We start from the raw sequence: 57,399 nt of genomic DNA on the forward strand, positions 1-57,399 counted from the left end.
GCAAGACCACGCCCGGCCTGCGCGCGGTGGAAAAATATGCCGTGCGGGCGGGTGGCGGCAGCAATCACCGCTTTGGGCTGGATGACGCGGTGCTGATCAAGGACAACCACATCGCCATCGCTGGTGGCATCGCCCCCGCGCTGCGCGCCGCACATGCCCATGCCGGGCATCTGGTCAAGATCGAGATCGAGGTCGACACGCTGGACCAGCTGGCACAGGTGCTGAAGATCGGGGCCGATGCGGTGTTGCTGGACAATATGACGCCCGACATGCTGCGTAAGGCGGTGGCGATGGTCGATGGCCGCGCCGTGACCGAGGCCTCGGGCCGGGTCACGCCGGAAACCGCGCCGGTGCTGGCCGCGACGGGGGTCGACCTGATCTCTGCCGGGTGGCTGACCCACAGCGCGCCGATCCTTGATATCGGACTGGATGTGGACGCCCTGTCCTGAAGGCAAAACCGGCGGGACAGGCCCGCCGGTTGAAATGCTTAACCGATGCCTTCAAATCTGGCGGGACGCTTTTCCAGAAAGGCGCCCATCCCCTCGCGCTGGTCGGGGGTGCCGAACAGGCGGTGGAACAGGGCGCGTTCATAGGCCACGCCCTCGGCCAGTGACAATTCCTCGGCGCGCATCACGGCCTCGCGGGCCTGACGGATGGCGGGGCGGGAATAACCGGCAATGGTCTGCGCGGCCTGCATCGCGGTGTCCAGCACCTGATCGTCAGGCACCACGCGGGCGACCAGACCGGCCTGCAAGGCCTCGGCGGCATCCATCATCCGGCCGGTCAGGTGCATGTCCATCGACCGGGCGCGGCCGATCAGTCTGGTCATGCGCTGGGTGCCGCCCATGCCGGCGATGACCCCCAGCTTGACCTCGGGCTGGCCGAATTTCGCGCCCTCGCCGGCAATGGCGAAATCGCACATCATCATCAGTTCGCACCCGCCGCCAAGGGCAAAGCCGTTGACCGCCGCGATCTTGGGCGTGCGCGCGCGGGCGAAATGGTCCCACCCGGCGAAATAGTCGCTTTCGACCATCTCGGCGGCGGTTTTATCGCGCATCTCGGCAATATCGGCGCCGGCGGCAAAGGCGCGTTCGGACCCGGTGATGACAATCGCGCCGATGCCGGTATCGGCGTCGATCTGCTGGACCGCTGTCAGCATTTCCGCCGCGACCTGACTGTTCAGCGCGTTCAGCGCCTTGGGCCGGTCGATGCGGATCAGGGCCACACGGCCCTGTCGGGTGATCTGAATGGTTTCTGGCATAGTCCCCCCTTTCACAGGCCACGCGCAATGACGATGCGCTGCACGTCGCTGGTGCCTTCGTAAATCTGGCAGACCCGGACATCGCGGTAAATCCGTTCCACCGGGTAATCGGCCAGATAGCCATAGCCGCCATGGATCTGGATCGCGTCGGAACAGACCTTTTCCGCCATTTCCGAGGCAAACAGCTTGGCCATGCTGGCCTCTTGCAGGCAGGGCTTGCCCGCCTCGCGCAGGGCGGCGGCGTGCAGGACCATCTGGCGCGCTGCGGCGATTTGGGTGGCCATATCGGCCAGACGGAAGGCGATGGCCTGATGGTCGATGATGGGCTTGCCAAAGGTCACCCGTTCGCGCGCGTAATCGCGGGCGGCCTCGAAGGCGGCGCGGGCCATGCCGACGGATTGCGCGGCAATGCCGATGCGCCCGCCTTCAAGGTTGGCCAGCGCGATCTTATAGCCCTCGCCCTCGGCACCCAGACGGTTTTCGACCGGGATGCGCATATCGTTAAAGGCCAGCGCGCAGGTGTCGGACGAATGCTGCCCCAGCTTCTGTTCCACCGTCACCACCTGATAACCGGGCGTGTCGGTGGGCACGATAAAGGCGGAAATGCCCTTCTTGCCCGCCGCCGGGTCGGTCACCGCGAAAACGATGATGACATTGCCGTTCTGCCCCGAGGTGATGAACTGTTTCGCGCCGTTGATGACATAGTGATCGCCATCACGCACCGCGCGGGTTTTCAGGCTGGACGCATCCGACCCCGCCTGCGGTTCGGTCAGGGCAAAGCCGCCGATCCATTCGCCGCTGGCCAGCTTGGGCAGAAAGCGGCGCTTTTGGTCCCCGGTCCCGAAGCGCAGGATCGGCGCGCAGCCGACCGAGCTGTGCACCGACAGGATGGTCGAACATGCGCCATCGGCGGCGGCGATTTCCTCGAGCGCAAGGGCATAGGCGACGGTGCCGGTGTCGGACCCGCCATATTCATCGGGGACGATCATCCCCAGAAAGCCCAGTTGCCCCATTTCGGTCAGCTGTGCGCGGGGGAAGGCGTGGTCACGGTCGCGGCCCGCGGCGCCGGGGGCAAGGCTGCCCTGGGCGAAATCGCGGGCGGCGTCGCGGATCTGTTCCTGTTCTTCGGTCAGCAACATCACGACACCCGTTCAATGGCGACGGCCGTGGCCTCGCCACCGCCGATGCACAGCGAGGCGACACCGCGCGACAGCCCGTAATGTTCCAGCGCCGCCAGCAGCGTCACCATCACCCGTGCGCCGGACGCGCCGATCGGGTGCCCCAGCGCGCAGGCCCCGCCATGCAGGTTCACCTTGTCATGCGGCAGGTCCAGATCGCGCATCGCGGCCATGGTGACGACGGCGAAGGCCTCGTTGATCTCGAACAGGTCGACATCCTTCAGGTCCCAGCCGGTCTTGGCGGCCAGCTTTTGCATCGCGCCAATCGGGGCGGTCGGGAACAGGTTGGGCTTGTCGGCATGGGTGCTGTGGCCGACGATCACCGCGCGCGGGGTCAGCCCCAGCGCCTGCGCCTGCGAACGCCGCATCAGCACCAGCGCCGCCGCCCCGTCCGAAATGGACGAGCTGTTCGCCGCCGTCACCGTCCCATCCCTGGCAAAGGCCGGTTTCAGCGTCGGAATCTTGTCGGGGCGGGCATTGCCGGGCTGTTCGTCGGTATCGACCACCACGTCCCCCTTGCGGGTCGTGACGGTGACGGGGGTGATCTCAGCGGTAAAGCGGCCCTGCGCGATGGCGTCATTCGCCCGGCTTAACGAGGCGATGGCGAAATTGTCCTGTTCCTCGCGGGTAAAGCCATAGGATTGGGCGCATTCCTCGGCAAAGGTGCCCATCAGGCGGCCTTTGTCATAGGCGTCTTCCAGCCCGTCAAGGAACATGTGGTCCATGACCTGACCGTGCCCCATGCGCATCCCGGCACGCGCCTTGGGCAGCAGATAGGGCGCGTTGGACATGCTTTCCATGCCGCCCGCCACGATGACATCGGCACTGCCGGCCAGCAGGCTGTCATGGGCGAACATCGCGGCCTTCATCCCCGATCCGCACATCTTGTTGACCGTGGTCGCGCCCGCACCCAGCGGCAGGCCCGCCCCCAGCGCGGCCTGCCGCGCCGGGGCCTGACCCTGACCGGCGGGCAGGACACAGCCCATGATGATTTCCTGCACGGCCTCGGGCGACAGCCCGGCCCCGTCCAGCGCGCCCCGAATGGCCGCCGCCCCCAGTTCCGCGGCGCTCAGCGGCGCAAAGGCGCCCTGAAAGCCGCCCATCGCCGTGCGCGCGGCGCCAACGATGACAATCGGATCGTCCTGTTTCATGTCGTTTCCCTTTCTGGTCCTGCATCCGGCCTTGTCAGGTCCGGCGGTTATTTCGGTGCCATGCGCAGCGCGCCGTCCAGACGGATGACCTCGCCGTTCAGCATCTGGTTTTCGACGATATGGCGCACCAGCGCGGCATATTCGGCGGGCTGGCCCAGACGCGGCGGGAAGGGGACATTGGCCCCCAGCGAATCCTGCACCTCCTGGGGCAGGCCGGCCATCATCGGGGTGCCGAAAATGCCCGGCGCGATGGTCACGACGCGAATGCCGTGACGGGCCAGTTCGCGCGCGGCGGGCAGGGTCAGCGCGGCCACGCCGCCCTTGGACGCGGCATAGGCCGCCTGCCCGATCTGGCCGTCCATCGCCGCGATCGAGGCGGTATTGATGATCACCCCGCGTTCGCCGCCCTGACCGGCCTCGTTTTTGGCGATGGCATCGGCGGCAAGGCGCAGCATGTTGAACGTGCCGATCAGGTTGATGGTGATGGCGCGGGCAAAGCTGTCCAGCCGGTGCGGGCCTTCACGACCGACGATTTTCTCGCCCGGGGCGATACCGGCGCAATTGACCAGCGCGTCAATGCGGCCAAAGGCGTCCTGCGCGGCCTGAATGGCGGCCTGACCGTCGGCCTCGCTGGTGACATCGGTGGCGACGAAACGGGCGCTGTCGCCCAACGCATCGGCATGGGCCTGCCCGGCGTCCTTGTTGACGTCCAGCAACACGGCCTTGCCGCCCTGCGCGACGACCATTTCAGCCACCGCCGCGCCAAGGCCGGACCCGGCGCCGGTGATCAGGAAAACACGATCTTTGATCTGCATGGGATATCCTTACTGTTTCGCCAGTTTTTCGACTTCGGCCTTGCGCAGCATGAAACGCTGGATCTTGCCGCTGGGGGTCTTGGGCAGTTCCGCGACGAAATCAATCGCGCGCGGATAGGCATGGGCGGACAGGCGTTTGCGCACATGCTGGCGCAGTTCCTCGGCCAGATCGTCGCCCGGCGTGGCGCCGCGCGCAAGGATGCAGAACGCCTTGACGATCTCGGTCCGGTCGGGGTCGGGCACGCCGATCACGGCAGCCTCGGTCACGGCCGGGTGTTCCAGCAGCGCGCTTTCCACGTCGAACGGCCCGATACGATAGCCCGACGAGGTGATCACGTCATCCGAACGCCCGATAAAGCTGATCGAGCCGTCATCCTCGAACTCGACACTGTCGCCGGTATAATAATACCCGTTCGCAATCGCGGGCGTCTCCTTTTTGTAATAGCCGCTGAACCACAAAAGCGGCGAATTGGCGGTGTCGACGGCCAGAATGCCGGGCTGGTTCGGCCCCAGTTCCCTGCCGTTTTCATCCAGCACCGCAATGCGATAGCCCGGCATGGCATAGCCCGCCGACCCGGCCCGCACCGGGTGGTCCAGCCCGTGATGGTTATTGACCACCATACCCAGCTCGGTCTGGCCGTAATGATCGTGAATGGGGGCGTCCAGATGGGCGTCGAACCAACGAATGACCTCGGGGTTCAGGGGTTCACCGGCGCTGGACACGACGCGCAGACGACCCTTGACGCGTTCGGCGGCCTCGGCCCCGGCGGCGATCAGCAGGCGATAGGCGGTGGGCGAACCGGCAAGGTTCGTCACCCCCAGCTTTTCGATGATGTCATAGGTGGATTCGGCGGTAAAACCGCCCTCGAACATGGTCGTGGCCTGCCCCAGCAACAGCGGCCCGGTCACGGCGTAATACAGCCCATAAGCCCAGCCGGGGTCCGCGATGTTCCAGTAAACGTCATCCGCCCGCAATTCGACCGCGTCGCGCATATAGGCGGCAAAGGACAACAGCGCCCGCAGCGGCACCGGCACCCCTTTGGGCAGGCCGGTGGTCCCCGAGGTCGACATCATCATGAACAGGTCATCGCCGCTGCGCGTGACCGGGGTGAAACCGGTGCTGGCCGCCGCCGTCGCGGCGCGGAAATCGACATCGCCCCTGGGCAGCGCGGCGCCGTCAGCCAGGATTGTGGCGATGGGCGGACAGTTTTCGACCTCGTCCAGCTTGGGCCGGTTGGCGCTGTCGGTGACGACAAAGCGCGCGCCGCTGGTGCGAAAGCGCTGTTCGATCGCCTTGGGGCCAAAGGCCGTGAACAGCGGCTGATACACCCCGCCCGCGCGCCAGACGCCCAGAATGGTGGCGATCAGTTCGGGGATACGCGGCAGCAGCCCCGACACGGTATCGCCCGGTTTGATGCCCTGCGCGACCAGCATATTGGCCACCCGTGCCGACATGTCGCGCAGATCCTCGAACGTATAGGTCTGGTGCTGCCCGTCCGCACCGGCCCAGCGCAGCGCGGCGCGGTTCTGGCCGCAATGGCGGTCACAGCATTCGTCGCAGGCATTCAGCCCGCCAGCCAGATCGCCCTGCAATTCGGCAATGGCGTTTTCGATGCGAAACAGCGCAACGGCGCTGGCATAGCCGGTCTTGCCAGCCGCGGCGGGTTTGTCAGTCATTGGTCTTCTCCTCCACACGCTTTCGCGACGGTGGATGGCCGCGAAAGGTTCCCGGATTGAAAAATGACGGGCTGTCGGATTGCAAACAATGACTTTGGCGGCCTAAAATCGTGATCGGAAATGCCATATTGCGAAGGGGCCGGGGGTGACGGAACGGCGGATGATCCTGCCGGGCTTTGTCTGGGACGCGCTGGACTGTCTGCGCCAGCAGGGGCTGGACGGGGCGCCGGTGCTGCGCGCGGCGGGCCTGCCCGCGCAGGTCAGCGAACCCATCAGCAACCAGCAATATGGCGCGCTGTGGCTGGCCATGGCCGACGCGCTGGAGGACGAGTTCTTTGGCCTTGGCGCCCGCCCGATGCGACCGGGCAGTTTTGCCCTGATGTGTCACGCGGTGATCGACACCCGCACGCTGGACCACGCATTGCGGCGGATGCTGCGATTCCTGCGCGTCGTTCTGGATGACCCGTCGGGGCGCTTAAGCGTGCAGGCCGGGCAGGCCGATATTACCCTGACCGCGCGCCAGCCGCGCACGGCATTTGCCTATCGCACCTATTGGCTGATCCTGATGGGCGTGGCCTGTTGGCTGGTGGGGCGGCGCATTCCGCTGCGCCGGGTCGATTTCGCCTGCCCCGCCCCCGAACACCGCGAGGATTATCACCAGTTCTTTGGCGCCCCGGTGCATTTCGGCCAGCCCGTCAGCCGGCTGGTCATCGACGCCGGGTATCTGGCGCTGCCGGTCATTCGCAGCCCGCAGGCGCTGACCGGGTTTCTGCGCGGGGCGCCGGCGAATATTCTGGTGCGCTATCGCCATGATCAGGGGCTGACGGCGCGCATCCGCAACCTGTTGCAGGCCCGCCCGGCCAGCCAATGGCCCGATGCCGCCGAACTGGCGGCCAGCCTGCGTCTGGCCCCGGCCACCCTGCGCCGCCGCCTGCGCGCCGAGGGCCAAAGCCTTGCCGCCATCAAGGACGAGATCCGCAATGTCCGCGCCCAGACCCTGTTGCGCGACAGCCCGGCCAGCGTGGCCGAAATCGCCGCCGATCTGGGATACAGCGAACCCAGCGCCTTTCACCGCGCCTTTCGCAAATGGACCGGCACCAGCCCCGGCGCCTTCCGTCAGGCGCGCAGAACCTCGGGCAGGTCCACCAGCGCATAACCCGCGCCGCGCAACGCATCGCGCACCGCCGTCGCCGTGGCCAGCGCCGATGGCCCGTCGCCATGCACACAGATGGAATGAATCGGCGTCGCCAGCACCGCGCCCTGCGTGGTCACCAACCCGCCACGGTCCAGCATCGCGATGACATGGGCGGCGGCCTGTTGCGGGTCATGCAGCACCGCGCCCGATGTTCCACGTGAAGCAAGCTGCCCGTCAGGCTGATATGTGCGGTCGGCAAAGGCCTCCAGCGCGACGGGCAGGCCCGCAGCGCGGCCTGCCGCCGCCAGTTCCGACAGGGCCGGGGCCAGCAGGATCAGCGTCGGGTCCAGATCGGCCATCGCCTGCGCGATGACATCTGCCATGGCCCGGTCGGCGCAGGCCTGATTGTTCATGGCACCATGCGGTTTGACATGGCGCAGCACCGCCCCCCCGGCCTGTGCCAGCGCCCGCAACGCGCCGATCTGGGTCAGCACCAGCGCCCGCAAATCATCGGCATCCAGCCGCATGGCCCGCCGGCCAAAGCCCTGAAGGTCGGCATAACCGGGATGCGCCCCGATCCCCACCCCCGCCGCCTGTGCCGCGCGCAACGTGCGCGCCATCACCAAAGGGTCGCCGGCATGGGCACCACAGGCGATATTGGCGCTGCCCACCACCCGCAGCAGCGCCGCATCATCGCCCATCACCCACGGGCCAAAGCCTTCGCCCATATCGGCGTTGATATTGATTTTCATGGCAATTCCCCTTGCAGCGCGTGGTCGAAATGGTCGGGCGCGGCGGCATCAACCACGCCCCCCACCAGATTGCGGGCCAACAGATGCGCCGGGTCCAAGGGCTCGGCCAGCGCGGCGATGCTGTCGATGGCGGCCTGCCGGGCGGCGGCGGCGGCGCGGGCGGCGGCTTCGGCCTGCGCGACGCTGACCAGCGTGAACCGCACCGCATCACCCGGCATCAGTGCCGCCAGCCGGGGCAGGTCGGCGCGAATGACGGTGGCGATCTTGGCATAGCCGCCGGTGGTCTGGGCCTCGGCCAACAGGATGATCGGCTGGCCATTGGCAGGCACCTGAACAGCCCCCGGCACCACCCCGTCCGAAACGATATCGGCCCCCAGATCCGAATGCGCCAGCACCGGCCCGTCCAGCCGCATCCCCATGCGGTCGGTCTGGGCGCCGACAGTAAAGGCCGACCCGGTCAGCACGGCAAAGGCCTGATCGGTGAAATGCGCCTGCTGCGGCCCCGCGACGACGCGGATCGGGCCGGGGTCAGGTGGCGGCGGCGCGGATATCGACAGCATTCCCGACAGCCCCGTGGCCCGCACCGGCAGCAGGTCACCCGCCTGCAACGCGCGCCCCTGCCAGCCGCCAAGCCCCGCCCCCGGCAGGGTCGACCGGCTGCCCAGAAAGCGCGGCACCCCGACCCCGCCGGCAATGGCCAGCAGCGCCGATTGCGTCGGCGCCAGCAGGGTCAGCCGCAGTTCTGCCCCTTCGGGCAGGGTCGCGGCGGTCCAGGGGGGCACGGTGGTGCGGCGCCCGTCGCGATGCAGGATCACCCCGGTTAACAGGCCGCTGGTGGCAAGGCGCACCGGCCCGCCCTCGGCCCGCAGGCGCGGCGGGGTCAGGGCGACCTCAAGCGCCTCGGTGGGGGTGGGGTTGCCCGCCAGCGCATTGACCAGCGCCAGCGCCGCCGCGTCCAGCACGCCCGAGGACGGCACCCCCATCGCCAGCCCGCCGCGAAAGCCGGTATCCTGCACCATGGTCCGCGCGCCGGGGTCCAGAACCCGCAGACCCGCGCTCATTCCGGCACCTGAAATGCGGTGGGGTCCAGCCGCCCGGCGGCCAGATCGGCGGTGATGTCGGCGCATTCCTCGGGCCCGACGGCGCGAAACATCAGCCGGTCGCCAGCCGCCAGCAGCGCCGGGGATGCGGCACGGCGGGCGTCGAACAGCGGCACCGGGCAGTGGCCCAGAATATGCCAGCCGCCCGGACTGTCGCTGGGATAGATCACCCCCAGCCCGTTGGCGATGGCCACCGCCCCCCGCGGCACCCGCGACCGCGGCGAGGACCGGCGCGGCAGCGACATCGTCGCTGGCAGTGTGCCCATAAAGGGCAGGCCGGGCAGAAACCCCAGCGCGTAAATGTCGAAATGCGTCGCGGCATGGGTGGCTGTGATCTGCGCGGCGGGCATGTCCAGCGCCTGTTCCAGCGCTGCCAGATCCATCCCGTCATAGCGACAGGGCAGCCGCCAGTCGCGCCCTGCCCCGCCGGCATCGCCATCCACCCCGGCCAGCAGGTCGCGCACCGCCGCGATCAGCGCGGCCTGATCGCCATGCAGCGGGTCGTAATGCAGGGTGACAGCACAGAAACTGGGGGCCAGTTCCACCGCGCCGGGCAGATCGCCCCGCTCAAGCGGCCGCGCCAGCACCGCCATCGCCGCCCGCACCCGCGCCGCCACCTGTGGCCCAATGGCCGTGCCAAGACGAAAGGTGATGGCGCGATCGGCCAGCGGGTCCACCGCCACAAGCTGCATCCGCCCCCCCCTTCAGGTTTTCCGTGACAGGGTGGCAGCGTAACGCCCGGAACGCCCGACCGAAAGCCCCAGGGCCAAACGCAAAAGGCCGCGCATCTGCGCGGCCTTTCGGAACCATGTGGCGGGATCAGAACTGATAGTTCAGACCCAGTTTCAACGCCCAGTAATCCGGGGTGGCGTTGGTCTGCACCGAATCACCCTCGGCGTCGGTCCAGGTGATTTCGGTCTTGCCATAGTTGTAATATTCGACATCGCCGGTCAGGCTGAGACGTTCGTTCAACTTGCGCTCGGCGCCCAGACCCACCACATAACCGGTCGACGAAAAGCCGCTGCCAAGCCCGATCGCATAGCGACCGTCATCATCGGTGCCGGTTTCCGCCAGATCGTAATCGAACTTGCCATGCGCGATGCCGGCGATGCCATAGACGATGGTATCGGGGCGCAGCTGATAGCCGGTTTTCATCCGCAGGCTGACCGCGTATTTTTCCTTGATTTTGGCGCTGGCCATGGCCGTCACACCATCATCGGAAAAATCGCGGCTGACTTCATCGTCGATATTGCCGCCATGAACCTCAAGCTCGGGGCCGATGACCCATTTGTTGCGTTCCCAGCGATAACCGCCGCGCAGGGCAAGGAACGGCCCCTTGGGCCGCAGCGTGCCGATATCGCCCTGAAACGCGAAATCCGACTGACCGGCATCGCGGTTGAAAACGCCGACGCGGTCGTCGCCATTCATGGCATAACCCAGCGCGGCACCGACATAGGCACCTTCCCAGCCGTTGCTGACCTCTTCCTGAATCGGGGCCACAATAACGGGGTCGGGTTGGGGGGCGACAAAGCCGCCGGCATGGGCCACGGCCACGGGACACATGATAACCGCCGCAGCGGCCAGTTTCGAAATGGCAGATTGGGTCGACATGGGAAAACTCCTAACAGGCGTGGTGACACCGGGGAACGACGAAAATTATACGCCCACAGCAGGACAGAGTTTCAACCCAACATCACCCCATTGGCGAAATCCGCGAACAGAGTCATAAAAATACAACAATTCATGCCGCTATGGCTGATCGCCTGTTCAGTTTTTCGCCTTATAGTGGCGATTCCCGACCCGTTTTGCGGGCCTGACCGCCGCCCTGCGTCAGATGTCCAGATTCTCGACGCTCAGCGCATTTTGCTGGATAAAGTCGCGGCGCGGCTCGACCACATCGCCCATCAGCTTGGTGAACAGGTCGTCGGCCTCGGCCACGTCTTCGATGCGGACCTGCAACATGGTGCGGGCGTCGGGGTCCAGCGTGGTTTCCCACAACTGGCCGGGGTTCATCTCACCCAAGCCCTTATAGCGTTGCAGCGACAGGCCCTTTTCCCCCTCGAGGAAGATCGCCGCCAGCAGGTCCAGCGGGCCAAAGACCGGCACTTCGCGATCCTTGCGCACCAGCACCGCGCGCTGGCCGTAGACCTCGCGCAGGCTGTCGGTCATGCCGCCAAGGCGGCGCGATTCGGCGCTGCGCAGCATGGTGCCGTCAAGGTTGCGGCTTTCCTCGACCCCGCGCAACACGCGCGACAGGCGGATGCCGCCATCCTGCGTCGGGCGGCCCGTCCAGCCGCGTTCATATTCCAGCGCGATCAGGTCCAGCCGCGCGGCCACGGCATCGGCCACACCCTGCGCATCGGCGTCGATGCGACCGGGCAACAGCGCCCCGGCAATGGCGGCCTGTTCGGTGATCTGCGGCGGGTAATGGGTGGGATAGGCGCGCAGAAGGCGGCGCGCGCTGCGGGCCTCTTCGACGACGCGGGCAAGGTCGTTGCCGGTGATCTGTTCACCCGAGGCAAGCCGCAGGCTGGCGCCCTCGACCCCTTGCGCGATCAGGTAATCCTCAAGCGCGGCCTCGTTTTTCAGATAGACCTCGGACTTGCCGCGCCCGACCTTATACAGCGGCGGCTGCGCGATATACAGATGCCCGGCCTCGATCAACTCCGGCATCTGGCGGAAGAAGAAGGTCAGCAACAGGGTGCGGATATGCGCGCCGTCCACATCGGCATCGGTCATGATGACGATCTTGTGGTAACGCAGCTTGTCGAGGTTGAATTCCTCGCGGCCGATGCCGGTGCCAAGCGCGGTGATCAGCGTGCCGATCTGGTCGGATGACAGCATCCGGTCGAACCGCGCCCGTTCCACGTTCAGGATCTTGCCGCGCAGGGGCAGCACCGCCTGATTCTTGCGGTCGCGGCCCTGCTTGGCACTGCCGCCGGCGCTGTCACCCTCGACGATGAACAATTCGGCCAGCGCGGGGTCTTTTTCCTGACAATCGGCCAGTTTGCCGGGCAGGCTGGCGACATCCATCGCGGTTTTGCGGCGGGTCAGTTCGCGCGCCTTGCGGGCGGCCTCGCGGGCAAGGGCGGCCTCGATGATCTTGCCGACGATCTGTCTGGCCTCGGCGGGGTTTTCCTCGAACCACTCGGACAGCTTTTCCCCGACCAGCCCTTCGACCGCGGGGCGGACCTCGGAACTGACCAGCTTGTCCTTGGTCTGGCTTGAGAATTTCGGGTCCGGCACCTTGACCGACAGCACACAGGTCAGCCCCTCGCGCGCGTCGTCGCCGGTGAAATCGACCTTTTCCTTTTTCGCGATGCCGCTGGATTGGGCATAGGCGTTGATGACGCGGGTCAGCGCGCCACGGAAACCGGCCAGATGGGTGCCACCATCGCGCTGGGGGATGTTGTTGGTAAAGGGCAGGACGCTTTCGTGATAGCTGTCATTCCACCACATCGCGACCTCGACCCCGATGCCGTTCTTTTCGCCCTGCATAAAGATCGGTTCGGGCATGACCGGGGTTTTGCTGCGGTCCAGAAACTTGACGAATTCGCGCACGCCGCCTTCGTAAAACAGCTCGGCCCGCAGGGGTTCGGCGGGGCGCTCGTCCTCGAGGATGATGCGCACGCCGCTGTTGAGGAAGGCCAGTTCGCGCAGGCGGTTTTCCAGCGTTTTGAAAACATAATCCAGATTGCTGAACGTGCCGTTTTCCGGGTCCTGCACCTTGGACGAGGCCAGAAAGCGCACCTCGGTGCCCGACTGATCGGGCGCATCACCCACCACGCGCAAATGTTCGGCGGTTTCGCCATGTTCGAACCGGGCGTAATGTTCCTTGCCCTTGCGCCAGATGCGCAGTTCCAGCCAGTCGGACAGGGCGTTCACGACCGAAACCCCGACCCCGTGCAGACCGCCCGAGACCTTGTAGCTGTTGGAATCGAATTTCCCGCCGGCGTGAAGCTGGGTCATGATGACCTCGGCTGCGCTGACGCCTTCGGTCGGGTGCATGTCGACCGGGATGCCGCGCCCGTTGTCGCGCACGCTGACGCTGCTGTCGGCGTGGATTTTCACATGAACATAGTCGGCATGACCGGCCAGCGCCTCGTCAATGCCGTTATCGACCACCTCATAGACCATGTGATGCAGGCCCGATCCGTCATCGGTGTCACCGATATACATGCCGGGGCGCTTGCGCACGGCCTCCAGTCCCTTGAGAACCTTGATGGAATCCGCGCCGTATTCCTGCGGCTGGGGGGTCGTGTCGCTCATGCGTTTCTTATCCTGCCTTTGACCCGCATCTTATAGGGGTTCGGGGGCGGAATGTCACGGGAAAGGCACAATATTCAGTGCCCGGCGGGGGCGCTGCCCCCATCGCGCCGGTGGCGCGATTCCCCCGAGGTATTTGGGACAGAAGCGAGGCACCCAATCCGGGCATCGGGTGTCAGCCCCAGGCGACACAGACCTGAGGTCGGGCAGGCCAAGGGCCGCGCCCGGTCCCGGGCCGGTCATGTGTCACCGCTGATCACCGACCCGTCCGGGCCGGTGCTGACATGCAGCATTCTGCCACGGCTTTGCAGGCTGTCGAACAGCTCGGCCCCGGTTCCGGTCAGCACCGCCTGCGCGGGCAGCACGACCAGTTCGTCATACAGCAAGGCGCGGCGGCCGGCATCCAGATGGGCCGCGACCTCGTCCAGCAGCAGCAGCGGGCGCCATTCGGCCAGCGCCCGCGCATTGGCCAGAACCAGCGACAGCAGCAGCGCCTTTTGTTCCCCGGTCGAGGCCAGCGCGGCGGGCATATCCTGCGGTCCCCAGACCGCGCCCAGATCGGCGCGATGGGGTCCGGTCAGGCTACGCCCGGCGGCAAGGTCGCGCGGGCGGGTGGCGGCCAGCCGGGCCGCGATGCTGTCGGGGTCGGGGTCATCAGACAGCCCTTCGCCCGCCAGCAGCGACAGGGTGGCGGCGGGGAAGGCGTCCGACCCCTGCGCCTGCGCCTGTTGCAAGCCGTCCAGCGCGGCCAGCCGGTTGCGGGTCAGCGCCGCGCCGGATTCGCCCATCTGCGATTCCAGCGCGCGATACCAGCCCGCATCTGCGACCTGATCGCGCAGCAGCCGGTTGCGTTCGCGCATCGCCTTGTCATAGGCCAGCGCGTGTTCAGCATGATCGGGGGCGAAAGACAGGGTCAGCCGGTCCAGAAACCGGCGCCGGGTTTCGGGCGGGTCGGTCCACAGCCGGTCCATCGCCGGCACCAGCCAGATCACCCGGAACAGCCGCGCCAGCGCGGTTTGGGGAACAGGCTTGTCGTCAATCCTGACCTGCCGGTTCTGCCCCGGCGGCGCGGTGCATTCGACCCCTCTGTCCGCCGTTTGCGCGCGTATCCGCCAGCCTGCGCCCGCTGCCTGACGCGCCTGATCGGGGGCCGCCGCCCCGCGCAGCCCACGTCCGGGGGCCAGCATCGACAGCGCTTCAAGGATATTGGTCTTGCCCGCGCCGTTGGGGCCGAAAATCGCCGTTGGCCGCGGGTCGAGGTCAAGCGACAGCCGCGGCCATGACCGGAATTGCGCCAGTTGCAGCCGGGTCAGCGTCACACGCGCATCGGCATGACGACATAGACGGCGCTGGAATCGTTGCCTTCGCGGATCAGCGCCGCGTCGCCCGAGCCATTGAACAGGAACACCGCGTTTTCGCGGTCGACCTGGCTGGCGATTTCCTGAAGGTATTTGGCATTGAAACCGATTTCCAGCGGCTCGTCAGCATAGGCCACGGCCAGCTCTTCCTCGGCGGCACCGGCATCCGGGGCGTTGACCGACAGCACCAGACGGTCCAGATCCAGCGTCAGCTTGACCGCGCGCGAGCGTTCGGACGACACCGTTGCCACCCGGTCGACGGCACGGGCGAAATCGCCGGCGTCAACCTCCAGCTTGCGGGTGTTCCCGGTCGGGATCACGCGGGTATAGTCGGGGAAGGTGCCGTCAATCACCTTGCTGGTCAGGGTGATCGAGGGGGTGGCGAACCGCACCTTGGTTTCGCTGACCGAAACCGCGATATCGGCATCGTCATCGTCCAGCAGCTTGCGCAGTTCGGCCACGGTCTTGCGCGGCACGATCACCCCCGGCATGTCGGCGGCGCCCTGCGGCAGTTCGGCGTCGATGCGCGCCAGACGGTGCCCGTCGGTGGCCACGCAACGCAGCATCGCGCCGCCCTCGGTCTGGGCCACATGCATATAGACCCCGTTCAGGTAATAGCGCGTTTCCTCGTTCGAGATGGCGAATTTCGACTTGTCGAACAGGCGGCGCAGAACCGGGGCCTTGGCGGTGAAATTGGCCCCGTATTCGGAATTGGCCATGACCGGGAAGTCCTGACTGGGCAGGGTCGCCAGATTGAAACTGGCGCGTCCGGCCTGAACCGCCAGACGACCCGCCGCGTCGTCGGTCGCGATCTCGACCAGCGCGCCATCGGGCAGCTTGCGGGCGATCTCGTTCAGCAGGGCGGCGCTGACCGTTGCCGCACCGGGGCGCTGGACCTGCGCCGGGGCGCGGTCGACGACCTCGGTGTCCAGATCGGTGGCGCGGAAGCTGACGCCATCGGCGCCGGCCTCGATCAGCACATTGGACAGGATCGGAATGGTGTTGCGGCGCTCGACCACGGATTGCGCCTGATTGACGGCTTTGACCAGAACGGCGCGTTCGATCGAAAACTTCATCTTTTTTCCCCTGTGGACGTTTGGCCCGCGTCCTGTGGTTCTAACCCCAGCGGGGCATGGCCTTCAAGATCGCGATTCGCCGGTGGCGTCAGGCCTCAAGCAGGCGGCGCAGCAGGTCGACATCCTCGGCCAGCTGGCGGTCGTCGACGGACAGTTCCTCGATCTTGCGGATGCCGTGCATGATGGTGGTGTGATCGCGCCCGCCAAAGCGGCGGCCGATCTCGGGCAGGCTGCGGCTGGTCATCTGTTTGCACAGATACATCGCGATCTGGCGCGGGCGGGCGACGGCGCGGGCGCGTTTGGGGCCGATCATGTCGGCCAGACGGATGTTGTAATGTTCCGCCACCTTGCGCTGGATCTCCTCGATCGTCAGCTTGCGGTCCGAGGCGCGCAGAATGTCGGTCAGGCAGTCCTGCGTCAGTTCCAGCGAGATTTCCTTGCCCACCAGCCCGGCAAAGGCGAACAGGCGTTGCAGCGCGCCTTCCAGCACCCGCACGTTCGAGGTGATCTTGCGTGCCAGAAATTCCAGCACCCCGGACGAAATTTTCAGCCCCGGATATTGCGTGGCAAAGCTGTCGGCCTTGGATTGCAGGATGCCAAGGCGCAATTCGTAATCGGTCGGGTGCAGATCGACGATCAGCCCGCAGGACAGGCGCGACTTGATGCGTTCCTCAAGATCCTTGATCTCGCCGGGGGCGCGGTCGGCGGAAATGACGATCTGCTTGCCCTGATCGACCAGCGCGTTGAAGGTGTGGAAGAATTCCTCTTGCGTGCTGTTCTTGCCGGCGATGAACTGGACGTCATCGACCATCAGCACATCGACATTGCGGAACAGTTGCTTGAAATCCATCGTGGTGCGTTCGCGCATCGCCTGAACAAAGCGATACATGAACTGTTCCGCCGACAGATACAGCACCTTGGCATGGGGCTGGCGCTGTTGCAGGTCGCGGGCGATGGCGTGCATCAGGTGGGTCTTGCCCAGACCCACGCCGCCATACAGAAACAGCGGGTTGAAGCTGACCGGCCCGCCCTCGGCCACGCGGCGGGCGGCGGCATGGGCCAGCTCGTTCGGTTTGCCGACGACGAAATTGTCAAAGGTAAAGCGCACATCCAGTGGCGCGCTGATATCCTCGGGGCGGGGGGCATTTGCGGCCATGGGCGCCGCCGGGGCGGTCGCTGGCGCAACCGGGGCGGATGCGGCGGCGGCGGGTTTGCGCAGCGCGGACGCTGTGGCGGTCTGAAAGATGATGCGGTCGACCTGCTGGCCGCCATCGTTCAGCGCCGCCATGATCGGGTCGCTGAAATTGCGCGACACCCAGTCGGACATGAACCGCGTCGGGCTGGTCAGCTCCGCCACCCCGGCATCCAGACCGGTCAGGCGCAAAGGTTCGATCCAGGCGGTAAAGCTGCTGGTGCCCACGGTCTTTTTCAACTGCGCGCAGGCCTGCCCCCAAATCTCGTCCATTTTTCTTGCCTTATCGTTCATTGTCCCCAACCCCCGGCAGGAACGCTGCCGGGACGATGCGCCGCGCCGATCGGGCAAACAGGTCGGCCACCCCGCCCGACGCAGACAGCACCAGGGCGGGCCGGAACGGCCCCTTGTTTACAGACAGGAAACGAAACCGGGCCAGTGGCAGCCGGCCCTGATCGTTTCACGGTGCGCGATATCCGGCCATGACCGCGTATCTGTCCACACCTGCCCCGCCCCGGCCGCACGCGGAACATGTCCCCCAATCGCGACCCGAGTCGCATGTGGATAACTAGCAACCCGCTGCCCGAGTCTGCAACCGATCTTCATGCTTGACAGGTGAATCGCCACCCCGAATCTGGGGCCGCTGCGCGCCTTTGCCGCAGGATGCAAAAACCATGCCATTCAGATATTTGCAGGCGACGAAAAAAGGCGCAGCCCCTTGGCTACGCCCCGGATTTTGTCGCCCCACAGCCCGTGACAGGCCGCAGATCGTGGCGATCAGGCGGCGCCCATCGCTTTCACGCGGGCGGCCAGACGCGACATTTTGCGCGCAGCGGTGTTTTTGTGAACCACACCTTTGGTCACACCGCGCATCAGTTCGGGCTGTGCGCTTTTCAGCGCCTCGGCGGCCTTGCCGGCATCGCCGCTGGCAATGGCCTCTTCGACCTTGCGCAGATAGGTGCGGATGCGCGAGCGGCGGGCTTTGTTGACGTCGGTGCGACGCTCGATCTGGCGGGCGCGCTTTTTGGACTGGGGCGTGTTGGCCATGGATCAGGTCCTTGCTGTGTTTCTTTGTTCCGTTCGCGCAATCAAAGACCCACAGCACCGCCCAGACGGACGGGATGATTCTTGCCTTAAGCGGGCCCACGCGCATGTAAGCCCCGGCCTATAAGGCAGGCTGCGGAAAAAGGAAAGCCCGAATCAGCGGTCGCGGAACTGTGGCTCTCGCTTTTCCAGAAAGGCGGCCATGCCTTCTTTCTGGTCCTCGGTGGAAAACAGGCTTTGAAACACGCGGCGTTCGAACTGGATGCCCTCGCGCAGTGTGGTTTCATAGGCGCGGTTGACGGTTTCCTTGGCGGCCTTGACGCTGATGGCGGATTTTTCGGCAATCTTGCGGGCGGTGGCCATCACCTCGGGGATCAGCTTGGCGGCGGGCACGATGCGACTGACAAGGCCGGCGCGCTCGGCCTCCTCGGCGTCCATGAAACGACCGGTCAGGTGCATTTCCATCGCCTTGGACTTGCCGACAAAGCGGGTCAGACGCTGGGTGCCCCCGATCCCGGCAATGACGCCCAGGTTGATCTCGGGCTGGCCGAATTTGGCGGTATCGCTGCAAATGATGAAATCGCAGGCCATGGCCAGTTCGCAGCCGCCCCCAAGGGCATAGCCCGACACCGCCGCGATGACCGGCTTGCGCACGCTGGTGATCCGCTCGATCTCGGGGCCGAACAGGTCGGTGCCGTAAACATCGGTGAAATCCTTTTCCGACATTTCCTTGATGTCGGCACCGGCGGCAAAGGCCTTTTCGCTGCCGGTCACGACGATACAGCGCACCTTGTCGTTGCGATCGGCCTCGGTCACGGCATCGCCCAGTTCCGCCAGCAGGGTGCTGTTCAGCGCGTTCAGCGCATCGGGCCGGTTCAGCCGGATCAGGGCAACGGAATCTTCGATTTCGACGATCAGGGTCTGGTAAGCCATGACAGCAAGCCTCTGCGGGATCATTCAGCCCATGACCCTAACAGCCCGCCCGCCCCATGGCCAGCGGTCAGTTTTCCCGCTAACGCTGACAAATCGGGCAATAGAAACTGCTGCGCCCCGACTGCACGATCCGCCGGATCACCCCCTGACAGCCCGGCGCGGGACAGGCCTGCCCCTCGCGGTCATAAACCCGGAAGCTGTGCTGGAAATACCCCAGCTCGCCACTGGTCTGGCGGTGATCGCGCAGTGACGACCCGCCTGCCGCGATGGCCTCGGACAGGACGTCGCGAATATGGCCGACCAGCGCGGTCAGCCGTGCCGCACCGATCCGCCCCGCCGCCCGGCGCGGGTCGATCCCGGCGCGAAACAGCGCCTCGGACACATAGATATTGCCCAGACCAGCCACCACGCGCTGATCCAGCAGCGCCGCCTTGACCGGCGCGCGGCGACCGCTGAACACCCCCGCCAGATAGGCGGCATCGAAATCGCCTGACAAAGGCTCGGGGCCAAGATGCGCCAACAGCGGGTGGTCCTGCCCGGTTCGCACCAGATCGACCATACCAAAGCGGCGGGCATCGTTGAAAACCACCATTCCGCCCGCATCGGTGTGGATCACCACATGGTCGTGGCGCGGCAGAACCGCAGGGTCGCGATGGAACCGCGCCATCGCATCGCCCTGAACCAGCAGCCGCCCCGACATGCCCAGATGCAGCAACAGCGCGCCCCCACGGTCCAGATCGGCCAGCAGGTATTTCGACCGCCGCCGCAGACCGGTGACCCGCGCGCCGGTCACCGCCTGCACCAGATCCGGCGGAAATGGCCAGCGCAGATCGGCGCGGTTCAGCTGGATACGGGTGATGATCTTCCCCTCCAGCACGGGCAACAGCCCTTGCCGGACGGTTTCGACCTCGGGCAGTTCTGGCATTCCGACCTCTTTCGTCGCATTGTGCGGCAAGCGCGGACCCTTTAACTGGGGCGCAACAGGCCACAGGGCAAGAGCAATGACCACGAACGACCCCAAGACCACCCATTTCGGCTTTCAGACCGTCGACGAGGACGCCAAGGCCGGCATGGTCCATGGCGTCTTTTCGCGCGTGGCATCGCGCTATGACGTGATGAACGACCTGATGTCGGCAGGCATTCACCGGGTCTGGAAAAACGCAATGATGGACTGGCTTGCGCCCCGCGACGGCCAGCGCCTGCTGGATGTGGCGGGCGGGACCGGCGACATCGCCTTTCGCTTTCTGGACCGCGCGCCGGGGGCCAGCGTCACCGTCTGTGACATGACCGAATCGATGCTGGTCGAAGGCCGCAAACGTGCCCAGGCCGACCGTCTGGCCGACCGCCTGTCCTGGGTGACCGGCGACGCCATGGCCCTGCCCTTCCCCGATAACAGCTTTGACCGCTATACGATCAGCTTTGGCATCCGCAACGTCACCCGCATCCCCGATGCGCTGGCCGAGGCTTACCGCGTGCTGCGCCCCGGCGGGCGGCTGATGGTGCTGGAATTCAGCCAGCTTCCGGTCCCGGCGATGCAATGGGCCTATGACCGCTATTCCTTCAATGTTATCCCGCTGATGGGCCAACTGGTCGCCAATGACCGTGACAGCTATCAATACCTTGTTGAATCCATTCGGCGTTTCCCGGATCAGGACAGTTTCGCCACGATGATCCGGCAGACCGGGTTCGACCGGGTCAGCTATCGCAACCTGTCGATGGGCATTGCCGCGCTGCATTCCGGGTGGAAGCTGTAAATGCGCGGACCCCACAATATCTGGCGACTGATCCGCACCGGCGCCACGTTCGAGCGCACCGGCGCCATGCACGAGGCCCTTGAAGCCTTTAACGCCCCGCCGCGCCTGCGCGCCGCCGCCCGCATTCTGGGTTGGCCGTTTCGCTGGCTTGGCTATCGCGGCGACCCGAATCTGGCGCCGCTGACCAGCGCCCTGACTGCGTTGGGACCGGCCTATATCAAGTTCGGCCAGACACTGGCCACGCGCCCCGATGTCGTTGGGGCGGAAACCGCTGGCCATCTGTCGATGTTGCAGGACCGGCTGCCCCCGTTTGCGACCGAAACCGCCCGCCAAATCGTCGAGGCCGAGTTGCGCCGCCCGCTGGCCAGCCTGTATTCCGAATTTTCCGACCCGATTGCCGCGGCGTCCATTGCACAGGTTCATCGTGCCCGCCGCGCCGATACCGGCCAGGAGGTCGCGGTCAAGATCCTGCGCCCCGGCATTGATGCCGCATTCCGCCGCGACCTTGACGCGTTCCATTTCGCCGCAACCCTGATCGAGATGCTGTCGCCGGCCAGTCGCCGCCTGCGCCCGCGCGAGGTCATTCGCCATTTCGAACAAGGCGTCACAGGCGAGCTGGACCTGCGGCTGGAGGCGGCTTCGGCCTCGGAATTTGCTGAGAATACCAAGGGCGATGCGGGCTTTGCCGTTCCCGCCCCGCATTGGCAGCTGTCCACGCGGCGGGTGCTGACCTCGGACTGGGTCGAAGGGCTGCCATTGGGCGATGTGGGCGCGATTCAGGCGGCGGGCTATGACACCCACGAATTGGGCGAACGCATTCTGCAACTGTTCTTGCAACATGCGCTGCGCGACGGTTTTTTCCATGCTGACATGCATCAGGGGAACCTGAAAATCGCCCCCAATGGCGACCTTGCCGCATTTGATTTCGGCATCATGGGCGAGATCGACGAATATACCCGCCGCGTCTATGCCGAGATTCTGATGGGTTTTATCCAGCGCGATTATCGCCGGGTCGCCCGTGTGCATTTCGAGGCCGGCTATGTCCCCGCCGATCAGGACGAGGCAGCTTTCGCCCGCGCCCTTCGCGCCGTAGGGGAGCCGATTTTTGGCGCCGATGCCAGCCAGATCTCGATGGCCGATCTGCTGGCCTATCTGTTCGAAGTGACCGAGCGTTTCGGGATGCAGACCCGGACCGAGCTGATCCTTCTGCAACGCACCATGGTTGTGGTCGAAGGCGTCGCCCGTTCGCTGAACCCGCAAATCAACATGTGGCAGGTGGCCCGCCCGGTGGTCGAGGATTACATCCGCGACGCGCTGGGGCCGAAATCGCTGTTGCGTGATGGCACCCGGATCGTGCGGACCCTGACGCGGCACGGGCCGCGCCTGCCGCAGCTTCTGGACGATATGATCCTGCGCGAACTGAACAAACAACCAGATCCAGCGCGCAAGTCGCCAGCCTATGGCGGTTTTGCCTTTGCGGGCTTGGGACTGCTGTCCCTTGGCCTGATCATCGGCGTCGTGTTGGGCTGATCCGGGACTGGTTTGCTGGCGCTTCAAAAGCTCACCCGCCAGCCCGAATGGCAGATACGTCGTCCAGCTTTGCCACCGCGCCGCCTTCCAGCCCCAGAACGATGCCATCATCGGTAACCTCGGTCTGCAAGACGCGGGCAAAGGCGCTGGCATCCGACTGCGATATGACCTGACCGCCCTTCATGCTGTCGATCTTGAAGCTGTACAGCCCATCCGGCAGCCGGTTCCCCAACGCATCGGCACCGGACCAGTCAATTTCGCCACTGCCCGGACCGATGGCCTGACGCGATACTTCACGTCCGTAACTGTCCTGCACGATCAGCACGACATCATCGGCACCGCGATCCGGGTCAACCTGCAACGTAATCGGCTTGCCACCGTAATAGACAGGACCGCTGACACGCGCCTCTTTGCCGATCCAGCCCGACAGCGCCCCCATACCGCTTTGCCCCTGGCCGCCAATCATTTTCTCCAGCAACTGATTCGTCCTAGCCTGCTGTTCTACCCCCGAGAAGGTCGCCAGCTGAACCGCGAATTCCGAGTTCTGCATCGGGTTCAGCGGGTCCTGATTCTTGATCTGTGCCGTCAGCATTTTCAGAAATGTTTCATAGTCGCCGCCCGCCTGCACAGACGACCCAGCGGATGTCGCTGCGTGACTGCCGTTTGGCTGTGAAGAAACCGGGTTGATCATTGAAACCTCCTAAAATCGAATATCAATTTTGCCTTGCCCCAGAATCTGGGCCGATGCGGGAACAATCATGTCTGCCATGTCAGGGCTGGACATGCTGAAATGTGAAACATGCGCCCTGCCATCCGGCCTGTCCTGCGACGACCGGTCCTGACCGAAATGCATCTCGGGGCGCGGCATCCCGGCATCACGCAAATCCCGCAGCAGTATGTCTGCATTGCGGCGCAGCTGATCCATCACCTCGGGGCGCTCGGCCCAGACCATCACACGGGTGTGGTCTGCCTCGCGCTGAAATGTCATTTTGACGAGCCCAAGCTCCTGCGGATCAAGCCTCACCTCAATCTGGTCCAAATCACCCGACCGCGCAGCTTGCGAGACCTGCACCGTAACGGTTTCCAGCTTGTGTGACTGCGCCAGCCCTGTCACTGGACCTGGCGCCCCCGCAGGACCTGTGCGGGGCAGGATGATGTCCCGAAATTCGGGCAGGGCATCTGACCGATAATCCGTCAATCGGCGCAACGGGCTGTCAGCCTGCGCGGACTGCGGCACGCTATCAGACAGGGAAGGCGTTTTCGGCGCCCAATCCGTCTGCGGGACCGTGCCGTCACTCAGCCGGTTTTGCGTCGGCGTCATATCAGGCCGGCCCTTCCCCTCGACGGGCGCCCAACCACCGGCGTGTTGATGCTGTGATGTCGCCGCATTCGGCATGTCGGCAAGGTCGCGGGGGGGCCATCCGCGCGTCAAAGGTTGCGACACTTGCCGCGAATCGGGAGAGGGCGACAGTCGCGCATGTTCTTCCGCCCCGGTCACATCTTGCGATCTGCGCGACGTGGGAACCATATGCCCCACAGGTATTTCACCAATCAGACCGCCCTCTCTCATCTGCGAAGCCGCACGCAATGCCGATTCTGCAGCTTCCGCATCGGGAACGGAATCAGGTCCATTCGGTCGCTGATCGACGCCTTGGGTCGGCCTTACGGGGTTTTCAAAATCTCCGTTCCGGGCGATCGAAGGCATTTGCATGGCCGGATCAGATGCCTGGGCGATGGGCTGCCAATGCGGTCTGGGACTGTCAGGAAGCCCGCCGTCGACGTCTGGAATAGGCTCGGATGGCGCATCTGCGACAACCCCCGTGGTCGCGTGCTTTACAGTGGCCATGCCAGACGCATCGGCAGCCAAAGCAGGCCGAAGAGCGGAAGAAGGCGCGGCCTCGTTCAGGGTTACATCCTTGTCGGCCCCTTTCGGCGCTTCTGTATTCAGCACCAAAGGATCAGGGGACGTTGGACCATCCTTCGCATTCCCCATGGCGATCAGCCGCGTAGAATCACCTTTCTTCATCGGGGTGCGCGCGACCTCTGCCCCCGGAGATGCCGCCGCAATCATTGGGCGAACTACGTTGGGCTCAACAGGGATGTGAGGCGGCAACGCCCCGGTCGCCGGTGCCGCGACTGCCGACACGGTCACAGCATCAGGGGAATCACCGCGTTCTTGTGATTTCATATTCTTATGGCCGATCAGGTGTTCGTGCCCCCCTAAAACAGGGCGGCCTTCAACACCATTGTGCAAAGGCGCAGGGGCGTCCGGGATTCCGACCCCGGCAGGTTCGAATTCCCCATTGCAGCTTTCAAGCCCATCGGGTTTCGCGCCCCCCCCGTCGACGGTCAGGTGAGCGTTATCAGCCATGTAAGCCTCATCTTCACCCCCCGCATCGTCAGCACAGTCAGCTTCTGATGCTTCCCCAGTGTCAGGCTGAGCCTTGTCACAAGGCGTCGTCGAAACCTCAGACCCGCGACGCGCCACGGCTTGTTCGATGCCGCCCTCCGCCATCGTCGTATGCCCCCGACACGAATCGAGCACCTGCGTGAATGCAATCGCCGCAAGCGGATCGGACCCAGCCGCCGCAGGGACAGCTGTGCCGGTCAGTATAAAGGCTGCGTCTGACTGAACAGGTTTCACGAATCACCCCACACATGAATTTTCTTATCGATACCGAAAAAAAGTTACCAAATATTTACCCCTTGGCGGGTAAACGAAAAAAAAACAGGAGATCCGGATGCACATCACAGCCATCGCATCACAGCCGACACCGGACACCAGGCAGAAGATCGCAACTGATCAGATGGAAGCCATGTTTATGAAAGAATTTATCAAACCGCTTGAAACGTCTGGCGTATCGGATGCCGGTCAGGGGGGCGCGCAATACGCTTCTTTTCTGACCGATCAATATGCCGAAATCCTGTCTGAAAAGCTGAATCTCAACCTTTTCAACACCATCATGGGGGCAAAACATGCGCAATAATATTCTTGACCAGCTTGATCAGGCACGAAAGCTGATTCTCTCAGGCGAAGCTGAAAAATCGTTTCAAATCATGCAAAAAGTCGAGGAAGGTTTGGCGCAAGCGACAGCGGAACCCGAATCAGCCAGCGCCATCCGCGACAGGCTGGATCGCATTCTTGCCTTGGCCGCTGCGGCGCAAAGGGGTGTGACGCAAGCAGAGGCGCGTCTGGCGGAAATCCTAAAATCTGCGCATCACCTGACAACTTATGACCGCAGCGGGAAAAGCTGCGAAACCCCTTTGTCAGAGCGTATCCTTAAGCGGATTTGATTAAAATGCTGCATAAAAATGAATCACGCTTGCGGGCGAAATTCACTATTTATTAGGAACTCTGTGCCAAACCAGAGAGGCACCAAACGTGCGGCGGGTTTCCGCAAGGTCAGAATGGCCAAAATGTCAAACGGCGAAAATGCCAAACACAGGAGGACAATATGTCCAGCATTCTGACTAACAATGGCGCAATGGTTGCTCTGCAAACCCTCAAAGGGGTGAATGCAAGCATGTCGAAAACCCAGAACGAAATCTCGACCGGCAAGTCCGTGGCAACGGCCAAGGATAACGCTGCGATCTGGGCTATTTCGAAAACCATGGAATCGGATGTCGCCGGCTTCAAGGCGATCAGCTCGTCCCTGGCGCTGGGTGAATCGACGGTTGCCGTGGCGCGCAACGCGGCCGAATCGGTGACTGATCTGCTGACCCAGATCAAGGATAAGGTGATCGCGGCGAACAAGAACGACATCTCGGCCGAGGAACGCAACAAGATCCAGACCGATATCAAAGCGATGACCGAACAGATCGGCACCGTGACCGGCTCGGCCCAGTTCAACGGGCAGAATTTGATCAACGGATCGTCATCGAACCCCGTTCGGGTGCTGTCGTCGCTTGACCGCTCGACCTCCGGTGTCGCGGCGTCGTACATTGACGTTGACACTTTCGACATGCGCTCGATCAAGAAGTCGTCGGCAGATGTCTCGGTGACGGCGGCAACGGCCACGACCCTGACGTCGGTTCAATTCGCTGACGCCACCGGCGCTGCCGCGACTGGTGGGGCCGCGCTTTCCAAAGAAGCGGCGGGCGGCGGTGAACCGGCTGGCCTTATTGCGGGTGACAGCGTGATCGTGCAGATGGAAGGTCATGACCTGAGCTATACGATCAAGGAAGGCGATCAGATTGCCGAAGTCGTGGCGGGCCTGAACGCCGCTGCGGCCAAGGACAAGCTGACCGGCATTACCTTCTCTGACTCGACTGACGATCTGCAGGTTACGGTCGCGGGCCGCGATGCGGAGGTCAAAGTTGCCACCGTTCGTGGCGATATGGGCCAACTGGCGGTGATGGATGTCATGTCGGAAGAAGGGTCCAGCGCCGCACTGGAAGCGATTGAACACCTGATCCAGAAATCCATCGACAACGCCGCTGCTTTCGGTTCCGCCGAACGCCGCGTCGGGACCCAGAAGGATTTCATCGGCAAGCTGACCGATTCGCTGAAATCGGGCATCGGGTCGATGGTGGATGCCGACATGGAAGAAACCTCGGCCCGCCTGCAAGCGCTTCAGGTTCAGCAGCAGTTGGCAACCCAATCGCTGTCGATCGCTAACCAAGCACCGCAAGCGCTGCTGTCGCTGTTCCGTTAACACTTTCGGGGGCGCCCTCAGGGGTGCCCCCGTTACCCTGTCTTTTTCAGTCCCGTCCCACAATTCTAATATGGGGTTTAATCAGTGAACGCCTTTGCCTATTCCGGTTACGATCAAATCAGTTCACCCATCAAGGATCACCGCAGCGCCGAGGCCCAGCTTTTGCAGCGCCTGACAACTGCGCTGGCCACAGCCTCTGAAAGCGGTGATTTCCGCAAGATGGTCGATGCCGTCTCGGAAAATCAGAAATTTTGGCAGCAGATCGCCTTGGATCTGGCGCATGACAACAATGCCATGCCCGACGGGCTGCGCGCGTCATTGCTGTCTTTGGCCGGTTTTACGATCCGCCACAGCAGCTTCGTTTTGGCTGGAACGGCACCAATTGAACCCATAATCGACATCAACCGCCACGTCGTTCGCGGCCTCATGGGAATGGAGGTCGCAGCATGAGCGGCCTTGTCCTCAAGCTGGCCCCTAATGAGCGCATCATGATCAATGGGGCCGTGGTCGAAAATGGCGAACGGCGAACACGCCTGTCCATCCAGACGCCCAACACGAATATTCTGCGCCTTAAGGATGCGGTCCACCCTGACGACGCCACCACCCCGGTGTCTCGCGCTTGCTATCAGTGTCAACTGATCCTCTCTGGCGATATCAATCTGCATGAAGGCCAGCGAATTCTGGCGCGCTCGATTGAAGAGCTTAGTCAGGTTTTCTGCGATCACGACAGCCGTCGGCTTTTGGACGCCGCAGGCAGCGCAGCAATTAATGGCGACGCCTATGCTGCATTGCGCGAATTGCGCCGGCTGCTGCCGCGTGAAGCCCGCCTTTTTGCGGTCCGGCAATGACCTATTCTGTCCAAATCGGTGCAGGCGGATTGGCAGGCTGGCGTATGCTTCAGCGCACAGGTGAAGGCCAGAAAAGCATCATTGCCAGGGAAGCCCCTGTTCAACGCGCCAGCACAGCTTTTACCGGCAAGATGCGCGGATACAAATCTGTTGACGACCTGATAGCGGACAAGCCCAGCCTGAAAGCCGCCCTTGATGCGTTCGGCCTGTCGAAAGACATATCGGATACGGGGTTTATCCGCAGGGTGCTGACGTCAGATATCACCGATCCCCGATCATTCGCCAACAACCTGAAAGACAGTCGCTATGCTGAACTGGCCAAAGCCCTGTCTTTCGGGCCGGATGGCGGGGCGACAGGCCGCCCAGATAATATCGCCCCTGAAAACCGTCTGGAAACTGCCGAAGCGCTGGTTTCAGACTATCGCAGCCTTTCAGTTGCCCTTACGGCATTCGGTCTGGAAAACGACCTGCCCAACAAGGCATTTATCCGCAAGGTGCTGGAATCCGATCTGGATGATCCCAAATCCTTTGCCAATCGCCTGTCGGACAAGCGATATCGCAAACTTGCCGAGGCGTTTTCGTTCGCCGAGCCGGACGGCAGGATCAAGCGGATGCTGAACGCGGAAAAACTGGCCAGCAATTACGTTAGCCGCACCTTCGAACTTCGGGTTGGGGAATCGAATGAGGGCTATCGGCTTGCGCTGAATGCGCGGCGTGAATTAACCGAACTTGCCGGACGTTCCTCGAAAGAGACCACCAAATGGTACGAGGTTCTTGGCTCGACACCGCTGCGGCGGGTTCTGTCCGGTGCGCTTGGCCTCAACGATAGCTATCTGAAGCTGCCCATCGACCGACAGCTTGACGAATTCCGCTCGGCTGCGGACAGGCAACTTGGGATCAAATCATTGGCGGATCTTGCGGACCCGAAAGTCATGGACAAGCTTCTGGACCGCTTTGTCGTCCGAAACGCCGTCACCCAGAACGCCGCGTCGCAGTTCAATGTTGCCCTGACCTTGCTGTCACGCTGATACGGCGATGCCTCAGGCGTGCCGTGCACGACCAATACGCAGATGGGGATATGTGGTCTCCGGCCTGCAATGCCTCAACCCGACGCATTCCGCTGTTTTTCCCTCGGATTGAAGCGTGCAGAAAAAGTTGCGCAGGGCGCATCACGGATCGCGGCAACGTGGTCATTAAAGGCGGACTTTCAACCGTCACACAGCCGACATCGACCGACGGAAGTGCAGGCGGGCGTTGGCTGATGCCAAGGCCCCACATGACCGCCTGATACCGGCGCGACACCCCGCCACAGGCGTCAGCCTGTCACGGGGCGGCCACAGCGGGAAAGATCAGGCTTGCAGCGACCGCACAGCCAGATCGCCCTCTTCACGCGATTTGATCGCCGCCACTGCCGCAATGCTGCCCGCCGCCGTGGTGAAATAGGGGATCTTGTCATAAAGCGCCACGGCACGGATCTGACGTGAATCGGCAATGGCCTGCGCGCCTTCGGTGGTATTCAGCACCATCGCAATATCGCCGTTTTTCAGGCGATCCACGATATTGGGCCGGCTCTCATAGACTTTGTTCACCACCTCGGTCTGCACATCGTTTTCGGTCAGGAAGGCCGCTGTTCCGCGGGTCGACAACAAGGCAAAGCCCATCGCGACCAAGTCACGCGCGGCCTGCGCCAGTTCGGGCGTCTTGTCTGCATCCTTGACCGACAGGAAAACCCGCCCGCCATGCGGCAAATGCGTCCCCGCCCCCATCTGCGCCTTCAGGAAAGCGCGCGGGAAATTGCGGTCCCAGCCCATGACTTCGCCGGTCGACCGCATTTCCGGCCCCAGCAAGGTGTCGACACCGGGGAAGCGGGCAAAGGGCATCACGGCCTCTTTCACGCTGAACCACGGTGTGTTGGGATCAGCCAGCGTCAGCGGGTCGGCAAAGGGCAGGTCATCCTCGGGGCCGACCCCCTCGGGGTAAGGGGCCCGGGCGGGGAAATTCGACATCGGTTCGCCCGCCATCAGGCGCGCGGCGATGCTGGCGATGGCGCTGTCGGTGGCCTTGGCCACGAAGGGCACCGTGCGCGAGGCCCGCGGGTTGACCTCCAGCACATAAATCTCGCCGTCTTTCAGGGCGAATTGCACATTCATCAGCCCCACGACCCCCAAAGCCCGGGCCATGGCGACGGTCTGGCGCTTCAGCTCGGCCACCGTTTCGGCGTCCAGCGTGTGCGGCGGCAGCGAACAGGCGCTGTCGCCGGAATGCACCCCGGCCTCTTCGATATGCTGCATGATGCCGGCAACATGCACGGTGTCGCCATCCGACAGCGCATCGACATCAACCTCGATCGCGCCGGCCAGATAGCTGTCCAGAAGGACCGGGTTCTTGCCCGACACATTCACCGCCTCGGCGATATATCGGTTCAGGTGGTCCATATCGCGCACGATTTCCATCGCGCGGCCACCCAGAACATAGGACGGGCGGATGACCAGCGGAAAACCGACGCGGGCGGCAATGTCGCGGGCCTGTTCGTCGCTGCTGGCAATGCCGTTGACCGGCTGTTTCAGGTTCAGGTCGTGCAACAACTTCTGGAACCGCTCGCGGTCCTCGGCCAGGTCGATGGCATCGGGGCTGGTGCCAAGGATCGGGATGCCCTCGGCCTCCAGCGCGTTGGCCAGCTTCAGCGGCGTCTGACCGCCGAACTGAACGATCACGCCGTGCAGGGTGCCGTTCTGCTGTTCGGTGCGCAGGATTTCCAGCACATGTTCCAGCGTCAGCGGCTCGAAATACAGCCGGTCGCTGGTGTCGTAATCGGTGCTGACGGTTTCCGGGTTACAGTTGACCATGATGGTTTCGAAACCCGCATCGGTCAGCGCGAAACAGGCATGACAGCAGCAGTAATCAAACTCGATCCCCTGCCCGATCCGGTTCGGGCCACCGCCCAGAATGACCACTTTCTTGCGGTCCGAGGGCCGCGATTCGCATTCCACATCGCCCATCGCCGGGGCCTCCCATGTGGAATACATATAGGGGGTCTGGGCCTCGAATTCGGCGGCGCAGGTGTCGATACGCTTGAACACCGGATGCAGGTTCAGGGCATGGCGGGCGCGGCGGATGTCATCTTCGCTGCGACCGGTCAGCGCGGCCAGACGGGCGTCGGAAAAGCCCATCATCTTCAGCGCGCGCAGACCCTCGGCATCGGTGGGCAGGCCGCTTTCGCGGACCCCGGCCTCGGCATCCACGATCTCGCGCAGGCGGGCAAGAAACCACGGGTCAAAGCTGGTGATGGCCTGAATCTCGTCATCCGACATGCCGTCGCGCATTGCCTGCGCGATCACCCGCAGGCGGTCGGGGGTCTGTTTAGACAGCGCCGCGACAAGGCCGGGACGGCCATCGGGCACCTTGATTTCATCCAGCCCGGTCAGGCCGTTTTCCATGCTGGCCAGCGCCTTTTGCAGCGATTCATGGAAGCTGCGGCCAATCGCCATCACCTCGCCCACCGATTTCATCGCGGTGGTCAGTTCAGGCTTGCTGCCGGGGAATTTTTCAAAGGCAAAGCGCGGGATCTTGGTGACGACATAGTCGATGCTGGGTTCAAACGACGCCGGGGTGACGCGGGTAATGTCGTTGTCCAGCTCATCCAGGGTATAGCCCACGGCCAGCTTGGCGGCGATTTTCGCAATCGGGAACCCCGTCGCCTTGGACGCCAGCGCGGATGACCGCGACACCCGCGGGTTCATCTCGATCACCACCATGCGGCCATCGGCGGGGTTGATCGCCCATTGCACGTTCGAGCCGCCGGTTTCGACGCCGATTTCGCGCAGCACCGCGATGGAACCGTTCCGCATCCGCTGATATTCGCGGTCGGTCAGCGTCAGCGCCGGGGCGACGGTGATGGAATCGCCGGTATGCACACCCATCGGGTCGACGTTTTCGATGGAACAGACGATGATGGCATTGTCGGCGCGGTCGCGCACGACCTCCATCTCGTATTCCTTCCAGCCCAGCAGGCTTTCATCGACAAGGATCTGCGCCACCGGGCTGGCATCCAGACCGGACCGGCAGATCGCCTCGTAATCGTCGCGGTTATAAGCCACGCCACCGCCGGTCCCGCCAAGGGTAAAGGCGGGGCGGATGATCGCGGGCAGGCCGATATCCTCGATCGCCTCCATCGCGGTGGCCACACCGGCGTTGATGTCATATTTGCCGTTGGCATCCTTGGGCGCGGAAATGATCGTGGCGCGCGGGTTTTCCAGCCCGATCCGGTCCATCGCCTCGCGAAACAGCTTGCGGTCCTCGGCCATTTCGATGGCGGCGCGTTGGGCGCCGATCAGCTCGACCCCGTATTTGTTCAGCACCCCGGCATCGGCCAGCGCCAGCGCGGTGTTCAGGCCGGTCTGCCCGCCCATCGTCGGCAACAGCGCGTCGGGGCGTTCCTTTGCGATGATCTTTTCGACCACTTCGGGGGTGATCGGCTCGATATAGGTGGCATCGGCCATTTCCGGGTCGGTCATGATCGTCGCCGGGTTCGAGTTGACCAGGATAACGCGATAACCTTCCTCGCGTAGCGCCTTGCACGCCTGCGCCCCGGAATAGTCGAACTCGCACGCCTGCCCGATGACGATGGGACCGGCACCGATGATCAGGATGGATTTGATATCGGTTCTTTTCGGCATGGCCTGGCCCCCAGCTGTGATACGCGCAAATCGTCCGGGGTTATAGCCAAGCAGGCCCGCAAAGCAAGCGCCAAAGGCGGCGGCGGGGGGATGAAATGCGCCGCCTCGGCGGGCCGCCTTGCATCCGGGGCAACCCCGGCCTGTCGTCGCGTCATGGCCGGAACGCGCGGGGCCTTACCGGCGTTGCGTTTGCATAATCGACCCACACCGTTAAGATGCCGCCATCGCACGCGCCGCATTCTGGCGCAAACCCACCGTGCCGGCCCTGTTTGCCGGTCTGCCCGCCGCGATGCCGCACTGGCATGACGCGCCGGGCCAATAACCCCTGATCATGTGACACCGGGCTTGCCCCGACATGACCTGTCCAACCGGAGGATTCCCATGAAACGACTGCTTGCCACCACGACCCTTGCCCTGACCGCCCTGACCGCTGCCCCCGCGCTGGCGTCGGATGATTGCGGCAAGCTGACCATCGCTGAAATGAACTGGGCCTCGGCGGGGCTGGCGGCATGGGTGGACAAGATCATTCTGGAAGAGGGCTATGGCTGCGATGTCGATCTGGTCAGCGGCGACACCATGCCGACCTTTACCTCGATGAATGAAAAGGCCGAACCCGACATGGCCCCCGAAATGTGGGTCAATGCGGTCAAGGAACCGATGGATAAGGCGGTTGCGGAAGGTTCTCTGGTGATCACCAGCCAGATCCTCAGCGATGGCGGCGTCGAAGGCATCTGGATTCCCACCGCGCTGGCCGAAGAACACGGGATCAAGACGCTGAATGACGCGCTGGAACACCCCGAACTGTTTCCCGGTGCCGAAGATGACAGCAAGGGCGCGTTCTTTGGCTGCCCCTCGGGTTGGGCCTGTCAGGCGATTGCCCGCAACCAGTTCCTTGGCTCGGGTGCGGATAAAAAAGGCTTTGTGCTGGTCGATCCCGGCTCGGCCGCCGGGCTGGACGGTTCGATCGCCAAAGCCTTCAACCGTGGCGAGGGCTGGCTGGGCTATTACTGGGCACCCACCGCGATTCTGGGCAAATATGACATGACCCGGCTGGACCTTCAGGCCGAATTCGACCGCGGGCGCTGGGACAATTGCATGGTGGTGCCGGACTGTGCCGATCCGCAGGTGACGGAATGGCCGACCTCGGACGTGTTTACCGTGGTGACCAGGGAATTCACCGAAAAGGCCGGCCCGGCGCTGGATTACGTCAAGAAACGCGCCTGGACCAATGCCACCGTGAACGAGATGCTGGCATGGATGGCCGATAATCAGGCCACGAACGAGGACGGCGCATGGGAATTCCTGACCCGGCATCAGGACCTGTGGTCGCAATGGGTCGCCCCCGAGGTGGCCGAAAAGGTCAAAGACGCGCTGTAACGACGCGCCTGTCACAGCCGTGGCGGGGCGCAACCATGCCCCGCCACGCAGGCTTTTCCCAGATTTATGTCATTATAAGGATATCGACCTTTGGATTTCGTCGATTTTCCCGAACTCAGCCGTGGGACGTTGCGCGACATGCGCATGACCATCGACGGCGCGTTTCGCGATTTTACCCGCGCCTATGGCCAGACGCTTGAGGACCTGTTCGACCCGATCAAGGATCTGCTGGTGTTTATCGAAAACCTGTTGATCCACAGCCCATGGGTGCTGGTGCTGGCCGTGCTGGCCGGCATGGTCTGGGGCCTCAGCCGCAGCTGGCGCATCGCCGCAGGCACCATTCTGGCGATGCTGGCCATCGGCCTGCTGGGAATGTGGGAAGACACGATGCGCACCATCGCCATGGTCGCGGTCTGCACGCTGGTCGCGATTGTCGTCGGCATCCCCATCGGCATTCTGATGGCGCGGTCCGACCGCATGAACGCGCTGGTCACGCCGGTGCTGGACATGATGCAGACCATGCCCAGTTTCGTCTATCTGATCCCGGTGGTGATGATCTTTGGCCTTGGCAAGGTGCCGGGGGTGATCGCGGTGGTGATCTATGCCATCCCGCCGATCATCCGCCTGACCAACCTTGGCATCCGTCAGGTCAGCCCCGACGTGCTGGAGGCCGCCGAGGCCTTTGGCTCAAGCGCGTGGCAAAAACTGCGCAATGTGCAATTGCCGCTGGCATTGCCGACCATCATGGCGGGCGTGAACCAGACCATCATGATGTCGCTGGCCATGGTCGTTGTCGCCTCGATGATCGGGGTCAAGGGGCTGGGTCAGCCGGTGCTGCAAGCCATCAACAACCAGTATTTTACCCTTGGGGTGATGAACGGGCTGGCCATCGTCGCCATCGCCATCATCTTTGACCGCACCACGCAGGCCTATGGCAAGCGGCTGCAAAAACATTCGGAGGTCGGCCATGACTGATATGACCCCACCGCCAGCGGCCGCCAGCCACGATATCCAGATCCGCAATCTGTATAAAATCTTTGGCCCTGACGCGGCTTCCTATATCGAGCCGGTGAAATCCGGCCTGTCCAAGGCCGAACTGAACGACCGCCACAACCATGTCCTTGGCCTGTCCGACATCAGCCTGACCATCCCGCAGGGCCAGATCACCGTGATCATGGGCCTGTCAGGGTCGGGCAAATCGACGCTGATCCGGCATATCAACGGGCTGATCGCCCCCAGCGCCGGTCAGATCATCTATGACGGGCAGGACATCGTTCAGATGGATGCCACCCAGCTGCGCCAGTTCCGCCGCAACAAGACCGCGATGGTGTTTCAGAAATTCGCCCTGCTGCCCCACCGCACGGTGCTGGAAAACACCACCTATGGGCTGGATATCCGCGGCGTGCCGCGCAAACAGGCACATGACCGCGCCCGGCGCTGGATCGACCGCGTCGGGCTGGCCGGATACGAGGATTATTACCCCCGGCAACTGTCCGGCGGGATGCAACAGCGCGTCGGCCTTGCCCGCGCCCTGACCAATGACGCCGAAATCCTGCTGATGGACGAGGCCTTTTCCGCGCTGGACCCGCTGATCCGGGTGGATATGCAATCCATCCTGCTGGACCTGCAAAAAGAGCTTGGCAAAACCATCATCTTCATCACCCACGACCTGGACGAGGCTTTGCGCCTTGGTGACAAGATCGCCATCCTGCGCGACGGGGCGGTGGAACAGGTCGGCACCGGACAGGACATCGTGCTGCACCCGGCCAATGACTATATCGCCAGCTTCGTGAAAGAGGTGAACCGGGGCCGCATCATCCGCGCCGAAACCGTGGCCTATGCCCCCCCCGCCCGGCGAGGCATTGCCCGATTTCATCGTCCGGGCGCGCAACGAACTGGACATCGTGGCCCGCAACATGACCCGCGCCGGCGCCAGCCGGGGCCGGGTGATGACGCGGGACGGGCAGATGGTCGGGGTCATCGACCTGGCGACCATTCTGGATGCCATGGTCAACCCCGCCACCGCCGAGGCCGAGGACTGACCCATCCGCGCCGCGGGGCGCCCCCCCTGCGGCGCGGCACCTGACAGACAACGCGCCCCATCGCGAACCGCGCGGCGGCCCATCACCACCCGCCGCACACCCGGTCAGCCGCCCCTTCGCGCCCGACCCCGCGCCCTAAAACGCAGCGCGATACAGCGCCAGCGCGTCAGCCTCGGTCACCTCGACCGGGTTGTTCTGCAAAAGCCGCGTCTGCGCCATCGCATCGCGCGCCAGCATCGGCAGGCTGTCCTGCCCCACCCCCACATCCCGCAACCGCCGCGGCGCGCCGGACTGGTCCATCAGCGCCTGCATCGCCCCGACGAATTGCACCGCGCGGGCCTGCACCCCTTCGTCCGAGGGCGGGCAGATCACATCCGCCAGTTCGGCATAAAGCGGCGCGGCGGCGCGCATGTTGAACCGCAGCACCGGTCCCAGCATCAGCGCGTTGCTTAACCCGTGGGGCAGGTGGAAATGCCCCCCCAGCGGATAGGCCAGCGCATGAACCGCCGCCACCGGGCTGTTGGCAAAGGCCTGCCCGGCCAGACAGGCCCCCAGCAGCATCGCCTCGCGCGCGGGGCGGTCATGGCCGTCGCGGCAGGCGGTCAGCAGATGCCCCGCCAACAGCCCCAGCGCCCGGCGCGCCAGCATGTCCGAGAGGGGGTTCTTGCGGTGGCGGCTGGTATAGGCCTCGATCGCGTGAACCATGGCGTCAATCCCGGTCGCGGCGGTCTGGGCCGGGGGCAGGTCCAGCGTCAGTTCGGCATCCAGCACCACCTTGTCGGCATAAAGCTGCGGCGCGACGACGCCCATCTTGGTGGTCTGGCCGGTGGTCAGGATGGTGATATTCGTGACCTCGGACCCGGTGCCCGCCGTGGTCGGCACCTGCACCAGCGGCAGGCGCCCGCCCTGCACCTTGTCGATGCCATAAAGCTGTGCCAGCGGCTGATCGCCCGCCAGCAGCACCGCCGCCAGCTTGGCCACATCCATGGACGAGCCGCCGCCAAACCCCAGCACCAGCCCCACCCCGGCGTCGCGGCCCTGCGCCACGCAATCCAGCAGCACCGGTTCGGGCGGGTCGGCCACCACCCCGTCAAAGACGCTGACCCGGAACCCTTCCCCCGCAAGCGAGGCCAGCGCCGCATCCAGCACCCCCGCCCTGTGTAACCCGGCATCGGTCACGATCAGCAGATCGCGCGCCGCGAACGCCCCGGCCAGCACCGCACCCAGGCGCCGCGCCGCGCCCCATTCCACCAGCATCGACGGCGGCGTTTCAAACGTGAATCCCGGTTGTTGCGACATTATCCCCCCCTGAACCGCACCGCCCGATCATGCCGCCGCACCGGGCCATGGCGCAAGCCCGCAGGCCCACAGATCCAAAGGCCCGCAGGCCCGCCGCCTCAGCGGAACACGCCGGTGCCCAACAGGCCGCGATTGATCTGCGGCCCGCCGCCCCCGGCAGGTGGCGGGGTCGGGGCGGCGGCGGAGGGCGGGGCGCGGCGGCTGGGGGCAACGGTGTTCGGGGTGGCGCGGCCGGGGGCTGCACGGCTGGCGGCGGTCCCGGACCGAACCGCAGGGGCGGCCCGCGCTGCCGTCGGCGCGGCAGATGGCGCCACCGGCGCCACCACCGGCGGGCAACGCAGATCGGTGGACAGCACGACCGCACGGAACATGCCCATATCCGGGTCGGCGCCCGGATCGGCAAGCCCGGCAGCACCGGCGAAACGCCGCATCCCCATGCGGGACGACCGGCCCCAGACGCCATCGACCTGGCGGTTGTAACATCCCAGCCGGGCCAGCTCGGTCTGGATGGCCCTTGCCAGATGGATGGCGGGCGGATCAAACCGGCCACCATCCAGCAACGCCAGAAACAACCCTTCATCCGCCGCGCGGATGCGATCGCGGGACGCCACTGGCATCCAGCCGCCCATACGCTCGACCACGGCGGGGTTGAACAGGCCGGCCAGATCCCCGACCAGAACGGCGGGCCGGGTGTCGGCCTGGGCGTGAAAGGGTCGCATCGCCGGGGCAGAGGGCGCGGCCACAGGCACCGGCGACAGATTGGTGATCACCACCCCGGCCCGGCCCGGCGCGGACAGCCCGGCCATGCCCGCAACCAGCCCCAGCACCGCCATCAGGCCATGCCGCACAGCGGTGCAGCCGCTGCGGCACCATGTGGCTTTTGTCTGCGAAAGGGGCATCTGACGGGGGCTTTCGGCAAAGATCGGCGCCATCATACAAAACCCGCCCCATGCAGACCAGTCATTGAGACAAAAGTGATCCTGTGATAGGCGAAACAGACGCCACACCCCTTGCTGAAGGTCACCGGAACATCATGACAGCCCTGCCTGCCGCCCTGCTTTTGTCTGCGCTGCTTGGCGCATCGGCGGTGGCCCAGACCCCCGCCGATGGCAAGGCGCGGGGGCTGACGCTGGAACTGAACAGCCTGTCCACACCCGAGTCCGGTGGCTGCCGGCTGACCTATGTCACCGAAAACCACCTTGGGCGCGATCTGACGGAACTGGCCTGGCAGGTCGCGGTTTTTGACCGCAACGGCGTGGTCAGCGCAATTCTGGGGCTTGATTTCGGCACCCTGCCCGATGGCCGCACCCGCGTTGCGGCCTTTGACCTGACCGGCCAGCCCTGCGACCAGATCGCGCGGATCGTGGTCAATGACGTCTTGCGCTGCACCGTGCAGGGCACCCCCGACGACCCGGCCTGCCTTGACGGGCTGATGCTGCGCAACCTGACACCTGTCCGCTTTGGCCTGTAAGGTCCGGGCGCTTTACCGCGGATGCACAAGATGAATTTCACCACCCTGATCCAGTCCCTGCCGCCGGTTTCCTTCGCGGTTTTCGTGGCGCTGGGAATGCTGTCGGTGCTGGCACTGACGGTCGCGGTTTTCAAGACCGTGCAATTTGCCCGGATCGGTGTTGGCCGCCGCGCGCTGGCTGACGAAGTTCTGGACGACTGGCTGGAAGGCCGCGCCGATGACGCGCTGGACAAAGCCCGCGCCCGCCCCACGGTTCTGACGCGGGTTCTGGCGGCGGTAATCAGCGGCCTGCGCGCCCGCCCCGAGGAAACCGAATGGGGTGCCGAACTGGGCCGGCAGGTCGCGATGTCGGAACTGGGGGCGATGTGCGCCCGGATGCGCCTGCTCGAGGCCGTGGTTCAGGGCGCGCCGATGCTGGGGCTGCTGGGGACGGTGGTCGGCATGATCGACGCTTTCGGGGCGCTGTCATCGGGCCAGCAGGCCGACCCGCAATCGCTGGCCAGCGGCATCCTGACCGCGCTGACCACCACCGCGGCGGGTCTGGCCATTGCGCTGCTGGCCTATTTCGTGTCCGGCTGGCTGGAATCGCGGATCGAGGCCGAACGGCAGGCGATGGAAATCTCGATCTCGGCGGCGATCCACGGGCGCCCGGCCCGCACCGGGCCGCTGGCCGGGTGATCCGCGCATGTCCGCGCCCCCGGTCCGGCTGACCGCCCCCCTGCCCGCACGCCGCCCGTTCAGCCTGACGCCGCTGGCGGATGCGCTGTTTCAGGTGCTGGTGTTCTTCATGCTGTCAGGCAGCCTTGCCAGCTATGCCAGCCTGCCGCTGCGCAATGCCGCGCTGGCCACACGCGGCGGCGCCGGAACCCCCACCCCGGACCCCACGGTCGAGGCCGCCCGGACCGCCGTCTGGACCATCGGCGCGTCCCGCATCACCGCCAATGGCCAGCGCTTCGGCTTTGACCGCCTGCCGGCGCTGGCACAGGCGCTGAAGGCGCAGCAAACGCCGAATGTGCTGTTGATCGCACGTCCCGGCGCACGGGTGCAGGATATGGTCGATGTGTTGCAGGTGCTGTCGGCGCAGGGCATCACCGCGATCCATATCGCCGGGGGGGCCACACCATGAGCCTTGCCGCAAACCGCCCCCGGCCGCGGCTGTCCGGCTTTGCCGGGACTGGCGGCGACGCCCTGACCGATGGCGGTCGCCTGCCGCCCGCGCGCCCGGCGCCGCGCTTTGACACCTCGCTGACGATGGTCAATATCGTGTTGCTGCTGGTGTTCTTTTTCCTGCCCACCAGCCAGAACCAGATCCTGTCGCATATCGAAACCGCGCGCAGCACATTGCTGCGGCCCCAGAACATTCCGGCGCCGGTGCTGGAAATCGGGCAGGACGGCAAATGGCGGCTGGACGGGCGCGTCGTGTCGCCCGCGCTGCTGGACGCGGCGCTGGGACCGCAGGGGCGGGGCAAGCCGATCCACCTGATCCTTGGGCCTGACGCACCGGCCTTGACGCTGGTGCAGACGCTGGCGCATCCGGCGCTGGCGGGGGCCGATCTGCGGCTGGTGACACGCCATCGGGGCGGGGGGGCGCAGGGTGGCTGACAGTTACGAGACACCCGCACGCTGGACGCTGGCACTTGCGGTGTCGCTGGCGGTGCATGGGGCGGGGCTGGTCTGGCTGTTGCAGCGCCCCGAACAGGACGCCGTGCCGCCACGGCCAGCGCCCATCGCCATCCGCGCGGTGGCTGACCCCGCATCCGCCACCGCGTCAGCGGCGGTGACCGGGCCGGTGCCGCTGCAACCCGTGACGCTGCGCCCGGTGGGGGCGTCGGCGCCGCTGCGCGATGCGCTGCGCGACGGCGACACCCCCGCCCCCACGCGCCCGGATCTGCGCGCGCCGGAAACTTCGCCGGTCCCTGTGACGGCGGATGGGTCAGCGGGTAATCCGCCTGCCGTGGCGGGTGACGGCGCGAGTGACGGCGCGGGCGGTGGCGCCGATGACAGCGCCCTGCTGCAATCGGCGGCGGGCCGCGCCTTGCCGCCGATCACGCCGGCACCTGCCCCGGCCCCGCGCCCCGCCGCCCCGGATCGCCCCGCAGGCCCGGCAGGCGGCACCCAAACCACCCCGAAGGCCCAGGCCGGGGGGCTTGCCCCGCAACGCCCGGCACCGCCGATGACCGCCCCGGCCCCGCGCCTGCGCCCCAGCCCGCGTCAGGTGGCCCGGCTGGACCCGCTGCGTCATCTGATCCGGTCGCAACTGGACGAATCCTGCCTGCTGGCCCTGCCGCAGCTGGACCCGCGCGACGACATCCGGCTGGAGGTGCTTGGCGCGCAGGACCTGCAAATGGGCCAGCTGGCGCGCGCGCTGAACCGCGACCTGCCCAACCCGGTGACCCAGCGACAGATCCTGCTGGATGCGCGCCAATGCGCGGTGCTGGATTACCTGCGCGTGATGCCCGGCTATCCCGATATGGCGATGGAATTGCGGCTGGACCAGCCGGTGCTGAGCAGCGGCGAAACCCTGCGCGGGCAGGTGCTGGACCTGAATGGCCGGCAACTGACGCTGCTGCTGATCGACGATAACGGCATGGTCCACGACCTGCGCGCCTTTGTGGCCTATGGTCCGGGATGGGCCGGGTTCGCGGTGCCGCTGGCGCGTATCGACCAGCCGCGCGATACCGCGCAACTGCTGGTGGCGCTGGCCGCCGACAGCCCGCTGGTCCCCCAGCTTGCACAAAGCGGTCAGCCCGCCAGCCGGTTTTTCGCACAGCTTGCCCAACATGCCCCGCCCGGCCTTGGCGCTGGCCTGATCAGTTTCAGCCTGCGCTGACAAACCCACCGCGCAGCGTCATCGCAGGCGGTCAGCCCCGACCCCCTCAGCGCCGACCCCCTCAGCGCCGGGGGGGCGTGCCGCGCCGCACCAGCCCGGCATACAGCCCGGTAAACACGCGGGTAAAGCGTTCCAGAATACCGCCCTCGCCCGGCCCGGCGGCCTGTTCCCAGACGGCGGCGTAATGGTCCCACCAGCGCGCCTTGGCGGCAAGGCCGCTGCCCTCGGCCCTCACCTGTTCGCGGATGGCATCGGGGGACAGCTGGTCCAGCAATTCCAGCAGCGCGGGCTGCATGGCGCTGAACACCGCAAGGTTATGCAGGCGCAGATCGGCCAGCGCCTGATCCAGCGCCTCGGGTCCGGCCATAAAGCCCTCGCGGGGGCGCAGGAACATCACCTCGATCGCCTGTGCGCTGTCGGGCATGAATTTCAGCGGGTTGTTATTGGCATCGCCCAACATGGTGCGGGCACCGGCATCGGTGAACAGCTTGGCCGCGCTGCGGTCCTGAAGCGCCAGCATGACGTGGTCGGTGCTGCTGCGCAGCGCCTGCCCCAGCGCCTGACCGATGGCAGCCGCGTCCAGCCCGTCGGCGCAACCGCGGGGCAGGCCCGCACCCGCGCAAAAGGCCCGCAGCATGGTCACATCCGCGCCATCAGTCACACCGTCACCCGCGCCATCAGGGGCTGCGGTATCCGGGGTGGCGGTCTGACCTGCGGCCCCATGCGGGGGGCGGGTCGGCACCGCATCCGCCGCAGCCGCATGGGGCCGGGCGGCGAAACTGGGCAGCGATCCGGGCCGGATCGGGTCGCGGTCGCCCATTGCCCCGATCAGCGCCACCACAACGTAATGGCCGACCAGAAAGCGCTGCCCGTGGTCCAGCCGGTGCGGCCCGGACAGGCGCTGGGTCTGTCCCTGAAGGAACACCCCGTTGGTCGAACAATCGGTCAGCCACCAGCCGCCATCGCGATAGGAAATGTAGAAATGATGCCCCGAGATATGCCGGCTGGCATCATGCAGCACCCAGTCCATATCGGCGGCGCGACCGGCGCGAAGACCGCTGCGCGGCACCTCGATACGGGCCGGGGCACCGGTTCCGGCGGCATCGTGGTTCTCGATCAGCAAGACCAGTGTCGTCACGCCACGGTTCCTTCCGTCAGACCTGTATCAGCGAATCGGACATATCGGCAAACCATGACAGATAACAAGACCGCCGGCTGACCCCGGCCCGCGCCAGACATCCCAGAACCGCGTTATTGACCGCCTCGGGGCAGCGCCAGATTTCAGGTTCGCGCGGGTCGTCCTGCGCCAGCGCCCCGCCGGACCAGCCCGCCGCCAGCCCCAGCTGCACCGACGGCCCCGCCGTGGCCGAGGACAGCGCCCGCGCCAGCAGGTCCTGACGGCGCCGGTCGGCGGGATGCGCGATCCAGCCGGCGATCCGTTCCATCATCGGGCGTTCGGACGGGTCCAGATGTTCGGCCATCAGCCGCAGGCATTCATAGCCCCAGCACACCGCCGCCGCTGGCGACAGCGCAAAGGCGGCAAAGGTCACGGCCTCTTCCGGGGTGGGGCTGGTCCGCAGCCGGGTCAGAAACCCGGCATTCCCCTCGCCCACACGGGGGCGCAGCGCCGTCAGCCGACGAATATGCGGAATGGCCGCAAACAGCGCCTGCGGGGAATCGAACCGCAGCAGCGGCGGCGTCACCCCCCCCAAGCGGGGCAAGCGGGTGGGTCAGGGCCAGATCATCAGCCATCGCGGGAAAGTGACCTCATCGGTTGGGCCTGTCGGCATTTTGCCACGGACAGCGGGTCAAGGTTGCCCGCCCCCTGCGTCATTGACCTGAAACACGACGAAATCCGCCGCGGCGGCGCCGTTCATTTCGGCCAGCTCGGTCCGGATCAGCGGCATCAGCTGGCGGGCCGGGGTGCCGGGCACCGCCGCCGCCGCATGGGCCAGCCCCCGTTCCGATGCCATCGCCACCAGCAGATAGGTCCGCGCCGGGTCCTGCCCCCCCTGCCCCGGACCGGCCAGAACCGGCGCCGCCTGCGCCTGAACGGCAATGCGGAACCGATAGCTGCCATCCAGCTGGCGTTCGGCGCTGGGGGTCAGGTCATAGACATCGCCCGCCGGGGACACCAGAAACAGCCACAGCGGCATCCCGGAAACCTGGGTGACCGTGCCGGCAATATTGTCGGCGCGCGGCACCCCGTCCAGCGCGACCAGCGGCGGCAGGAAATGACGCCCGCTTAACAGGTGCAACAGGTCGATGACCGGGCATTGCGCCACCCCCAGCCGGTGCGCGGCGATGCCGGGACGCAGGCCAAAGCGCGCCTCGTACGCGTCCAACAGCGGGCCGGTGTCGCGCGGGCCATCGGCCAGCAAGCCGATCTGCCCGGCCTCGGGTCCGGTGGTGATGCGGGCCGCCAGACTGCAACCGGGCAGCGGATGCGCCGCCAGAAAGCCGTCGCGCGACAGCAGGTCACGGGCCGGCCAGTCCCGCGCGCTTTCGGCCTGCGCCGCCGCCACCGCCAGATCGTCGGCGGCAGGCATGACCGGCAGGCGCAGACCATACCACGCCGCCATGCCCAACGCCGCCAGTCCCAGCCCCAGCCACAGCGGCCATGCACGGCGCTGACGGGCGGGCCGGGGCAGCACCGCGGCGGCGCCACGGGTCAGCGCCCCGGTCAGCAGGGTGCGCGGGTCAGGCCCGGCGCCGGGGGCTGCGGCGTCATGGGCGGGTCCGGTCTGCCACTGTGGCACCCGGTATAACAGCGGCACCCGGCCCGGATCGTCCAGCATGGCGATCACCGCCTGCATCGAGGCCGGGCGGTCCGCCGGGTCGGGTTCCAGCATATACTGCAACAGCGGCATCAGGCGCGGTTCGATCCCTGACAGGTCGGGGATGTGGCGGCGCTGGCGGGCGGCCTCGGGGGCGCTGCCGCCCATTGGCGGCGGCCCGCCACGCAGCGCGGCGACCATCATCAGCGCCAGACCGTAAATATCGGTGCGCGCGTCGATGCGGCCATCGAAATGCCCCAGCTGTTCCGGCGCGATATAGTGGTATTTGCCCGCGAACCGCCCCCCAGCCCGTCACCGGCGGACAGCGACCGGGCAATGCCAAAGTCGATCAGCACCGCCTCGTCCACGCGGTTATTGCGCAGGATCACATTGTCCGGGGACAGGTCGCGGTGGATGACGTTATGCTGATGCACCCGCGCCAGCCCGCTGGCCAGCCGGCGCATCAGAAAGCGCGCATCGCGCAGCGACAGCGGGCCGTCATTGCGCACCCGGTCCAGCAGCGACCGCCCCTCGACATGTTCCATCACCAGGCAATAGCGGTTCAGCGCCGGGTCATGGATGAAATTGTGATAGCGCACGATGGCATTATCGCCCAACTGGCCCAGAATCCGGGCCTCGCGTTTGAACAGGGCGACGACGGCGGGGTCGCGGGCCAGTTCGGGCAGGATCACCTTGATCGCCACCGGATCGCCGGTGAACTGGTTCGCCCCGCGATAGACCTCGCCCATGCCGCCGCTGCTGATCAGCTTGACGACGCGGTAATTGTTGTTGATCAGGTCGCCCGGCGCCAGCAACTGTCCCGCCCCGGCGGCGGGCAGGGCGGGCATCAGCACCGTGCGGTCGGGCGGGGCCAGAACCGTCGGCGCCGGCAGATCGGCACCCGCCGCAACCGCATCACGCAGCGCATCAGCCGACGCATCCGGCGGCGGCGCCAGCACCGTGGCTTCGGCCATATCCGGGGTTCTGTCCGGGGCCGAACGCGGCGGGGTGACAGGCCGGTCAGAGGGCTGTGACATCGTCCGCCCCCCCTGCCACCGCCACCCCGCCAGGCGCGTCATCAGCCTTGCCGCCGTTGCTGGCCGGACGACAGGTCAGCACCAGCAGCGTCACATTGTCATGCGCGCCACGGCGCAGGGCCTCGTCCATCAGCGATCTGGCGATGTCTTGCGGGCGGCCGGGGCGGGCCATGAACGCCGCCAGTTCCGCATCGCCAAGATGTTCGGTCAGACCGTCGGTGCAGATCAGAAAGCGGTCGCCGGGCCGGGTCACGCCGGTCACCATTTCGGTGCGCAGATGCGGGCCGATGCCCACGGCACGGGTGATCACGTTGCGGCGCGGCCAGCGGCGTGCCTGTTCCTCGGACATCAGGCCGGCGGCGATCATGGCCTGAACCTCGCTGTGGTCCTGGGTCAGGCGGATCAGATCGGCATCGCGCCACAGATAGACCCGGCTGTCACCGGCCCAGACACAGGCAAAGGCGCTGCCAAACACCGTCAGCGCCGCCACCGTGGCGCCGATCTGGTCCAGCCCGCGCTGGTCGGCATGGCTGCGGATGGCGTCATGCGCCCGCGTCAGCCGGTCACCCAGCCGCGCCCGCTGGTCCTGTGCGGAAACCGGCACCCCCATCGTCGCCGCCTGCGCCGCGATCATGGCGCTGGCGACATCGCCGCCGCGATGCCCGCCCATGCCATCGGCCACCAGCCACAACCCGGCGCGGGGCAGGCACAGCATGTCGTCCTCGTTCGTGTCGCGAATCTTGCCGCGATGGCTGCATCCGCCGCAGGCGATATGCAGGTCGGTCGGCACCTGATCGGCCCCGCCGCCGCAATCGCAGGGGGCACAGAACACGCCGATACCGCTGCCTAGAACTGCCATCGCACCTGCCCGCTGATGCCGACGCTGTTCAACTGGTCGCCATGGCGCAGGTCGATGCGTCCGCTGGCGCTGAACTGGCGCGGGGCGCGGGCGCTGCCGGCATCCAGCACCTTGAGGTAATTCGCCCCCAGGCTCAGCTCGCCATAGGTGTCCAGATGGTCCGAGCTCAGCATCTGCGGCTCGAACTCGGGGTGGCCCTGCCATGAAAAGACCGACTGCATGGATTTGGTAAAATCACGATAGACCGTCACCGTGGCATAGGTGGTCAGCGCCGAATCGCCCGATGGCCGCACCCGGCTGTGCGACAAGCTGGCCCCGGCAAAGCCGACGCGGGTGGTGTTGTCGCGGAAATCCAGCTGATAGCCGTCGTCGAACCGGACCGACCCCGATTGCGACCGCGTCACCGCAAAGCCGGCGGTGGGCACCACCTGCCAGCCCTGCTGCGGCAGGCTGAACGCATAACTGACCGAGCCGCTGAACGTGCGCGCGCGGCTGGAAAAGCGGCTGTCATTCAGCCCCAGCCCGGCCCCGATCACCGGGCTGTTGCGCAGGTCGAAATCGGTGTTCTCGTAACGGTATTGCAGGTCGGCGGCCCATTGCCCGCGGGTGGCACTGACATAGACCCCGGCATAGCTTTGGGTGAAATCGGCCCTTGTCGTGCTGGCCAGAACCGAGGTCAGCCGCGACGAATTGGACGGGTCGATGGCATAGACCGGCTGGCTGGTGCGCCCGCTATTGACCCCGGCAATCGCCCCCAGCGCGATGTTCCAGCCCTGCAAAGGCCGGTCGGCGCAGGCCAGATCGGCACCGACCTGCATCCCGGTATAGGTGGCGCTGATCTGGCTGTCGAAGCGGTTGATGCCATTGCCGGTCGACCCGGTGGCATCGGCCCGCCCGCCGACGGCGCGACCCCAGGCACCCGGCCCGCAGTGACGTTCGCCGGGGTTGGCGGCCAGCCCGACGACATAGGGGCTGGACGGGCGGTTGATCACCGACCCGATCAGCGACTGGGTCAGGGCAATATTGCCAAACAGGGCGCCGATGGCGGGGTTGGTCTGGCTGACAATGACCAGATCGCCACTGGCCGCGTCCTGATCCAGCGAATAGACGATGCGTTCATTCGCCGCCCCGACCGGGTCGAAGCGATAGGTAAAATCGCTTTGCCTGCGATAGGCGGCGTCGATATCCAGCACCTTCACCCGCGTTCCGATGCGATAACCGGGGTCCAGCGTCAGCACGTCAAAGCCAAAGGACAAATGCCCTTTCACCGCGCCGCCGCGCACAATGATCTGGTCCGCGCGGCGCTGCGCCAGATCAAGGTCCAGACGATAGCTGCCATTCCCGGTCAGCCCGCCATTAACCACCAGCCGGTCGGTGGCGCGCCCGTTGCTGAGGGTGACCAGACCGTCATTGTATAATCCGGGCCCGGCGGTGGCCGCGGGGCCAGTCACCGCAGGACCAGTCACCGCGGGGCCAGTGGCGGACAGCGCATCGCGCCCCGGCAGGCCCGGCGCCGGGGCGTCAGGGACCGGCAGGCGCCCGATCCGGGTCCGGCCACCGGCCCTGATCACACCGTCGCGGCCATTGCGAACCTGCCCGTCAATGCGCCCCCCGGCCACGGCCAGCTCGCCCCGGTTATCGACGCCATCGCGGGCCGTCAGCACGCTGTCGGCCAGCACCCAGACCGTGCCACGGTTCAACAGGCCGCCCGTCCACAGATCGCCCTCGATCGTGACCTTGCCGCTGGTGTCGTTGCGCAGCGACCCCACCCGGCCCGACAGCCGTGCCGTGCCGCGATTGCCCAGAACGCCCTGCACCGTGCCGCCCCGCAGCGCCAGATCGCCGGCATTGAACAGATCGCCCGTCACCGTGCCGTCCAGCCGGGCGGTGCCGCTGTTCAGCACATCGCCCTGAAACCGCCCGGTCCCGGTCAGAGTGCCGGTATTGCGGACATCGCCGCGCAGATCGCCGTCATTGACCAGCGTGCCGCCATTTTGCACCGGGCTGTCGACCGCCAGCGCGCCATCCCCGGTCACGGTGATCGTTCCACCCGTGCGCCCGGTCAGGCTGCGCAGCCGCAGATCGCCGGTGACGGTCAGCGACCCGCCCTTGCGGTTGGTGACATCATCGGCACGCCCGGTCAGCACCGCCTCGCCGCGATTGTCCAGATCGCCCGCGATCCGGCGGCGGCTGATCAGGGTGCCACTGTTGTCGATATCGCCGGTGATCACGCCCGAGGCCTCCAGCCGGCCGCTGTTATCGACATTGCCGGTCAGGCCGCCATTCACGGTCAGGGTGCCGCGATTATCGACGCCCCCGGTCGCGGTCAGCCGGTCGCGACGCCGCACCAGCAGGTCGCCTTCGTTCACCACGCTGCCTGCGGTCAGCTGACCACGGGTCAGGATGGTGCCACCGGCCTTGCCGACCAGCCGCCCGACCTGCCCCGACAGCGCCGCGCTGCCGGTGTTTTCCAGCAGCCCGGTAGTCTGTCCGTCGGAAACCAGCGTGCCACCGTTGAACAGATCGCCCTGAACGGTGGCCCCGGCGCGGTTGGTCATCTGGCCGGAATTCACCACCTGCCCGGTCAGCGTGCCGCCATTCACCAGCCGCCCGCCATCGGTATTGCCAAAGCGGTCCGCGCTGGCGCTGCCCCCGGCATCGACCCGCATCAGCCCGCGATTGGTGACCTGCCCGGCCCCGGCCAGCACCCCGGTCGCGGTCACGATCACGGTGCCGCCATTGTCCAGATCGCTGCCCTGCATATCCAGCCGGTCGCGGATCGACAGATCGGCCCCCCTGGCATTGCTTAGCCCGTCGGAAATGACCGAGGGCTTGTCGATCCGCATCTTGCCAAGGTTGCGCGCCCGGCCCGACATCTCGACCGCGCCGGTGATGCGCGATCCGGCCTCCAGCACGATGCGGTCCGCGATGATCCGAAACCGCCCCAGCCCCCCGTCCGAGACCCGCCCGGCATTGCGAAACAACCCGCCAACCCGCAGCACGCTGTCGCGCGCGGTCTGGATCAGGCTGCCCCGGTTGATTACATCGCCGGTCACAAGGGCCTGCCCCTGCACCCCGACGACACCGGCATTGTCCAGCGTCCCGGCCATCTGGCCGCCATCCAGCCCAAGGTTGCCGCCCGCCGCATTGCGCAGGTCGGCCTCCAGCGTGCCGGCCAGCGCCATGCGCCCGGTATTGGTGGCGGGGCCGGTGACGGCCAGCCGCCGGTCGCGCGCCACGGTGACCTGACCGGCATTGTCCAGACGGGTCGCGGTCAACGCATCGCTGACGGTCAGATCCGCGCCGCGTTCATTGCTGATGGCGCCGGTGCTGCCCGCCAGCGTGGCCGTGCCGCGGTTGGTCAGCCGCCCCGAGACGCCGCCGCGCGCCGTCAACTGGCCGTCATTGACCACATCAGCCACCAGCAGGCCGTCGCTGGTCAGGCGGCCCTGATTACCGATCCCCCCAGCCACCGCCAGCCGCGCACCGCTGGCAACGGTCAGGTCGCCCGCATTGGCCAGCGTTTCCATCCGGGTGTTGCCGGTGATGCCGATCCCGGCGCCCGCCGCATTGGTCACCCGACCGGCGCGACCGGCGATCCAGGCCTGTCCGCGATTGTCCAGCGCCCCGGCCAGAACGCCGCTGCTAACCAGCCGGCCCCGGTTGACGACATCGCCCGCAAGGCGACCGCCATTGTCGATCTGCCCGGTGTTTTCCACCCCGGTCGCGGTCAGCACCTGCCCCGCGCCCACCGTCACCCTGCCCGCATTGCGGATGCCCGCCGCGACCAGATCGCCGGTCAGGCTGGTGCTGGCATTTTCCAGATTGGTCAGGTCGCCGGTAATCCGCCCGGCCAGTTCTGCCCGGCCCGCATTCCCCAGCGCCCCGGTCAGCCGCCCGGTCAGCCGCAGCGTCCCCGTCGCCGCCTGATCGACATCGCCCGCCAGCACCCCGGCCACCGTCAGCGTGCCGGAATTGGAAATGCCGGTGCGGGCGGTCATGCGGGCCTCGGGGCGGATGCTGACCGTGCCTGCATTCTCAAGCCGGTCCAGCGCCAGATCGCCCGCCAGCGACAGCACCGCCCGCGCGGCATTGTCCAGCACACCACCGATCCGCCCGGCGATATGCGCCGTGCCGCGATTGACCAGCCCACCGCCGATCTGGCCGCCCATCGCCAGATGGCCGTCATTGCTGACAGTGCCGGTCACGGTGCCGGCGATGTTCAGCGTGCCGCTGTTGTCAGCATCGCCCTGATGGCGGCCCTGCACCGACAGGGTGCCTGCATTGCGCAACCGGCCCGTGGTCTGGCCCGCATGGGTAAAGATGCTGTCAGCGGCGATGCGCAGATCGACCGCCGCGTCGGATTGCCCGGCATAGGTCACCATCCCCGGCCCGGACACCGCGAAACTGCCCGACAGGGCGCTGTCGATAAACAGCCGCGCCAGCGGCGGCCCCCCGACGCGGTCGCCGGTGCCGGACGGCGTGGCACCGCCCTCGGGTTCGGCCGGGCCTTCCATCAGGCGCGGGCCGCGCAGGATCGTCGGCACGACCATCGGCACAGGCAGATCCGTTGACGGGGTTTCGACCGGCACGACCTCGCCGGGCGGCGACGGGGATGGCGGGGCAAAGCGCAATTCGGCCACCCCGCCCGCGGGCGCGACCAGCCGCCCGCCACCCAGCCGATAGGTGCCACCCTGCACCTGCATCCCGGCAACGGCGATATCGCCATCCAGCGTCAGAACCACCGGGGCATCGCCGGACGGCGGGGCCAGCACCGCGACATCGCCCGGCGCAAAGGCCAGATGCCCGCCACCGCGCGCATCGGCCCAGACCGCATCGGTCAGGTTCCACGGTCCGCTGACCGGGTCCAGCCCGGCATTGTCACCGGCGCCATTGTCCAGAAATGCCACCCGCCCCAGCGCCGGTCCCGACACCGCCAGCCACATGGCCAGCCCGGATGACAGCGCCGCGCCGCCCAAGACCCATGCTGAAAAACGACCCTGCCCGCCCCGCATCGCGCCCTCGTATTCATCCACCAGCGGTTTAACACCATTATGTCGGCTATACTAGGGCGTGAAACGCCTGTCAGCGCGCGACGTGGTCTGGCCAGTTTTGCTTGCCTTTCCGGCGCGGCCAGCGGATATTCGCGCATGACGGTCCCCCGCCAAGGGGTGAAAAGGGAACGCGGTGAAATGCCGCGACTGCCCCCGCAACTGTAAGCGGCCAGCGGGCCGCAACGCGCCACTGGCCCCGGCTGGGAAGGCTGCTGCCCGCCACGACCCGCAAGTCAGGAGACCTGCCGTCACCTGCCACAGGGCCACGCGCCCATTGCCGGTTTTCCGGCCCCAAATATTTCGCCGTCGGGGATGACGGCACGGAGGGATGAACATGCATATCGAACCCGGACTGGTCGCCGGCGCGAAAATCGTGCTGAGCTATGCCACGGCCGCCACGGCCGCCGCCTATGTCCTCAAGCAATCCGTGGATGCGGTGCGCGAACAGGGCGCCATCTCGCTTGCTGGCCGCGCGCTGATCGCCACCGCCGCCGTCTTGACCTTTTTCGAGATCCTGCCCCATTACCCCGTCGGCGTGTCCGAGGTGCATTTCATCCTTGGTTCAACCCTGTTCCTGATCCTTGGCGCGGCACCCGCGGCCATCGGTCTGGCGCTGGGGCTGTTGGTGCAGGGGCTGTTCTTTGCGCCCTTCGACCTGCCGCAATACGGCATGAACGTGACCACGCTGCTGGTGCCGCTGTTCGCGGTCGAGGCGCTGGCCCGTCGCATCATCGCCCCGCACACGCCCTATGTCGATCTGCGCTATCGTCAGGCGCTGGCGCTGTCGACCACCTATCAGGCCGGGGTGGTCGCATGGGTGGCGTTCTGGGCGCTGTATGGTCAGGGTTTCGGGTCGGAAAACCTGCAAAGCATCGTGACCTTCGGCGGTGCCTATATGCTGGTCATCATTGTCGAGCCGCTGGCCGATCTGGCGGTTCTGGCCGCCGCCAAGGCCCTGCACGGGCTGGCCGGGTCCGGCTGGGTCACGCATCGCCTGCATCACAGCGCCTGACAGGATTTCACAAATCTGTCACAACCGTTTACGATCAGGGCGCGCCCGAGGGCGCGCCTTTTTCCATGCCCGGCCCGGTCACTGCCGACCGGCCGCCGGTCCCCGCCCACCGCCGCCCCGGCCCTTGTCGCAAAGGTTTCGCCATGTCCCGACTGCTGGCCGCCCTGTTCTGGCTTGCGCTTTGCCCGGCGCTGGCCGCCCCCCGCCCCGCCGGGGCCGAACCGCCGCCGGTGCGGCTGGTCGCCGCCGGCAGCCTGACCGCCGCGCTTGGCGATGTGGCACAGGTCTTTGCCGACAGCACCAATCAGCCGGTGCAGACCCGGTTCGGCCCGTCCGGGCTGATGCGGCAACAGATCGAACAGGGGCTGCCGGCCGACCTGTTTGCCTCGGCCAATATGGCGCATCCGGGGGCGCTGCACGATGCCGGGCTGTCCGGGCCGGTGGTGGTGTTTGCGCGCAACCGCCTGTGCGCGCTGGCGCAGCCGGGGCTGGGGCTGACGACCGACACGCTGCTGGATGCGATGCTGGACCCGGCGCTGCGGCTTGGCACCGCGACCCCCGGCGCGGACCCGGCGGGCGATTACGCCTGGCGGCTGTTCGACCGGGCCGAGGCCCTGCGCCCCCATGCCGGTGCGGCGCTGAAGGCCAAGGCGCTGCAACTGACCGGCGGGCCGGACAGCGCCACGCCGCCGCAGGGGCGCAACCTGTATGGCTGGGTGATGACCGAACACCGCGCCGACCTGTTTCTGACCTATTGCACCAACGCCATGCGGGCCAGCGCCGACACCCCCGCGCTCGAGGTTCTGCCCCTGCCCGAGGCCCTGTCCGTCGGCGCCAGCTATGGCCTGACGGTCATGCGCGGCGCCCCGCCCGAGGCGCACGAACTGGCGATGTTCATCCTGTCCCCCGACGGTCAGGCCATTCTGGCCGATTACGGCTTTGCCGTGGGGCGGGTGCAAACGGGGGGGCGGCGATGAAGCTGTGTCTGATCGGGATCGGCACCGGCAACCCCGACCACCTGACATTTCAGGGCGCGCAGGCGCTGGCCGCCGCCGATCTGGTGCTGATCCCTGAAAAAGGCACCGGGAAAGAGGATCTGGCCCATATCCGCCACGCCATTCTGGACCGGGTCGCGCCCGATGTGCCACGGGCGTCCTTTACCATGCCGCGCCGCGATTCCAGCGGCGATTACCGGCAGGGCGTGCATGACTGGCACGACGCCATCGCGGCGCAGTGGCTGCGCGCCATCGGTGGCTGTGACGGCACTGTCGCGCTGTTGGTGTGGGGCGATCCGTCGCTGTATGATTCGACCCTGCGCATTGCCGCGCGGCTGGACCCGGCGCCGCAGGTGCAGGTCATCCCCGGCATCACCGCCCTGCAAGCCCTGACCGCCGCCCATGCCATCCCGCTGAACACCGTGGGCGGCCCGGTGACCATCACCACCGGTCGCCAGATCCGCGATCACGGCTGGCCCGATGGCGCGGAAACCGTTGCGGTCATGCTGGACGGCGAATGCAGCTTTCAGGCGCTGGACCCGCGCGGTCTGACGATCTGGTGGGGGGCCTTCGTGGGGATGCCGGAACAGATCCTTGACCACGGGCCGCTGGCACAGGCCGGGCCGCGCATCATCGCCACCCGCGCGCAGGCCCGTGACCGGCATGGCTGGGTGATGGATATCTATCTGTTGCGCCGCGACACGGCTTGACAACCTGCCCGGCACCGGCACAGGTGGGGGCGCACTGGTTCCTGCATCCGCAGGTGAAAAGGGAATGGACAGCGGCCCGCCGCCAGTCCAGCCGCCCCCGCGACCGTGACCGGACAGGTGCTTCACCGCCACTGGCCTTGTGCCGGGAAGGCCGAAGCACCGCGAGGCCCCGCCTCAGATCCGCAAGCCGGGAGACCTGCCAGAGCCCGCCATCCGGCGGCTGACATCACGCAGACGGGGTGATCTGCGGTCGCGTCCGCAATTTGCGCCACGCCACCCCGCCCCCATGCCCGAACCGCCCCGCCGGGGCCGCACAGCAAGGGGGGCCTATGCCCGCAGACAACGACCCCGCCAGCGCCTGCCCGCCACCCAAGGCCGAACCGTCCGTGACGCCATCCTCCGTGGCCACGCCCCAGCCTGCCGCGCCCCCACCCGCCGCATCCCAAGCCACCCTTTCGCAGCCCGCCGCGACACGGACCGCAGCCCCCCGGACCGCAGCCAACCCGCCATCCGGCACCGCGCCCGGCACGACCGCATCCCCCGTCACCGCATCCGCCGCCACCCTGTCCCCCGTCACCCTGCCCCCCGTCACCCTGCATGTCTGCGTGACCTGCCGTGCCGGTCAGCCCGTTGCCGACGGCCAGCCCACCCCCGGCGCGCAACTGGCCGCGGCGCTGGCCGATGCGCCCGATCCGATCCGCGTGGTGCCGGTCGAATGCCTGTCGGCCTGCGATCAGGGCTGCGTCGTGGCGCTGTCGGGGGCGGGGCGCTGGTCCTATGTCTATGGCCGCATGACCCCTGCCGATGCCGCCGATATTCTGGCCGGCGCCCGCGCCTATGCCGCCACGCCTGACGGGCTGGTGCCATGGCGGGCACGGCCCGTTCAGTTCCGCAAGCAGTCGCTTGCCCGTATCCCACCATCAGAGGCTTGAATGACCACAGATCTGTCCAAAATCCCCGTCACCGTGATCACCGGCTTTCTGGGGTCCGGCAAAACCACGCTGATCCGTCACCTGATGGCCAACCCGCAGGGCCGCCGCCTTGCGGTGCTGGTCAATGAATTCGGCACCGCCGGGGTCGACGGTGAAATCCTGCAAGGCTGCGCAGATGAAAACTGCCCGGCTGAAAACATCCTTGAACTGGCGAATGGCTGTATCTGCTGCACCGTGGCCGATGATTTCATCCCGACGATGGAACAGCTGCTGGCCCGCAACCCGCGCCCCGATCACATCCTGATCGAGACCTCGGGGCTGGCGCTGCCCAAGCCGCTGCTGAAGGCGTTCGACTGGCCCGCGATCCGGTCGCGCATCACCGTTGACGGGGTGATCGCGCTGGCCGATGCCGAGGCCGTGGCGGCGGGCCGCTTTGCCCCCGATCTGGCGGCGGTCGATGCCCAACGCGCGGCGGATGACAGCATCGACCACGAAACCCCGCTGTCCGAGGTGTTCGAGGATCAGATCGCCTGCGCCGATGTCGTGCTGCTGACCAAGGCCGATCTGGCCGGCGCGGATGGCATCGCCGCCGCCCGCGCCACGATCGAGGCCGAGGCCCCGCGCAAACTGCCCATCATCCCCGTAACCGAGGGCGAGGTCGACCCCCGCGTGATCCTTGGCCTTGGTGCCGCCGCCGAGGATGACCTTGACGCCCGCCCCAGCCATCACGATGGCGCCGATGATCATGAACATGACGATTTCGACAGCGCCGTCATCGCCCTGCCCGAGGCTGACAGCCCCAGCACAATCGCAGATCTTGTTTCGCGTGTCGCAACCGAAAACAACATCTTGCGTGTGAAGGGGCATATCGCGGTCGCAGGCAAGCCCATGCGCCTGCTGGTTCAGGCCGTGGGGGCGCGGGTGCGGCATCAATATGACCGGCCGTGGGGTGACGCGCCGCGCAATTCCCGTCTGGTGGTGATTGCCGAACATCACCACCTGAACCCGCAGGCCGTGGCCGATGCGCTTGGCGGGCGCGTGGTCGGCTGATGCATATCGTCTTTCGCGAAAGCCACGGGCTGGAAGAAACCGACGCCCCCTTTGACCCCGGCCAGACGCCGGGCGATCTGGTGGTGCTGTCGTTTTCCGACAGCGATCTGGGGGCTTTCGCGGGGGGCTATCGGCTGTGGCAGGCGCGGGGGGCGGTGCCATCTTTGCGGCTGCAAAACCTTGTGGCGCTGCGGCACCCGGTCTCGGTCGATACCTATCTTGAGGCCACGCTGGAAGGGGCGAAAGCCATCCTGATCCGGCTGATCGGGGGTGAAAGCTATTGGCCCTATGGGCTGGCCAGCGTGCAGGATCTGGCGCGGCGGCGGGGCATCGCGCTGGCGGTGATCCCCGCCGATGGCCGCCCCGACCCGGCCTTGCAGGCCGCCAGCACCGTCGATGCCGACACCCTGCACCGCCTGACCGCACTGGCCGAGGCCGGGGGTGCCGCCCCCGCCGCCGCCGCGCTGGCGGCGCTGGCCGGGGCCGCGGGGCTGAACGCACCGGGCTATGACGGCCACACGACGCTGCCCGACCGGGGCTGGTATGACCCGGCGCGCGGGGTGGTCGACGCGCCACCAGCGGGCGATGCGCCACTGGCCGTGGTCAGCTTTTACCGCAGCTATCTGGCCGCCGCCGATACCGACCCGGTGGATGCGCTGATCGCGGCGCTGCGCGACCGGGGGTTCCGGGTGGCGGGGCTGTTCGCGCCATCGCTGAAGGGCGACAATGCACCCTGGATCGACGCGCAACTGCGCGCCGCCCGCCCCGCCGCCATTGTCAACGCCACCGCTTTTTCCGGGCGCGATGGGGGGCTGGCGGGCGGGGCATCGCCGCTGGACGCGCCGGGCTGTCCGGTGCATCAGGTCGCCCTGTCCACCGCCCGCAAACGCGACTGGCAACAGGCCGCGCGGGGGCTGTCGCCCGCCGATCTGGCCATGCATGTCGTCCTGCCCGAGGTTGACGGCCGTCTGTTTGCCGGGCTGATCAGCCATAAACAGCCCCATGCCCGCGACCCGCAGACGCAATATTCGCGCTTTGCCCACCGCGCCGATGCCGACCTGATCGCACAGGCCGCCGACCGCGTGACGGCGTGGCACCGGCTGGGACAGACCGCCCCGGCGGATCGGACATTGGCGCTGGTTCTGTCGACCTATCCCGGACGCCCGGACCAGATCGCCCATGCGGTGGGGCTGGACGCGCTGGCCTCGACCGACGCGGTGCTGGCACTGTTGCGCGATGCCGGTTACGCCACCGGTCCCGCCGCGCCGCTGGCGCCCGACCTGCTGGCCGAAACCCTGTGCTGGCCGCTGGCCGATTATCACGCCGCGCTGGACCGCCTGCCGCAAAAACTGCGCGACGATCTGGCCGCGGCCTGGGGCAAGGCCGCCGATGACCCCGCCTGCCGCGACGGCGCGTTCCACTTTGCCGCGACCCGGCGTGGCGGGGTTCTGGTCGCGCTGCAACCCGAACGCGGCACCCCTGCGGCACGAGAGGATGATTACCACGACCTCGACCGCGTGCCCCGGCATGGATATGTCGCGTTTTGCCTTTAT

The 57,399-nt window shown here is 66.2% G+C and carries 51 protein-coding genes and 2 riboswitches (2 of these 53 running past the window's edge); of the genes, 24 read left to right on the forward strand and 27 right to left on the reverse strand.

Annotated features, from left to right (window positions below):
- Positions 1-449: the 3' portion of a carboxylating nicotinate-nucleotide diphosphorylase gene (gene nadC, locus ACFXP9_RS10540; protein WP_397208404.1), read on the forward strand. 412 nt of this gene lie to the left of the window's left edge; the window shows 449 of its 861 coding nt (coding positions 413-861); the start codon falls outside the window, past its left edge; the stop codon is at positions 447-449.
- Between the two features lie 38 nt (positions 450-487).
- On the opposite strand, the gene ACFXP9_RS10545 is transcribed toward nadC, so the two are convergent.
- Genes ACFXP9_RS10545 through ACFXP9_RS10565 form a run of 5 tightly spaced genes read right to left on the reverse strand, consistent with a single transcriptional unit; the run spans position 488 to position 6,082 of the window.
- Positions 488-1,261 (reverse strand): enoyl-CoA hydratase-related protein, encoded by a 774-nt coding sequence (locus ACFXP9_RS10545; protein ID WP_397208405.1) that lies wholly within the window; start codon positions 1,259-1,261, stop codon positions 488-490.
- An 11-nt stretch (positions 1,262-1,272) separates the two neighbouring features.
- Positions 1,273-2,400: an acyl-CoA dehydrogenase family protein gene (locus ACFXP9_RS10550; RefSeq protein WP_397208406.1), complete on the reverse strand. Its 1,128-nt coding sequence runs from the start codon at positions 2,398-2,400 to the stop codon at positions 1,273-1,275.
- Positions 2,400-3,590, reverse strand: a complete 1,191-nt coding sequence (locus ACFXP9_RS10555) for an acetyl-CoA C-acetyltransferase (protein ID WP_397208407.1) — start codon at positions 3,588-3,590, stop codon at positions 2,400-2,402. The genes ACFXP9_RS10550 and ACFXP9_RS10555 overlap by 1 nt, the downstream gene beginning before the upstream one ends.
- A 47-nt stretch (positions 3,591-3,637) precedes the next feature.
- Positions 3,638-4,405: a 3-hydroxyacyl-CoA dehydrogenase gene (locus ACFXP9_RS10560; protein ID WP_397208408.1), complete on the reverse strand. Its 768-nt coding sequence runs from the start codon at positions 4,403-4,405 to the stop codon at positions 3,638-3,640.
- Between the two features lie 9 nt (positions 4,406-4,414).
- A complete protein-coding gene (locus tag ACFXP9_RS10565) occupies positions 4,415-6,082 on the reverse strand; it encodes an acyl-CoA synthetase (protein ID WP_397208409.1) in 1,668 nt (555 codons plus the stop codon).
- Positions 6,083-6,227: 145 nt separating this feature from the next.
- Between ACFXP9_RS10565 and ACFXP9_RS10570 the strand changes: the two genes are divergently transcribed.
- A complete protein-coding gene (locus ACFXP9_RS10570; protein ID WP_397208410.1) occupies positions 6,228-7,238 on the forward strand; it encodes an AraC family transcriptional regulator in 1,011 nt (336 codons plus the stop codon).
- Here the strand turns inward: ACFXP9_RS10570 and ACFXP9_RS10575 are convergent.
- From ACFXP9_RS10575 to mutM, 11 genes are all read right to left on the reverse strand, one after another.
- Positions 7,199-7,969 (reverse strand): LamB/YcsF family protein, encoded by a 771-nt coding sequence (locus ACFXP9_RS10575; protein ID WP_397208411.1) that lies wholly within the window; start codon positions 7,967-7,969, stop codon positions 7,199-7,201. The genes ACFXP9_RS10570 and ACFXP9_RS10575 overlap by 40 nt on opposite strands.
- The gene (locus ACFXP9_RS10580; protein WP_397210198.1) at positions 7,966-9,030 is read right to left on the reverse strand and encodes a biotin-dependent carboxyltransferase family protein; all 1,065 of its coding nucleotides are present in this window, start codon (positions 9,028-9,030) and stop codon (positions 7,966-7,968) included. The genes ACFXP9_RS10575 and ACFXP9_RS10580 overlap by 4 nt, the downstream gene beginning before the upstream one ends.
- The gene (locus tag ACFXP9_RS10585) at positions 9,027-9,761 is read right to left on the reverse strand and encodes a 5-oxoprolinase subunit B family protein (protein ID WP_397208413.1); all 735 of its coding nucleotides are present in this window, start codon (positions 9,759-9,761) and stop codon (positions 9,027-9,029) included. The genes ACFXP9_RS10580 and ACFXP9_RS10585 overlap by 4 nt, the downstream gene beginning before the upstream one ends.
- A gap of 127 nt (positions 9,762-9,888) precedes the next feature.
- The gene (locus ACFXP9_RS10590) at positions 9,889-10,680 is read right to left on the reverse strand and encodes an outer membrane protein (RefSeq protein ID WP_397208414.1); all 792 of its coding nucleotides are present in this window, start codon (positions 10,678-10,680) and stop codon (positions 9,889-9,891) included.
- Positions 10,681-10,899: 219 nt separating this feature from the next.
- A complete protein-coding gene (gene gyrB, locus ACFXP9_RS10595) occupies positions 10,900-13,338 on the reverse strand; it encodes a DNA topoisomerase (ATP-hydrolyzing) subunit B (protein ID WP_397210200.1) in 2,439 nt (812 codons plus the stop codon).
- A 236-nt stretch (positions 13,339-13,574) separates the two neighbouring features.
- A complete protein-coding gene (gene recF, locus ACFXP9_RS10600) occupies positions 13,575-14,654 on the reverse strand; it encodes a DNA replication/repair protein RecF (RefSeq protein WP_397208416.1) in 1,080 nt (359 codons plus the stop codon).
- A complete protein-coding gene (gene dnaN, locus ACFXP9_RS10605) occupies positions 14,651-15,769 on the reverse strand; it encodes a DNA polymerase III subunit beta (protein WP_397208417.1) in 1,119 nt (372 codons plus the stop codon). The genes recF and dnaN overlap by 4 nt, the downstream gene beginning before the upstream one ends.
- Before the next feature lie 88 nt (positions 15,770-15,857).
- A complete protein-coding gene (gene dnaA, locus ACFXP9_RS10610; RefSeq protein WP_397208418.1) occupies positions 15,858-17,234 on the reverse strand; it encodes a chromosomal replication initiator protein DnaA in 1,377 nt (458 codons plus the stop codon).
- A gap of 504 nt (positions 17,235-17,738) precedes the next feature.
- Positions 17,739-18,008, reverse strand: a complete 270-nt coding sequence (gene rpsT, locus ACFXP9_RS10615) for a 30S ribosomal protein S20 (protein ID WP_397208419.1) — start codon at positions 18,006-18,008, stop codon at positions 17,739-17,741.
- 153 nt (positions 18,009-18,161) lie between these two features.
- On the reverse strand, positions 18,162-18,938 hold the full coding sequence (locus ACFXP9_RS10620; RefSeq protein ID WP_397208420.1) for an enoyl-CoA hydratase: 777 nt from the start codon (positions 18,936-18,938) through the stop codon (positions 18,162-18,164).
- A gap of 79 nt (positions 18,939-19,017) precedes the next feature.
- Complete coding sequence (mutM, locus tag ACFXP9_RS10625; protein ID WP_397208421.1) at positions 19,018-19,863, reverse strand: bifunctional DNA-formamidopyrimidine glycosylase/DNA-(apurinic or apyrimidinic site) lyase; 846 nt, start codon at positions 19,861-19,863, stop codon at positions 19,018-19,020.
- A 76-nt stretch (positions 19,864-19,939) separates the two neighbouring features.
- On the opposite strand from mutM, the gene ubiE reads away from it, so the two are divergent.
- Together ubiE and ubiB are read left to right on the forward strand one after the other, a co-directional pair.
- The gene (ubiE, locus tag ACFXP9_RS10630; protein WP_397208422.1) at positions 19,940-20,692 is read left to right on the forward strand and encodes a bifunctional demethylmenaquinone methyltransferase/2-methoxy-6-polyprenyl-1,4-benzoquinol methylase UbiE; all 753 of its coding nucleotides are present in this window, start codon (positions 19,940-19,942) and stop codon (positions 20,690-20,692) included.
- Positions 20,693-22,222, forward strand: a complete 1,530-nt coding sequence (gene ubiB / locus ACFXP9_RS10635; protein WP_397208423.1) for a 2-polyprenylphenol 6-hydroxylase — start codon at positions 20,693-20,695, stop codon at positions 22,220-22,222.
- Between the two features lie 31 nt (positions 22,223-22,253).
- Here the strand turns inward: ubiB and ACFXP9_RS10640 are convergent, their stop codons facing one another.
- Both ACFXP9_RS10640 and fliK read right to left on the reverse strand, forming a co-directional pair.
- Positions 22,254-22,913, reverse strand: a complete 660-nt coding sequence (locus tag ACFXP9_RS10640; RefSeq protein ID WP_397208424.1) for a flagellar hook capping FlgD N-terminal domain-containing protein — start codon at positions 22,911-22,913, stop codon at positions 22,254-22,256.
- Positions 22,914-22,922: 9 nt separating this feature from the next.
- On the reverse strand, positions 22,923-24,593 hold the full coding sequence (gene fliK, locus ACFXP9_RS10645; protein ID WP_397208425.1) for a flagellar hook-length control protein FliK: 1,671 nt from the start codon (positions 24,591-24,593) through the stop codon (positions 22,923-22,925).
- A gap of 370 nt (positions 24,594-24,963) precedes the next feature.
- Between fliK and ACFXP9_RS10650 the strand changes: the two genes are divergently transcribed.
- The 6 genes from ACFXP9_RS10650 (at position 24,964) to ACFXP9_RS10675 (ending at position 28,753) form a co-directional block, all read left to right on the forward strand.
- Positions 24,964-25,209 (forward strand): hypothetical protein, encoded by a 246-nt coding sequence (locus ACFXP9_RS10650; protein ID WP_397208426.1) that lies wholly within the window; start codon positions 24,964-24,966, stop codon positions 25,207-25,209.
- On the forward strand, positions 25,199-25,516 hold the full coding sequence (locus ACFXP9_RS10655; RefSeq protein WP_397208427.1) for a hypothetical protein: 318 nt from the start codon (positions 25,199-25,201) through the stop codon (positions 25,514-25,516). Before ACFXP9_RS10650 ends, ACFXP9_RS10655 begins: the two co-directional genes overlap by 11 nt.
- Before the next feature lie 161 nt (positions 25,517-25,677).
- Positions 25,678-26,877, forward strand: a complete 1,200-nt coding sequence (locus ACFXP9_RS10660) for a flagellin N-terminal helical domain-containing protein (RefSeq protein ID WP_397208428.1) — start codon at positions 25,678-25,680, stop codon at positions 26,875-26,877.
- Positions 26,878-26,961: 84 nt separating this feature from the next.
- Positions 26,962-27,327, forward strand: a complete 366-nt coding sequence (flaF, locus tag ACFXP9_RS10665) for a flagellar biosynthesis regulator FlaF (RefSeq protein ID WP_397208429.1) — start codon at positions 26,962-26,964, stop codon at positions 27,325-27,327.
- Entirely contained in the window at positions 27,324-27,725 is a 402-nt protein-coding gene (locus ACFXP9_RS10670) for a flagellar biosynthesis repressor FlbT (RefSeq protein ID WP_397208430.1), read from the forward strand. The genes flaF and ACFXP9_RS10670 overlap by 4 nt, the downstream gene beginning before the upstream one ends.
- Positions 27,722-28,753 (forward strand): DUF1217 domain-containing protein, encoded by a 1,032-nt coding sequence (locus ACFXP9_RS10675; RefSeq protein ID WP_397208431.1) that lies wholly within the window; start codon positions 27,722-27,724, stop codon positions 28,751-28,753. Before ACFXP9_RS10670 ends, ACFXP9_RS10675 begins: the two co-directional genes overlap by 4 nt.
- Before the next feature lie 321 nt (positions 28,754-29,074).
- Here the strand turns inward: ACFXP9_RS10675 and carB are convergent, their stop codons facing one another.
- A complete protein-coding gene (gene carB, locus ACFXP9_RS10680) occupies positions 29,075-32,401 on the reverse strand; it encodes a carbamoyl-phosphate synthase large subunit (RefSeq protein WP_397208432.1) in 3,327 nt (1,108 codons plus the stop codon).
- A gap of 381 nt (positions 32,402-32,782) precedes the next feature.
- Between carB and ACFXP9_RS10685 the strand changes: the two genes are divergently transcribed.
- From ACFXP9_RS10685 to ACFXP9_RS10695, 3 genes are all read left to right on the forward strand, one after another.
- Positions 32,783-33,778 (forward strand): ABC transporter substrate-binding protein, encoded by a 996-nt coding sequence (locus tag ACFXP9_RS10685; RefSeq protein ID WP_397208433.1) that lies wholly within the window; start codon positions 32,783-32,785, stop codon positions 33,776-33,778.
- 90 nt (positions 33,779-33,868) lie between these two features.
- Positions 33,869-34,753, forward strand: coding sequence for an ABC transporter permease (locus ACFXP9_RS10690; protein WP_397208434.1), 885 nt, complete (start codon positions 33,869-33,871; stop codon positions 34,751-34,753).
- On the forward strand, positions 34,746-35,864 hold the full coding sequence (locus ACFXP9_RS10695) for a glycine betaine/L-proline ABC transporter ATP-binding protein (protein WP_397210201.1): 1,119 nt from the start codon (positions 34,746-34,748) through the stop codon (positions 35,862-35,864). Before ACFXP9_RS10690 ends, ACFXP9_RS10695 begins: the two co-directional genes overlap by 8 nt.
- A 91-nt stretch (positions 35,865-35,955) precedes the next feature.
- Here ACFXP9_RS10695 and ACFXP9_RS10700 read toward each other — a convergent pair whose 3' ends face one another.
- On the reverse strand, positions 35,956-37,119 hold the full coding sequence (locus ACFXP9_RS10700; protein WP_397208436.1) for an iron-containing alcohol dehydrogenase: 1,164 nt from the start codon (positions 37,117-37,119) through the stop codon (positions 35,956-35,958).
- A 98-nt stretch (positions 37,120-37,217) separates the two neighbouring features.
- Entirely contained in the window at positions 37,218-38,018 is an 801-nt protein-coding gene (locus tag ACFXP9_RS10705) for a peptidoglycan-binding domain-containing protein (RefSeq protein WP_397208437.1), read from the reverse strand.
- A gap of 134 nt (positions 38,019-38,152) precedes the next feature.
- Between ACFXP9_RS10705 and ACFXP9_RS10710 the strand changes: the two genes are divergently transcribed.
- Genes ACFXP9_RS10710 through ACFXP9_RS10730 form a run of 5 tightly spaced genes read left to right on the forward strand, consistent with a single transcriptional unit; the run spans position 38,153 to position 41,420 of the window.
- A complete protein-coding gene (locus tag ACFXP9_RS10710; RefSeq protein ID WP_397208438.1) occupies positions 38,153-38,590 on the forward strand; it encodes a hypothetical protein in 438 nt (145 codons plus the stop codon).
- A gap of 30 nt (positions 38,591-38,620) precedes the next feature.
- Positions 38,621-39,268 carry a MotA/TolQ/ExbB proton channel family protein gene (locus tag ACFXP9_RS10715; RefSeq protein ID WP_397208439.1) on the forward strand — a complete coding sequence of 216 codons (648 nt, stop codon included), beginning with the start codon at positions 38,621-38,623 and terminating at the stop codon, positions 39,266-39,268.
- A 7-nt stretch (positions 39,269-39,275) separates the two neighbouring features.
- Positions 39,276-39,716 carry an ExbD/TolR family protein gene (locus ACFXP9_RS10720; RefSeq protein WP_397208440.1) on the forward strand — a complete coding sequence of 147 codons (441 nt, stop codon included), beginning with the start codon at positions 39,276-39,278 and terminating at the stop codon, positions 39,714-39,716.
- A complete protein-coding gene (locus ACFXP9_RS10725; RefSeq protein ID WP_397208441.1) occupies positions 39,713-40,192 on the forward strand; it encodes an ExbD/TolR family protein in 480 nt (159 codons plus the stop codon). Before ACFXP9_RS10720 ends, ACFXP9_RS10725 begins: the two co-directional genes overlap by 4 nt.
- Positions 40,185-41,420 carry a hypothetical protein gene (locus tag ACFXP9_RS10730; RefSeq protein WP_397208442.1) on the forward strand — a complete coding sequence of 412 codons (1,236 nt, stop codon included), beginning with the start codon at positions 40,185-40,187 and terminating at the stop codon, positions 41,418-41,420. Before ACFXP9_RS10725 ends, ACFXP9_RS10730 begins: the two co-directional genes overlap by 8 nt.
- 61 nt (positions 41,421-41,481) lie before the next feature.
- On the opposite strand, the gene tagH is transcribed toward ACFXP9_RS10730, so the two are convergent.
- The 6 genes from tagH to ACFXP9_RS10760 form a co-directional block, all read right to left on the reverse strand.
- A complete protein-coding gene (tagH, locus tag ACFXP9_RS10735; RefSeq protein WP_397208443.1) occupies positions 41,482-42,558 on the reverse strand; it encodes a type VI secretion system-associated FHA domain protein TagH in 1,077 nt (358 codons plus the stop codon).
- Positions 42,559-42,574: 16 nt separating this feature from the next.
- Positions 42,575-43,141 carry a DUF6931 family protein gene (locus ACFXP9_RS10740; protein WP_397208444.1) on the reverse strand — a complete coding sequence of 189 codons (567 nt, stop codon included), beginning with the start codon at positions 43,139-43,141 and terminating at the stop codon, positions 42,575-42,577.
- An 87-nt stretch (positions 43,142-43,228) separates the two neighbouring features.
- A complete protein-coding gene (locus ACFXP9_RS10745; RefSeq protein WP_397210203.1) occupies positions 43,229-44,401 on the reverse strand; it encodes a hypothetical protein in 1,173 nt (390 codons plus the stop codon).
- The gene (locus ACFXP9_RS10750; protein WP_397210205.1) at positions 44,401-45,171 is read right to left on the reverse strand and encodes a serine/threonine-protein kinase; all 771 of its coding nucleotides are present in this window, start codon (positions 45,169-45,171) and stop codon (positions 44,401-44,403) included. The genes ACFXP9_RS10745 and ACFXP9_RS10750 overlap by 1 nt, the downstream gene beginning before the upstream one ends.
- A 46-nt stretch (positions 45,172-45,217) precedes the next feature.
- The gene (locus ACFXP9_RS10755) at positions 45,218-46,093 is read right to left on the reverse strand and encodes a PP2C family protein-serine/threonine phosphatase (protein ID WP_397208447.1); all 876 of its coding nucleotides are present in this window, start codon (positions 46,091-46,093) and stop codon (positions 45,218-45,220) included.
- Positions 46,081-51,129: a beta strand repeat-containing protein gene (locus ACFXP9_RS10760; protein ID WP_397208448.1), complete on the reverse strand. Its 5,049-nt coding sequence runs from the start codon at positions 51,127-51,129 to the stop codon at positions 46,081-46,083. The genes ACFXP9_RS10755 and ACFXP9_RS10760 overlap by 13 nt, the downstream gene beginning before the upstream one ends.
- Before the next feature lie 101 nt (positions 51,130-51,230).
- A riboswitch (cobalamin riboswitch) is annotated at positions 51,231-51,411 on the forward strand.
- A gap of 70 nt (positions 51,412-51,481) precedes the next feature.
- On the opposite strand from ACFXP9_RS10760, the gene ACFXP9_RS10765 reads away from it, so the two are divergent.
- From ACFXP9_RS10765 to cobN, 6 genes are all read left to right on the forward strand, one after another.
- A complete protein-coding gene (locus ACFXP9_RS10765) occupies positions 51,482-52,159 on the forward strand; it encodes an energy-coupling factor ABC transporter permease (RefSeq protein WP_397208449.1) in 678 nt (225 codons plus the stop codon).
- A 143-nt stretch (positions 52,160-52,302) separates the two neighbouring features.
- Positions 52,303-53,136 carry a molybdate ABC transporter substrate-binding protein gene (locus ACFXP9_RS10770; RefSeq protein ID WP_397208450.1) on the forward strand — a complete coding sequence of 278 codons (834 nt, stop codon included), beginning with the start codon at positions 52,303-52,305 and terminating at the stop codon, positions 53,134-53,136.
- Positions 53,133-53,864 (forward strand): precorrin-6A synthase (deacetylating), encoded by a 732-nt coding sequence (gene cobF, locus ACFXP9_RS10775; protein ID WP_397208451.1) that lies wholly within the window; start codon positions 53,133-53,135, stop codon positions 53,862-53,864. The genes ACFXP9_RS10770 and cobF overlap by 4 nt, the downstream gene beginning before the upstream one ends.
- 18 nt (positions 53,865-53,882) lie before the next feature.
- A riboswitch (cobalamin riboswitch) is annotated at positions 53,883-54,082 on the forward strand.
- 360 nt (positions 54,083-54,442) lie between these two features.
- Positions 54,443-54,796, forward strand: coding sequence for a DUF1636 family protein (locus tag ACFXP9_RS10780; RefSeq protein WP_397208480.1), 354 nt, complete (start codon positions 54,443-54,445; stop codon positions 54,794-54,796).
- Positions 54,797-55,846 carry a cobalamin biosynthesis protein CobW gene (cobW, locus tag ACFXP9_RS10785; protein ID WP_397208452.1) on the forward strand — a complete coding sequence of 350 codons (1,050 nt, stop codon included), beginning with the start codon at positions 54,797-54,799 and terminating at the stop codon, positions 55,844-55,846.
- A protein-coding gene (gene cobN / locus ACFXP9_RS10790; protein WP_397208453.1) for a cobaltochelatase subunit CobN crosses the window boundary here: on the forward strand, positions 55,846-57,399 show its 5' end (the start). The gene runs 1,701 nt beyond the window's last position; the window shows 1,554 of its 3,255 coding nt (coding positions 1-1,554); its start codon is at positions 55,846-55,848; its stop codon lies off the right edge, out of view. Before cobW ends, cobN begins: the two co-directional genes overlap by 1 nt.

This window comes from Paracoccus jiaweipingae (genome assembly GCF_044335505.1).
Classification (GTDB): domain Bacteria; phylum Pseudomonadota; class Alphaproteobacteria; order Rhodobacterales; family Rhodobacteraceae; genus Paracoccus.

Coding starts and splice junctions, on each gene's coding strand:
- ACFXP9_RS10545 (WP_397208405.1), bottom strand. CDS start 1,261: ATGCCAGAAACCATTCAGATCACCCGACAGGGCCGTGTGGCCCTGATC.
- ACFXP9_RS10550 (WP_397208406.1), bottom strand. CDS start 2,400: ATGTTGCTGACCGAAGAACAGGAACAGATCCGCGACGCCGCCCGCGAT.
- ACFXP9_RS10555 (WP_397208407.1), bottom strand. CDS start 3,590: ATGAAACAGGACGATCCGATTGTCATCGTTGGCGCCGCGCGCACGGCG.
- ACFXP9_RS10560 (WP_397208408.1), bottom strand. CDS start 4,405: ATGCAGATCAAAGATCGTGTTTTCCTGATCACCGGCGCCGGGTCCGGC.
- ACFXP9_RS10565 (WP_397208409.1), bottom strand. CDS start 6,082: ATGACTGACAAACCCGCCGCGGCTGGCAAGACCGGCTATGCCAGCGCC.
- ACFXP9_RS10575 (WP_397208411.1), bottom strand. CDS start 7,969: ATGAAAATCAATATCAACGCCGATATGGGCGAAGGCTTTGGCCCGTGG.
- ACFXP9_RS10580 (WP_397210198.1), bottom strand. CDS start 9,030: ATGAGCGCGGGTCTGCGGGTTCTGGACCCCGGCGCGCGGACCATGGTG.
- ACFXP9_RS10585 (WP_397208413.1), bottom strand. CDS start 9,761: ATGCAGCTTGTGGCGGTGGACCCGCTGGCCGATCGCGCCATCACCTTT.
- ACFXP9_RS10590 (WP_397208414.1), bottom strand. CDS start 10,680: ATGTCGACCCAATCTGCCATTTCGAAACTGGCCGCTGCGGCGGTTATC.
- gyrB (WP_397210200.1), bottom strand. CDS start 13,338: ATGAGCGACACGACCCCCCAGCCGCAGGAATACGGCGCGGATTCCATC.
- dnaN (WP_397208417.1), bottom strand. CDS start 15,769: ATGAAGTTTTCGATCGAACGCGCCGTTCTGGTCAAAGCCGTCAATCAG.
- dnaA (WP_397208418.1), bottom strand. CDS start 17,234: ATGGACGAGATTTGGGGGCAGGCCTGCGCGCAGTTGAAAAAGACCGTG.
- rpsT (WP_397208419.1), bottom strand. CDS start 18,008: ATGGCCAACACGCCCCAGTCCAAAAAGCGCGCCCGCCAGATCGAGCGT.
- ACFXP9_RS10620 (WP_397208420.1), bottom strand. CDS start 18,938: ATGGCTTACCAGACCCTGATCGTCGAAATCGAAGATTCCGTTGCCCTG.
- mutM (WP_397208421.1), bottom strand. CDS start 19,863: ATGCCAGAACTGCCCGAGGTCGAAACCGTCCGGCAAGGGCTGTTGCCC.
- ubiE (WP_397208422.1), top strand. CDS start 19,940: ATGACCACGAACGACCCCAAGACCACCCATTTCGGCTTTCAGACCGTC.
- ubiB (WP_397208423.1), top strand. CDS start 20,693: ATGCGCGGACCCCACAATATCTGGCGACTGATCCGCACCGGCGCCACG.
- ACFXP9_RS10640 (WP_397208424.1), bottom strand. CDS start 22,913: ATGATCAACCCGGTTTCTTCACAGCCAAACGGCAGTCACGCAGCGACA.
- fliK (WP_397208425.1), bottom strand. CDS start 24,593: ATGGCTGATAACGCTCACCTGACCGTCGACGGGGGGGGCGCGAAACCC.
- ACFXP9_RS10650 (WP_397208426.1), top strand. CDS start 24,964: ATGCACATCACAGCCATCGCATCACAGCCGACACCGGACACCAGGCAG.
- ACFXP9_RS10655 (WP_397208427.1), top strand. CDS start 25,199: ATGCGCAATAATATTCTTGACCAGCTTGATCAGGCACGAAAGCTGATT.
- ACFXP9_RS10660 (WP_397208428.1), top strand. CDS start 25,678: ATGTCCAGCATTCTGACTAACAATGGCGCAATGGTTGCTCTGCAAACC.
- ACFXP9_RS10670 (WP_397208430.1), top strand. CDS start 27,324: ATGAGCGGCCTTGTCCTCAAGCTGGCCCCTAATGAGCGCATCATGATC.
- ACFXP9_RS10675 (WP_397208431.1), top strand. CDS start 27,722: ATGACCTATTCTGTCCAAATCGGTGCAGGCGGATTGGCAGGCTGGCGT.
- carB (WP_397208432.1), bottom strand. CDS start 32,401: ATGCCGAAAAGAACCGATATCAAATCCATCCTGATCATCGGTGCCGGT.
- ACFXP9_RS10685 (WP_397208433.1), top strand. CDS start 32,783: ATGAAACGACTGCTTGCCACCACGACCCTTGCCCTGACCGCCCTGACC.
- ACFXP9_RS10695 (WP_397210201.1), top strand. CDS start 34,746: ATGACTGATATGACCCCACCGCCAGCGGCCGCCAGCCACGATATCCAG.
- ACFXP9_RS10700 (WP_397208436.1), bottom strand. CDS start 37,119: ATGTCGCAACAACCGGGATTCACGTTTGAAACGCCGCCGTCGATGCTG.
- ACFXP9_RS10705 (WP_397208437.1), bottom strand. CDS start 38,018: ATGCCCCTTTCGCAGACAAAAGCCACATGGTGCCGCAGCGGCTGCACC.
- ACFXP9_RS10710 (WP_397208438.1), top strand. CDS start 38,153: ATGACAGCCCTGCCTGCCGCCCTGCTTTTGTCTGCGCTGCTTGGCGCA.
- ACFXP9_RS10715 (WP_397208439.1), top strand. CDS start 38,621: ATGAATTTCACCACCCTGATCCAGTCCCTGCCGCCGGTTTCCTTCGCG.
- ACFXP9_RS10720 (WP_397208440.1), top strand. CDS start 39,276: ATGTCCGCGCCCCCGGTCCGGCTGACCGCCCCCCTGCCCGCACGCCGC.
- ACFXP9_RS10725 (WP_397208441.1), top strand. CDS start 39,713: ATGAGCCTTGCCGCAAACCGCCCCCGGCCGCGGCTGTCCGGCTTTGCC.
- ACFXP9_RS10745 (WP_397210203.1), bottom strand. CDS start 44,401: ATGATGGTCGCCGCGCTGCGTGGCGGGCCGCCGCCAATGGGCGGCAGC.
- ACFXP9_RS10750 (WP_397210205.1), bottom strand. CDS start 45,171: ATGGCCGAAGCCACGGTGCTGGCGCCGCCGCCGGATGCGTCGGCTGAT.
- ACFXP9_RS10755 (WP_397208447.1), bottom strand. CDS start 46,093: ATGGCAGTTCTAGGCAGCGGTATCGGCGTGTTCTGTGCCCCCTGCGAT.
- ACFXP9_RS10765 (WP_397208449.1), top strand. CDS start 51,482: ATGCATATCGAACCCGGACTGGTCGCCGGCGCGAAAATCGTGCTGAGC.
- ACFXP9_RS10770 (WP_397208450.1), top strand. CDS start 52,303: ATGTCCCGACTGCTGGCCGCCCTGTTCTGGCTTGCGCTTTGCCCGGCG.
- cobF (WP_397208451.1), top strand. CDS start 53,133: ATGAAGCTGTGTCTGATCGGGATCGGCACCGGCAACCCCGACCACCTG.
- cobW (WP_397208452.1), top strand. CDS start 54,797: ATGACCACAGATCTGTCCAAAATCCCCGTCACCGTGATCACCGGCTTT.